This window comes from Arthrobacter wenxiniae, assembly GCF_013376105.1.
Lineage (GTDB): Bacteria > Actinomycetota > Actinomycetes > Actinomycetales > Micrococcaceae > Specibacter > Specibacter wenxiniae.
Map to the genome: position 1 here is coordinate 1 of NZ_JAAMFM010000006.1, position 57,436 is coordinate 57,436.

Sequence of the window (57,436 nt, forward strand, 5' to 3'; positions counted from 1 at the left end):
AACCAGCGGCGACTCCGTCAGGCTGACCCAGGCCCTGGCAGGGAAAGGAGTAGCACAACTAAGCTAAAACACCGGACCAGAATGGCCAACCACAAACCTGTAATTGCGGGCAGATCTCATGGCCATATCCGGGCATTCATACTGGCCACCAGCGGGCAGAAAACCTGGCCGCTGGTGGGCAGAAGCTCATGGCCCTTGACATGGGTTCAAGGGGATCCTGCGAATTACTTGATCAGGATGATCGAAGCTGCCACGCCGGACTGTTTGCGCTATCAAGGGCAACTTCCTAGCTGCCCGGCAGCGCCCAGGACCGTAAGAACGGCGATCGAAGGCTCTATTGGTGCCGGTAACTGCCCGGTCGTGCCCGGGAGAGTGAGAACCGCGGAATCTGGCCACTTTTCGGGTCCGATTGTCCAAAAAGATGAGCTGACAGTCTTCAAATAGATGAGTGCACGTTCAAGAAAATTCTGCTGAAATAGATGAGTAAAAGGTGAGTCGCGGCAATTCTAGCCCTTGCGGACACTGACCTTTGAGACATAACCGCAGGTCAGGACCACATTTGGTGCCCCGGGCCGGACTCGAACCGGCGGCCAAGAGATTAGAAGGCTCCTGCTCTATCCGCTGAGCTACCGAGGCATGTCCGCCATGGACGGACCCCACTAAATTATCAGGTTTGACGCCACATCTCTGCCTCCACACCCTCTCCGTGCCGCGAACTTGTCCACAATTCGCCAAGTCCCCCTGTTGGAGTGCGCGCCGGTGGCGTTGGCTTGATCCAAGCGAGCAACTCCCAAGCACTGCGCTACTGAAAGGAAATCTCATGTCGAACTACCTCACGATCCGGGGCTTTGCCTCATCGCCCGTCGAGCTGGACACCAAGGAATCCGGCCTGGTCATTGGCAAGTTCCGGATGGGTTCCAACGACCGCGTTCTGGACCCTGCCACCAACGAATGGGGCGACGGACCCACCAACTGGTACCGCATCAACACCTTCCGCACCCTTGCCACCAACGTCGCCGCCAGCATCAAAAAGGGCGACCGCATCATCGTGACCGGCAAGCTGAAGATCAACAACTTCACCAAGCTCGACGGCACCCAAGGCATGTCCGTCGAAATCGACGCCGATTCCGTCGGCGCCGACCTGAAATTCGGCAGCTGCACCTACCACCGCAGCTCCGCCCAGCGCCCCGGTTCCCAGTCCCAGCAGGGCCAGTACGACGCCGGAGCCCCCGCCCCGGGGACCCTCGCCAATGCCGGGGTTGGCACGGCACACTCCGTGTCCGACCCGGATGGGGACGACGGGGACCCTGGTGAAGGGGACGATCAGGCAGCGGCCGCGGCTCTGGCCGAAGGCGGCAGCGCCTCGTCGGCCGGGGACACCCCGGATGCGGAGGGCGACGACGGAACCGAAGACGGCGAGACCCTTAACCAGGAAACCGGGGAACTCGTCAAGACCGGACCCCCGTTCTGAGCCGGGCCCCGGGCGGTGGCCGGCCCCCGTTCTGAGCCGGGCCGCCGGGCGGCGACCGGCGGGACGGCCCGCCGGGCGGGGACCGCCCCCGGGCCGCCGTGGCAGAATAGCGGGGTGACCACGCCTTCCCTGACGCCCCGTCGGCCGTTGACCCGCGCCGCCCGGCGGCTGAGCGCCGTCGCCGCGTCCCTGGCGATCGCAGCAACGCTCGTGGTCACCGGTTGCTCAGTGCTCCCGTCCGGCACGAGCTCGCCGGAGAAGTTGGCGGCAGGCAGCCACGATGCGGCGGCCCCCACGGCGGGTCCCACGGTGACAGCCAAAGGCGGGCAGCCGGCATCGGACGCGGCGGCCCTGGCTGAGGGCGTCAAGGCCTCCCTGACCGCGTTGGGCGCCACCACCAAACTGCCCAATCGCGGGCAGATGATGGCGGCCATGGTCGATGCGGGAGCCTCGAGGGGCAAGGTGGAGGTCTCCATCGACAGGACGCCCACCGGCCTGGCCGTGGACGCCATGGAAGCGGCCGCACCCGTGGCCAAGGAATGCGTCATCGGCCAGGTGCGCGACGGCCGGGCCTCCGTGACCATCCTGCCGATCCTCGCGTCCGGCCGCTGCTTCATTGGCGACCAGCGCTGACCTCGGCCCCGCCCTGAATGTGAGTTAACCACCCGCACCCACTAACCTATTGGGTATGGCGGAATTTATTTACACGATGTCCAACGCCCGCAAGGCTGTTGGCGAAAAACTCATTCTTGACAATGTAAGCATGTCCTTTTTCCCCGGTGCCAAGATTGGCGTCGTGGGCCCCAATGGTGCCGGCAAGTCCACCATTTTGAAGATCATGGCCGGGCTGGACACCCCCTCCAACGGCGAGGCCCGCCTCAGCGCCGGCTACTCCGTGGGCATCCTGCTCCAGGAACCGCCGCTGAACGAGGAGAAGACCGTCCTGGGCAACGTCCAGGAAGGCGTGGGCGAAATCTACGGCAAGATCCAGCGCTACAACGAGATCTCCGAGGAAATGGCCAGCCCCGACGCCGACTTCGACACCCTCCTTGAGGAAATGGGGAAGCTGCAGGAAGCGATTGACGCTGCCGACGCCTGGGACATCGACTCCCAGCTGGAGCAGGCCATGGACGCGCTGCAATGCCCCCCGGGCGACTCCGACGTCACCGTCCTCTCCGGCGGTGAGCGCCGCCGCGTTGCCCTGTGCAAGCTGCTCCTGCAGAAGCCGGACCTGCTGCTCCTCGACGAGCCCACCAACCACCTGGACGCCGAGTCCGTCAACTGGCTCGAACAGCACCTGAAGGGCTACGCCGGCGCCGTCCTGGCCGTCACCCACGACCGGTACTTTTTGGACCACGTGGCCGAATGGATCGCCGAAGTGGACCGCGGCCACCTGTACCCGTACGAGGGCAACTACTCCACCTACCTGGAGAAGAAGCGCGCCCGCCTCGAAGTCCAGGGCAAGAAGGACGCCAAGCTGGCCAAGCGCCTCGGCGAGGAACTCGACTGGGTGCGCTCCAACGCCAAGGGCCGCCAGACCAAGTCCAAGGCCCGCCTGGCCCGCTACGAGGAGATGGCCGCCGAAGCCGACCGCACGCGCAAGCTCGACTTTGAGGAAATCCAGATTCCGCCGGGTCCGCGCCTGGGCAGCGTGGTGCTGGAAGCCAAGGAGCTCCAAAAGGGCTTCGGTGACCGCGTCCTCATCGACGGGCTCTCCTTCACCCTCCCGCGCAACGGCATCGTCGGCGTGATCGGCCCGAACGGCGTCGGCAAGTCCACGCTGTTCAAGACCATCGTGGGCCTGGAACCGCTCGACGGCGGCGAACTCAAGGTGGGCGAGACCGTCAAGATCTCCTACGCCGACCAGAGCCGCGGCGGCATCGACCCGGAAAAGTCCCTGTGGGAGGTTGTCTCCGACGGCCTCGACTACATCCAGGTCGGCAACGTTGAAATGCCCTCCCGTGCCTACGTTGCAGCGTTCGGCTTCAAGGGTCCCGACCAGCAAAAGAAGGCCGGCGTGCTCTCCGGTGGTGAGCGCAACCGCCTGAACCTGGCGCTCACCCTCAAGCAGGGCGGCAACTTGCTGCTCCTCGATGAGCCCACCAACGACCTCGACGTGGAAACCCTCAGCAGCCTGGAAAACGCGCTGCTGGAGTTCCCCGGCTGCGCCGTGGTGGTCTCGCACGACCGCTGGTTCCTGGACCGGGTGTCCACGCACATCCTGGCCTACGAAGGCACCGACGAGAACCCGGCCAACTGGCACTGGTTCGAGGGCAACTTCGACTCCTACGAAGCCGACAAGGTGGCACGCCTCGGTGCGGACGCAGCCCGTCCGCACCGCGTCACCCACCGCCGACTGACGCGCGACTAGGACCCGTTCGCTCCCACAGCGCCGGTACCTGCCCAGCGAGCCTGCCAGCGTCTCACTTCGAGGCGCAGGCAGGCTCGCTTTGTCATGACAGGAGGTGTGCTCAGTCGACCACCGGCGTGCCGGCAGGAAGCCGGAGCATCCCTTCCTGCGCCACGGAGGCGACCAGTTCACCGTCGCGGTTGTAGAAGCGGCCGCGGCTCAGGCCGCGCGCGCCGGACGCGCTGGGGGACTCGGCCACGTAGAGCAGCCAGTCGTCGACGCGCAGCGGCCGGTGCCACCACATGGCGTGATCCAGGCTGGCCACGCTCATGCCCGGGGTGGCCCAGCTGAGGCCGTGCCGGCGCAGCACGGGTTCGAGCAATGTGTAGTCACTGGCGTAGGCAAGGGCGGCACGGTGCACGCTCTGGTCCGCGGGGAGGGCTCCCATCGACTTCATCCACACCGCCTGCTGTGCCACGTGCTCTCCCGGGGCCTGGAAGTAGATGTTGGGGTCCACGTGGCGGATGTCGAAGGGACGGTCGTAGGCCCAGGCCTGCGCGACTGGGTGGTCGATCGCACCCAGCACGTCGGCCGCCGTCGGCAGCGTCTCCGGGTCGGGCACGCCCTGGGGCATGGGTTCCTGGTGTTCCACGCCGTTGTCGGGCCCCTGGAAGGAGGCGATCAGGGACAGGATGGGCTTGCCGCCCTGGTAGGCGTGCGCGCGCCGTGCGGAGAACGAGCGCCCGTCCCGCAGCCGCTCCACGCCGAAGGTGATGGGCGCTGCGGCGTCTCCCGGGCGCAGGAAGTAGCCGTGCATGGAGTGGACCAGCCGGTCGGCTTCCACGGTGCGCGAGGCCGCGATGATCGACTGCGCCAGCACCTGCCCGCCAAACAGCCGGGGGCGGACCGGATTGGCCTCGCCCGGGCCCACAAAGATGTCCTCACCGGTCTGGGCGCCGCCGGCGTCGGACAGGTCGAGGATGTGGAGCAGCTGGTCCATGGGGGCGGCCCGTGGGGGCATGGCATTCATAAACGTGACTCTATGTGTCAGCCGCGCACCGGCACAAATGGCGTCCGGGCACACCGGCGCGGCACGTGCGCGAGGCGCGCCCGCACCCCGTGGGCGGCTGCGGATGCTGCGCGGACGCCACCCCACCCGGGTGACGCACGGCACCTCCGCTTGGTGGCGCCCCGCCGTTTTGACATGATGGCAATATGGCCCAGGCAATCCAGATATCCCTGCAGGTTCGCTTCGGCGACATCGATGCGTACAACCACGTCAACAATGTTGTCTATCTGCAGTACCTCGAGGACGCCCGCATCCGGCTGATCCACACCCCTTTTGCCCCTGGCCATTCGCCCGGCGGCGCCACCAGCTTCAACGACCTCATCGGCAACGAGCTGTTCACCCTGGTGGGCCGGAACGAGATCGAATACCTGGCGCCCATCGCCTTCCGCACCGAGCCCGTGTTCGTGAACATCTGGGTCACCAACGTGGGCGGTTCCAGCTTCGACTTCGGCTACACCATCACCGACGCCGACACCTCGGCCGTGTTCGCCCAGGCAGCCACCTCCATGGTCCTGGTCTCGCGCGCCACGGGCCGCCCCGTCCGCCTGACCGAACCCCAGCGCGCCGCCCTTGAAACGTGGCGCGGCGGCCCCGTGCCCTTCCGCCGCCGGCCCCCGGAGCCGCCCGCCGGCGTCGACCATCCAGCTGTACCCGCCACCGAAGGAGCGCGCTAATGCCCACCGCAACCCACACCGACGAATTCCTGCTTGCCGATCCCGGCACGGTCGCGGACCTGCGCACCTTTGTGACCCGTGCCCGCGCCGCGGACGACGGCGCCATCCGCCTTCAGGGGGCCGGTCCCGTCCTGGCCGCGTTCGTTTGCGTCATGCGCGCGAAGCTGCTGGGGGAGGGGACCCCGACGATCCTGGGGCTGCGGACCATGGCGCTGGATGCGCCGTCCGACCTTGACGTGACGGTCAGCCTGGCGTCCGTGGCCGACCGGCTGGCCCGGATGGATGCCGATGACACCTCGCTGCCGGTGCCGCCCATGACGGTCAACGAATCGTGGACCGCGGTCAGTGCGCCGCGCGGAGCTTGGGAGGAAATTGCGGCCGTTGACGCGGAAACGCTGATCAAGGCTGCGAAGGACGGCGTGCAGGAGATCGGCCAGATCATCCCCGTCAACCCCGGCGCGCTCATCGTGAACAACGCCCGCGCCGCCGTCTGGGGACGGCCCATTGCCGGGCTCGACGGCGAACTGCCCGGCGGCGCCGCCTTTGCGGCCTACGCGCTGGGCTTCGTGGCGCCGGGGGAGAACGGCGCAGTGTTCCGTTCCGGCCGCTGGCTGCGCCTGAGCACCGGCCGCGGCCACATCCTGGTCCGGCCGAAGGCCGTCCTCTAAGGTCCTGTGGTGGCCGGTCCGGGGGTCCAGCCCCGGGATCCGGCCCGTTGCGCGCGTTTCTGGGACAGGCGGCGTTTCCACCAGCCGGCGGCTCGCAAAACCGCACCATCGTGGTGCGGGACGGGGCCCGGAGCCGGAAACGCCGCCGATACGGCCCGGGACTGCAGCGAGAGCGCGGGATTCCCACGGGCCCTGTGGCTTCTCGCCTCCCGGGCGAACCGGCGCTGTCCCGGCACGTTCCGGCGCGGCGGGCTCGACCACCGGATTGGGCTATGCGCGCTGGCTGGGGTCCGACGGCGCGTTGACCAGGGAGGCCGCCGCGCGTTCCAGGTAGTCCCACAGCGTGGCCTCGTGCAGGGTCGAGAGCTCCACGGCGTCGACGCCTTTGCGCATGGCGGCGAGCCAGCGGTCGCGGGCTTCCGGCGTGACGGCAAACGGCACGTGGCGCATGCGCAGGCGGGGGTGTCCACGCTCCTCGAGGTAGGTGCGCGGGCCACCCCAGTACTGCTCCATGAACATCAGCATGCGGCGCTCGGCCGGGCCCAGGTCCTCCTCGGCATACATTGCGCGCAGCAGCGGATCGGCGGCGATGCCCTCGTAGAACACGTGGATCATCTTCTCAAACGTGGCGTGCCCGCCGATCTGGCCGTAGAAGGTGTCGGCGTAGGCGGACTCCCCGGCGGGATCGGACACGCCGGCCGGCGCGGCCTGTTCCGGGGCCGCCGGGGGCGTGTGTTCGTCGGCGCCGCCCTCCGCGGCGTCGTTCGCGGCGGGGCCGTCGGCGAAGGGGGAGAGCTGGTTGTGCTGGGCGGTCATGGCTTTTGGGACGCTTTCTATTCTGCGGATTCGTGCGGTTCGGCGGTGAGGGGCGTGCCCGTCCCGGGAGCGGACGACGCCGTTCCTTGGCCTGGCGCCAGAGGCGCCCCCGGCGTGGTACCCGCCGGGGCCGTCGGCGCGGTACCCGCCGGGGCCGCGGGCGTGGTGCCCGCCGGCGCCCCCGGCGCGGAGGAAGGTGCCGCTGGAAGGGGGGAGCCCGGCGTCGGGCCCGGCTCCTCCGGCGAAACATAATTGCCCTTGGTGCGGTTGCCCAGGCGCAGGATCTCGCCGTTGCGCAGGTACCAGAGCGTGCCGTCCTCGCCCAGGACCCGGGTGATGCGCAGGCCCACGTACTCGACCTGGCCGATGACCTCGCTGGTCTGGATGACGTCGCCGATCCCGTACTGGTCCTCGAGGGTGATGAAAATGCCGGCCAGGAAGTCGCGGATCAATTGCTGGCTGCCGAAGCCGATGGCGATGCCCACCACGCCCACGCTGGCCAGCAGGGGCCCGATGTTCACCTGGAACGCCATCAACAGGTAGAACCCGCCGATGACAACCACTATCACTGTCAGCAGCGAGTTCAGCAGTGTGCCGATGGTGCGGGCCCGCTGGACACGCCGTTCGTTGTCCAGGGCGCGCATCATGGGGTCGAGGTTGCGGAAGACGGGCTTGACCCAGCCAAAGGTGCGCTGGTGCCAGGTACCCTTCCCGATGTGGGTGACGACGGACTTGATCAGGTAGTGCGCAATCAGCCAGAAGATCAGCGATATGCCCACTGCCAGCCCGGCGTGCAAAAGGTTGTCCAGGAATGAGTTGCCGGCGGCTTCAATGGTGTTCAAGGGCAAGGGCTTATCACCTGACATCTTCGGGGGTTGGGAAACGGGCTTTGTTCCAGCCTAGCGCCCGAGACTGGCAGTTCCCTTCCGGGCACATCCGGGCATCCACGTCCGCCGGCTCAGTCCTGTGTGGGCGCCGCCAGGCCGGGCTCGTGGTGGACCGGGAAGTTCACGCTGCGGGCTATGAAGCATTTCCGGTTCGCCTCGGCATGCAGCGAAAGCGCCAGTCCTTCCGTGGCGGGACCGGCCACGGCAATCCTCGGGTGCAGCGTCACCGAGGTGAACTGCCCGCTGCCGTCCGGGTTCAGCACCATGGTGCCGGTGGCCGTGTCCTCGTACCGGGTCACCACCACGCCGTGCATGACCGCAACATGCAGGTAGGAGAGCATGTGGCACTGGGACAGGGCCGTGACGAGCAGCAGTTCCGGGTTCCAGCGCTCCCGGTCGCCGTGGAACGTCCTGTCCGCCGACCCCAGCAGCGTGGGCAGGCCAACGGCCGTGACGCTGTGGTCACGGCCGTAGGCCTTGTAGCCGGACGTCCCGGTGCCCCGGTTGCCCGTCCAAAATACGTTGATTTCGTAGTGGTGTTCGTTCGGTTCCATGCTGCCCAGCCTAGCGGCGCCCCGTGCGGATGCTAGAGGAACAGCCTCAGTGCCGCCGTGTAGCCGTTGAGATAGCCGGCCGCTGTCGGATGGAAGACGAAGGGGTTCGCGTCGCCCGGACCCACAATCCACTGTGAGGCGGACGGTATGCCGTGTCCGGCAAACGCCCATGACACGGGGACGAACCTGGCGCCGTTGGTCAGCGCCGTCCAGGCAATGGTGCCATTGAGCAGCTCGGCCGCGCCGTTCATGGTCTTGGCGGCCGCGACCTGCGCTGCCGGGTAGCCCAGCGCGGCCATGTTGGCCGGTTCAAACAGCTCCGGATAGCCCAGGAAGGCGATTTTGGCCCGTGGGGCCTTTGCCTTGACAGCCCTGATCAGTGATTTGAGCTGGGCCGGCAGCTTCGTCAATTTCTCCAGCGAGGCCTGCAAAGCCGCCGTGCAGGTGCTGCTTTGCGGCGCCGCCACACAGGCCGCGGACACATCGCCCGTCCCAATATCGTTGCCGCCCACGGTCAGCGTGATGAGGCGCGTCGTGGCGGGGATCAACGGCACCTGCAGCGCCTGGACCTGCGCCGCGGTGGCGCCGTAGCAGGCCAGGTTCACCATGGCCTGGTGCGTGGCCGCCGCGTAGTCGTTGCCATAGCCGTTGGGGCTTTGCAGGCACGGCAGGGACTCGGCCCCGCCACCCGTGCCGGCGGAATATGAGTCGCCCAGCACGGTATACGTGACCGGCGGTGCGGACTGGGCTGTGGCCGGGGCTCCGGCGATGCCTGCAATGAGCCCCAGGCTCATCAAAGCCGCCACGCCTGTGCGTGCGGCGAAAATCCTCAGTCGATGTAGGTACATGCCCTGAAGCTACGCCCAAATCACGCCGCACGGCTATACTTTGGGGCACGATTGTGAAGCTGTTTCCCGCCCATTGCCGCGCCGGTGGCAGCGTGAGGAAACACTGGCAAAAACGGTTCCCGGAAACGTTGAGGGGGCACACCCCGTGCCGGCGGTGTGCCCCCTCAACGATGCGGGTCAGGAACGACGGGGGTCAGGCGTCCGCGGCCTGCGCCTTCAGCGCCCGCACCACGCCGTCACGGCTCTCCACCACGAGGCGGCGCAGGGCCGGGACCTCGGAACCCAGCCCGGCAAGGAACGCGTCCGTGGCGTCCACCGTGGACTGCGCCACGAGCTGCGAGGGGTACAGCCCGGTGATGATGGTGGACGCGGTCTCGTACGACTTCTCCGCCCACACGCCCCGGATCGCGGCAAAGTACTTCTCCACGTACGGCTGCAGCAGGGAGGTGTCCCACACCCGCCCGAAGCCCGTGATGGCGGCACGCTGCACGGCGTTGGCGCCTTCCCCGCGCACGACGACGGACTCCCACGTCCCAGCCTTGCCTTCCGGCGTCGGGATGGCCGCGCGGGCGGTGGCCGCCGCGAGCTGGCCGTTCTGGGTGTTGTCCCGCGCCAGCTCGGCGTCGATGTTGCCCTGGGCCGCGCGCGCCCCGGCCACGAGGGAGGTCAGCAGTTCCCAGCGCAGGTCCGTATCGATCTCCAGGCCGGCCAGCGACTCGGTTCCCTCGAGCAGTTCCTGGACGGTGTCCAGCTGGACGTCCGTCTGGGCGTGCAGGGCGAAGGCCTTCACAAATTGCAGCTGCGCGTCGGAGCCGGCCGCCGCATCCCGGGCCAGGGTCCAGAGCGTGTCCGCGGCGGCCACGGCGGTTTCGTGCTGGTGCTCCGGCGCCACATAGAAGTGCAGGGCCGTGGCCAGCTGGCGCAGCAGCACCGTGACGGCGGTGGAGCCGCTCTCATGGCCGATGCTGGCCAGCACCAGTTCAACGTACTCGCGGGCGGGGGTCTCGCCGTCGCGTGCGGCATCCCACGCGGAGGCGGCAACCAGCGTGCGCGGCAGCGAGTCCTTGAAGTCCTTCAGGTGCTCCTTGGCCGTGGCCAGGGACTCCGGATCGAGGCGGATCTTGGCGTAGGCGAGGTCGTCGTCGTTCACCAGGACCAGCGCGGGGCGCGCCAGGCCCACCAGTTCGGAGACGGGCGTCACGGCGCCGTCCACGTCCAGCTCCACGCGATGCGTGCGGACCAGCCTGCCCGCATCCGCTCCGGACGCGGCGAAGTTGTAGAAGCCCACGGCCGCGCGGTGGGGGCGCAGCACGGGGTGTCCGGGGGCGGCGGACTGGAGGATCGAGAATGAGGTGATGGCGCCGTCGTCGTCCACTTCGATGGCGGGCTTGAAGGTGTTCACGCCGGCCGTCTCCAGCCACTTCCCGGTCCAGGCGGAGAGGTCGCGGCCGCTGGCGGCTTCCAGTTCCACCATGAGGTCCGCCAGCTCGGTGTTGGACCAGGCGTGCTTGGCAAAGTACGCGCGCAGGCCGGCCATGAACTTTTCCTGCCCCACCCAGGCGACGAGCTGGCGCAGCACCGAGGCGCCCTTGGCGTAGGTGATGCCGTCAAAGTTGACCAGCACGTCCTCCAGGTCGGTGATCTCGGCCTTGATCGGGTGCGTGGACGGCAGCTGGTCCTGGCGGTAGGCCCACCCTTTCTCCATCGAGGAGAACGAGGTCCAGGCGTCAGCGTACCCCGCGTTTTCAGCGGCGGCCAGGGTGGACATGAACTCGGCGAAGGACTCGTTGAGCCACAGGTCGTTCCACCAGCGCATGGTGACCAGGTCGCCAAACCACATGTGGGCGAGCTCGTGCAGGATGGTGATGGCGCGCCGTTCCACCGTGGCGTCGGTGACCTTGGAGCGGAACACGTAGCTTTCCAGGAACGTCACGGCGCCGGCGTTTTCCATCGCCCCGGCGTTGAACTCGGGAACGAACAGCTGGTCGTACTTCGGGAACGGGTAGGGGGTGCCGAACTGCTCTTCGTAGAACTCAAAGCCCCGGCGGGTCAGCTCAAAGACGTTGTCCGCGTCCATGAACTCCATGAGCGACTTCCGCGCAAACACGCCCAGCGGGATGGTGCGCCCGTCCGAGCTGGTCAGTTCGCTGCGCACGGACTGGTACGGGCCGGCGATCAGCGCGGTGACGTAGCTGGACATCGTCAGGGTGGGCTCGAAGTGCCAAGTGGACTTGCCCTCGCCGGCCGGGACGGGTTCCGGCGTGGGGGAGTTGGAGATGACGTCCCAGTGGTCCGGCGCGGTCACATGGAAGGTAAAAACGGCCTTCTGGTCCGGCTGCTCGAACACGGCAAACATGCGGCGGCTGTCCGGGACCTCGAACTGGCTGTAAAGATAGACCTCGTTGTCCACCGGGTCCACAAACCTGTGCAGGCCCTCGCCCGTGTTCATGAACAGCGCGTCCGCCTCGACGGTGAGCACGTTCTCCGCGGCGAGCCCGGGCAGTTGGATGCGGACTCCGTCGGACACCACTTTGGGGTCAAGTTCCACGCCGTTCAAGGTGACCCGGTGCACCTTGTCCGTCACCGCGTCAATGAACGACGACGAGCCCTCCTTCGCGCTGAACCTCACCGTGGTGGTGGACGGGAACGTCTCGGCGGACCGTGTCAGGTCCAGGGTCACGTCGTAGTCCTTGACGGTCAGGGTGGCGGTGCGCTCGATCGCTTCGGCGCGGGTCAGGTTCAAGCCAGGCAAGGTGATGCCTTCCGTTCGGTGTCGGGTGGACAGTGCCGGCTCGGCGCCGGCGGCATGCATTCAGTCTGTCACTTTACGGGCTGCCTTGTGAGTGCCGCCACGGCGCCCCGCCCATGATGCGGGCCGCGGGCCGGCGGGCAGGCAGGATGGTGCGGGTGCGCGGCCCGTATGGAAAAGTAGGCACCATGGATGCACCCGCGGCGGAGAACGGCAACGGGCGCCACGTTGACGCGAGGGCGCTGCGCTTTGCCATCCTCTTTCCCGTGCTGCTGTGCCTGGGCCTGACGGGAGGCGCCCTGCTGCTGGCCGGGTCGCTGCCGGGCGGGGCCGAGCTGCCCACCGGCGGCGGGCCCCTCCCGCTGCCCGTCTTCATGGCCGTGGCCGTCGGGGCCACCCTGCTCCTTGGGGCGGGGATCGGATCCTTCGGGGCACAGACCAGGCTGCCGCGCAACCTGCGCCGCCTGCTGCTGGGTGCAGCCATGGCGCTGCAGCTGGGCTCCGTCACCATATTTTCCGCCGCCCTGCTGGGCCAGTCCGGTGCCGGCGGGGCCGCCCCGCAGCGGCTGGACGGCTACGTGGCGCTGATGGGCAGCGGGCTCGCCGCGTCCATGGGATTGATCCTGGCCCTGACATTCAAGCCCGACGAGCAGTGGACCGGGTCCGACGACGACGCCCTCGCCGACATGCTCGAGCTGGAGGCGGACCCCACCGCCGCCAACGACCGCCTGGCCTATGCCATCCACCCCCGCAGCTCCGTCATCATCATGATCCTGCTGGCCGGCCTCCTGCCCGGCGCCGTCCTGACAGTGGTCAGCGCGTGGTTCCTGGCGGCATTCGGGGCGGCCGCGTTGCTGGCCGTCGGAACCCTCTGTGCCACCGTTCAGGTGGACCGCAGCAGCCTGGCCGTCAAGATGGCGGGGCTCGTTCCCGTCATCGTCCTGGCCTGCTCCGAGGTGGAGGCCGCGGTCTCCCTCGACATCAAGGCGCGCGACTACGGCGGCTGGGGCCTGCGAAAGCACCGCGGCACGGAAAGCTTCCTGGCCTACTCGGGGGCCGCCGTCGTGCTGCGGAACGTCAGGGGCAGGGCGGTGCTCAGCGCCCCCAACCTGGACACGGCGGACGACCTCGCCGCGATCCTCAACCGCCGTGCAGGCAAGCTGCCCGGTCAGCACTGAGGCGCCGGTTTCGGTAGTCTGGAAGCGACTGCACCCCACCAAGCCTGAAGGACCACCCATGCGCGTTCACATCGCCACCGACCACGCCGGCATGGAGCTCAGCTCCCACCTCATCACCGAACTGTCCGCGAAGGGCTACGAGATGGTGGACCACGGACCCAAGGCCTACGACGCCGAGGACGACTACCCCTCCTTCTGCATCAACGCCGCCCTCGCCGTGGTGGCCGACCAGGCCGCCGGCGTGGACGCGCTGGGCATTGTGCTGGGCGGCTCGGGCAACGGCGAGCAAATTGCGGCGAACAAGGTCAAGGGCGTGCGTGCGGCCCTGGCCTGGAACCATTCCACCGCCACCCTGGCCCGCGAGCACAACGACGCCAACGTGGTGGCCGTGGGCGGGCGCCAGCACACCGTTGAGGAGGCCACCGCGATCATCGAGGCGTTCCTCACCGAGCCGTTCAGCCACGCCGAACGCCACGTGCGCCGCATCGGCAAGATCGCCGCATACGAGGCCACGGGCGAGGTGGTCGGCTAGGCGTGCCTGAGGGGCATTCGATCCACCGGCTGGCCCGTCAGTTCAACGACGTGTTTGGCGGGGCCGCCCTGGCCGTGACCAGTCCGCAGGGGAAGTTCGACGCCGGCGCGGCCCGGGTTGACGGGCAGGTGCTGGAACTCGCCGAGGCCCACGGGAAGCAGTTGTTCCTGTTTTTCTCGCACGAGCTGGCCATGCGGGTTCATCTGGGCCTCTACGGCGCCTGGGACTTTGGCGGCGACTCGACGTTCACCGGGGCGTCCAGCATTGGCGCGCCCCGGCGGATTGGCGAGCGGGAGCTTGCGCCCGAGGTCGGGGACTACAACGGCCCGCCCGAACCCGTCGGGGCGGTCCGGGCCCGGCTGGTCTCGGCCCACGGGTGGGCCGACCTCCGCGGCCCGGCGGCCTGCGAGGTGCTGACGCTGGCCGAGGCGTCCGCCGTGCGGTCCAGGCTGGGCCCGGACCCCCTGCTCAACCGGTCCGGCGGCCGGGAGGAATTTGTCCGGCGCATCCGCAAGAGTTCCACCTCCATTGCGCTGCAGCTGATGAAGCAGGATGTCCTGGCCGGCGTGGGCAATGTGTACCGCGCCGAGGTGCTCTTCCGGTGCAGGCTGGACCCTCAGCTGCCCGGCACCTCCCTTCAGCGCGGGGAAGCGGAGGCGTTGTGGGATGAGATCACGCTCGTGATGGCCGACGGCGTCCTCGACGGCCGCATCATCACCACCGAACTGGCGGACCGTCCCTCCGGCATGGGCGCCCAGGTGGGCCACGCCCTTGCCGCCGCCGGGAGGTGGGAGGACCGGCGCGGTTCCGGGGCTGTTGCCGGCCCGGCCGCGGCGGAGGGCGGGGGAGAGGCGGAACGGATGGGTCCGGCGTCGGCCGTTAACAGGGACGTTCCGGCGCAGGACGCCCATTACGTCTATAAGCGCAACGGCCAGCCGTGCCGGCGCTGCGGGACGATGGTGGCCATGACGGAGCTCGGCGGCCGCAAGCTCTACTGGTGCCCTGGGTGCCAGTGCTCTTAAACAGAATCCGCTCCCTTGCCCCATTTTCGCGCCCGGTGGACCGGTGGCGGAAACGGGGAACGGGCGCGGAAACCAAAACCCCGGCTCTCGACAAGCTCGATCACCGGGGAATGCGGAGGGGGCGACGGGAATCGAACCCGCGTAATCAGTTTGGAAGACTGAGGCTTTACCATTAAGCTACGCCCCCGGAAATTCGCCTTGTCGGCTGAACAACTCCTCGATACTAGCAACGCACCCGGTCCCCCGCAAATCCACGGCGGGGCTTTAGGGGTGGCGCCAGGCCGGGCCAGATTGTGCATCCTCCAAGGTTTGCCCGTAGACTGTTCCGGGCACTACGGGGCGTAGCGTAGTGGCTAGCGCGCCTGCTTTGGGAGCAGGAGACCGCAGGTTCGAGTCCTGTCGCCCCGACTCAGCATAATCCGGTTCACGTTTGGTCAGTGACTGCCCATGTGCTGGTGCCTAACATCCACCAACAGACCATCAGGAGTACCACACTGTGAAGAGCGCTGTCGAAAACCTCACACCCACCCGGGTAAAGCTCAATGTTGAGGTTTCCTTTGAGGAATTGAAGCCCAGCATTGCCGAGGCTTACAAGACGATTGCCACACAGGTCCAGGTGCCTGGGTTCCGCAAGGGCAAGGTCCCCAACAAGCTGATCGACCAGCGCGTAGGCCGCGGCTATGTCCTCGAGACCGCCATCAACGAAGGCCTCAACGGCTGGTACCAGAGCGCTGTCACCGAAACCGGCATCAGCCCGCTGAGCCGCCCCGAGGTTGAGATCACCGAGGTCCCGGACCCCGCCGCCACCGACGGCGAGCTGAAGTTCCACGTCGAGCTCGACATCCGCCCCGAAATCGAGCTGCCCGACTACGCCGGCATCGAGGTCGAGGTTGAGGCACTCGAGGCCAGCGACGCCGACACCGACAAGGCCCTCGACGACCTCCGCGGCCGCTTCGGCACGCTCAAGACCGTTGACCGCCCCGCCGCCGACGGCGACTTCATCACCATCAACATCGTTGCCACGATCGACGGCGAAGAGGTTGACTCCGCGGCCGACCTCTCCTACCAGATCGGCGCCGGCAACATGCTCGAGGGCCTGGACGAGGCCGCGACCGGCCTCTCCGCCGGCGAGGAAGCCATCTTCGACACGAAGCTGGCCGGCGGCGACCACGCCGGCGAGGACGCACAGGTCACCGTCAAGGTCACCGCCGTCAAGGTCCGCGAGCTGCCCGAGGCCAACGACGACTTTGCCCAGCTGGCCAGCGAATTCGACACCATCGCCGAACTGCGCGAGGACCTGGCCAAGCAGGCCGCCGAGTCCAAGACAGTGGAGCAGGGCGTCGAGGCCCGGGACAAGGTCCTGGACAAGCTCCTGGAGCTCATCGAGGTCCCCGTCCCCGAGTCCGTGGTTGCCGAGCAGATCGAGCAGCACTTCAAGCCCGAGAACTCCCACGGCGAGGACCACGACACCGAGGAGCACCGCGCCGAGGTCAAGGAAAACACCGAGCGTGCCTTCCGCAACGAGATCATCCTCGACGCCATCGCCGACAAGGAGGAAATCGGTGTCAGCCAGGCCGAACTGATCGACTACATCGTCTCCTCCGCGGGCCAGTACGGCATGGACCCGAACCAGTTCGCGCAGATGCTTGACTCCTCCGGGCAGGTCAACATGATCGTGGGCGAAGTCCGCCGCCGCAAGGCCCTGGCCGCCGTGCTGGGCAAGGCTGCCGTGAAGGATTCCAAGGGCGACGTCGTTGACCTCACCGACTTTGTCTCCGTCGCCTCCGAGGAAGGCCCGGCCGGCGAGGACGAGGCCATCGAGCCGACCGCGGTCACCGACCCGGGCGAAGTCCGCCTCTAGGTTCCCCGGCCCGCCGGGCGCGCGTCCTCGCCGTTGCCGGCTCCCTCCACGGGGAGCCGGCAACGGTTTTTTCATGCCCTTTCCACGGCGTGCGCGGCAAAGCCGCCCGGGCGCCTGCAAACCGTGCGCCGTCAGCGAACAGCACTGTTTTGCGAAACAAAAGGCGCCCCAAAACGGCTACTGTCCAAGTAGTGAAGATTAGTGATGGCCCGCGTTGGGCCGGGCGTGGCGGTATCTGCCGGCACGGTCACGGACCAGCGGACCGCACGAAGGAGAGGTAAGTCCACCATGGCACAGCACAGCACACCGAACATGGCCGGGCCGGAATCGGCAGGCCAGGATACATACATCTACAACCGCCTGCTCAAAGAGCGCATCATCTGGCTCGGCTCGGAAGTGCGCGACGACAACGCCAACCTGATCTGCTCCCAGCTGCTCCTGCTCTCCGCCGAGGACCCGGAGAAGGACATCTACCTCTACATCAACTCCCCCGGCGGGTCCGTCACCGCGGGCATGGCGATCTACGACACGATGGAGTTCATCCCCAACGACGTCGTCACCGTCGCCACCGGGCTGGCGGCCTCGATGGGACAGTTCCTCCTCTCCTCCGGCACCAAGGGCAAGCGGTACGCGACGCCCAACGCGCGCATCCTCATGCACCAGCCTTCCGGCGGCATTGGCGGAACGGCGTCGGACATCAAGATCCAGGCGGAACTGATCCTGCACATGAAGAAGGTCATGGCTGAACTGACGGCCGAGCAGACCGGGCAGACGGTGGAGAAGATTCTCAAGGACAATGACCGCGACAAGTGGTTCACGGCCGAGGAAGCGCTCCAATACGGCTTCTTCGACAAGATCAGCCGGCACGCGGGCACGGTCGCCGGCGGCGGCGGAACCAACGCGAACTAACCGGCCAAAGAACTACTTCCAGGAGCACAACAGACATGACTTACAACTTTGGCGGTTCGGCCTTTGGCAGCACTGCCGGCAATCTTCCCACCAGCCGCTATGTCCTCCCGCAGTTTGAGGAGCGCACGCCCTACGGCTTCAAGCGCCAGGACCCCTACACCAAGCTGTTTGAGGACCGCATCATCTTCCTGGGCGTCCAGGTCGACGACGCCTCCGCCGACGACGTCATGGCGCAGCTGCTGGTGCTTGAGGCGGACGACACCGACCGCGACATCACGCTGTACATCAACTCGCCCGGCGGATCGTTCACGGCCATGACGGCCATCTACGACACCATGCAGTTCATCCGCCCCGAGATCCAGACGGTGTGCCTGGGCCAGGCGGCGTCCGCCGCCGCCGTGCTGCTCGCCGCCGGCGCCCCCGGCAAGCGCCTGGCGCTGCCCAATGCCCGCGTGCTGATCCACCAGCCGGCCCTTTCCGGCGGCCAGGGCGGGCAGGCCTCCGACCTGGAAATCCAGGCCAACGAGGTCATGCGCATGCGCGAATGGCTGGAGAACACGCTCTCGGACCACTCGGGCCGCACGCCGGAGCAGGTCAGCAACGACATCGAGCGCGACAACATCCTTACCGCGGCGCAGGCCAAGGAGTACGGCCTGATTGACGAGGTGCTGGAGCCGCGCAAGATCAAGCCGGCGGCCATCGCGCGCTGATCCACCACCCGCCGGGCCGGAGCCAAAAACTGCTCCGTCCCGGCGAGTGCCTTCCACCCTTTGTCAGCCCCTTGCCTTAGAGTGGAAGCGTACGCAAGGCAGGGCAGCCACGGCTGCCGAACTCGTAACAACCAATGGCAGCGGCGCACGCCGATGCCATTGCCGGAAGGACGCACACATGGCCAGAATGGGCGAAAGCACCGACCTGCTGAAGTGTTCCTTCTGTGGCAAAAGCCAGAAGCAGGTCCGCAAGCTCATTGCGGGCCCGGGCGTGTACATTTGCGACGAATGCATCGAACTGTGCAACGAGATCATCGACGAGGAGCTGGCCGAGGTGGCCGAGCTGGACGCCTTTGAGCTGCCCAAGCCGCGGGAGATCTTCGACTTTCTGCAGGAATACGTCATCGGCCAGGAACCGGCCAAGCGATCCCTCGCCGTGGCCGTGTACAACCACTACAAGCGCATCCAGTCCGGCCACGCCGTCAAGTCCACCACCCTGGCCGGCGCCGTCCACGATGAAGTGGAAATCGCCAAGTCCAACATTCTGCTGGTCGGCCCCACCGGCTGCGGCAAGACCTACCTGGCCCAGACACTGGCCCGCCGCCTCAACGTGCCCTTCGCAGTCGCCGACGCCACGGCGCTCACCGAGGCGGGCTACGTGGGCGAGGACGTGGAAAACATCCTGCTCAAGCTCATCCAGGCCGCCGACTTTGATGTCAAGAAGGCCGAACAGGGCATCATCTACATCGACGAGATCGACAAAATCTCGCGCAAGTCCGAGAACCCCTCCATCACCCGCGACGTCTCGGGGGAGGGCGTGCAGCAGGCGCTGCTGAAAATCCTCGAGGGCACTGTTGCGTCCGTCCCGCCGCAGGGCGGGCGCAAGCACCCGCATCAGGAGTTCATCCAGATCGACACGACCAACGTCCTGTTCATCGTGGCCGGCGCCTTTGCCGGCCTCGAGGACATCATTGGTTCGCGTGCCGGCAAGAAGGGCATTGGCTTTGGTGCCCCGCTGAGCGCGCTCAAGCAGTCCGAGGCGACCTACGCGGACGTCATGCCCGAGGACCTGCTGAAGTTCGGCCTGATCCCCGAATTCATCGGCCGCCTGCCCGTCATCACCACCGTGACGCAGCTGGACCGCACCGCGCTCATCCAGATCCTCACAGAACCGAAGAACGCCCTCGTCAAGCAGTACCAAAAGATGTTCACCCTCGACGGCGTCGACCTTGAGTTTGAGGAGGACGCCCTCGCCGCCATCGCCGACCAGGCCCTGGCCCGGGGGACCGGCGCCCGCGGGTTGCGCGCCATCCTGGAAGAGGTCCTGCAGCCGGTCATGTTCGACCTCCCCAGCCGCGAGGACATCTCCACGGCGGTCATCACAGCCGACGCCGTCAACAAGCTGGCCGAGCCCAACCTGATCCCGCACGAGGTTGTGGCCAAGCGCAGGAACAAGTCCGCCTGATCCGCTGTTGCGTCTAATGGGCGTGTAATTCGCGCAATACCGTCAGCCGAACTGAGGAGACCACCTTGTCTGATATCGCAGTGCCCGAAAAGGCCGATTTCTGGTTTGACCCGGCCTGCCCCTTTGCCTGGGCCACGTCCCGGTGGATCGGTGAGGTGGAGAAGGTCCGCAACATCAAGGTCGACTGGCATGTGATGAGTCTTGCCGTGCTCAATGAAGGCCGAGACGAACTCCCGGCCGACTACCGGGCATTCCTGGACACCGCATGGGGCCCCGTGCGCGTGCTCATCGCCGCCGCGCAACTGCATGGCAGCGAGGTCGTCAAGCCGCTCTACGACGCCATGGGCACCCACATCCACTACGACGGCGACAAGGACATGGACAACGTCATCGCCAAGTCCCTTGCCGAGGCCGGACTGCCGGCAGAGCTGGCGGCCGCCGCAACCTCCACGGAGTACGACGCGGCCCTGCGCGCCAGCCACGAGGAGGGCATCAGCCGCGTGGGCCAGGACGTGGGCACACCCATCGTCGCGTTCAACGGCACCGCCTTCTTCGGCCCGGTCATTACCCGCATTCCGCGCGGCGAGGAGGCGGGCAGGCTCTGGGACGCAACCGTCACCCTGGCCGGCTTCCCGTACTTCTTCGAGATCAAGCGCACCCGCACGGAGAACCCGCAGTTCGGGTAAATTCAGTGATCGAGGGCCGGGGCGGCAACAGTCAAGACTGTTGCTGGCCCGGCCCTTGTTTTTGCCCGCCAACAGGCGCATACTTTTTCTTACCCAATCCTTCGGGAGAGGGGATGGACACCAGAGATCCAGTGACAGAACCGGAAGAAACATCGACAAACCGCCCCTGGCGGCAGACTCGTGGAAACAAAGGAACTGGGAGCCGGTGACGCGGCCAAAGCACTGAAAAGCAATGGAGTCCAGCAGACCGTCGAACGTCACCCGGCGGCCGAAAGCCGAAGCCCCACCGACGGCAAAATGCCGATGGGGCTTCCCCTTTGTCCAAGAGTGGCCCAACCCCGTTCATCATCTTTTCACGTGCGGGTTTCCCCGGATCCGGGCCCCGGCCACCTCTGCCGGACACGCTGAAGGCGTGAAGATTGCCATAGTTGCTGAATCGTTCCTGCCGGACATGAACGGGGTCACCCATTCCCTGCTGAAAATCCTTCAACACTTGAAGCAACGAGGCGACGAAGTCCTGGTCATCGCCCCGTCCACGAACGGAAACGCCCCCGCTGTCGTTGAGGGCGCCAGGATCGTGAGGCTGCCTGCCGTACCGGTCACGGGGTACCGCAACGTCCGCGTCGCCGTGGGCGGGGTGGCCCGCGTCAAGGCCATGCTGGCCGCTTTCAACCCGGACATTGTCCACCTTGCCTCCCCGTTCGTCCTGGGGTGGCGCGGGGTACGCGCCGCCCAGCAGCTGGACCTGCCCACCGTGGCCGTCTACCAGACCGACGTCCCCGGCTATGCCGCCAAGTACGGCATGCCGTTTCTGGAAAACTGGGCGTGGACGCGGGTGGAACGGATCCACATGGCCGCCACCCGCACACTTGCCCCGTCCACGGGTGCCATCGACCAGCTGCGGGGCCACGGCATCCCGCGCGTCGACTTGTGGCGCCGCGGCGTGGACACGGGCCGCTTCCACCCGTCCAGGCGGAATGACGCATTCCGGCGCCTCGTGGCACCCCGCGGCGAAAAGGTGATCGGCTACGTGGGCCGGCTCGCGCTGGAAAAGCAGGTGGGGGACCTTGCGGCCCTTGCGAACATCCCCCGCACGCGCCTGGTGGTGGTGGGCGACGGACCCCAGCGCCAGGCGCTGGAGGGCGCCCTCCCCGATGCGCACTTCACGGGCTTCCTGGCCGGGGAGAAGCTGGCCGCCGCCATGGCCTCCCTGGACCTTTTTGTTCACCCCGGCGAGCTGGAAACCTTCTGCCAGACCATCCAGGAGGCCATGGCGTCCGGCGTGCCGGTGGTGGCCACCGGCCGCGGCGGCCCCGTCGATCTGGTGGACTCTTCGCGCACCGGCTGGCTCTACCAGCCCGGCGAGCTGTCCGAACTGCGCGGCTACGTGGAGGACCTGGTGGGCGACGACGCGAAGCGGGCCGCCTTCGGTGCGGCGGCCCACTCCGCGGTCCAGGGCCGCACGTGGGCCGTGGTGTGCGAGCGGCTCATGGAACTCTACAACGACACCATTGCCGACCACGCCCGCCAGGGCGCCGGCCTGAGAGGAATCAAGTGAAAGTTTCCGTCGTTGGCTGCGGCTACCTGGGCGCTGTCCATGCCGCAGCCCTCGCCTCCCTGGGACACCACGTCACGGGCCTGGACACCGACGCCGCCAAGGTGGGGCGGCTGGCCCGGGCCGAAGCCCCCTTTCATGAACCCGGGCTGCCGGCGCTGCTGCGGGATGGCACCGCGTCCGGCCGGCTCGCGTTCACCACCGATCCCGCCCGGCTCGCCGGCGCCCGCGTCCACTTCATCTGCGTGGGCACGCCCCAGGCCAAGGCCGGCAACGGTGCCGACCTTGGCCAGCTGCGCCGGGCCGTCGAAGCGCTGCGCCCGCACCTGGCGCCGGGGGACCTCGTGGTGGGCAAGTCCACGGTCCCGGTCGGCACGGCCGAAGGCGTGGAGGCCCTCCTCGCCGGGACGGGGGCCGTGCTGGCCTGGAATCCGGAATTCCTGCGCCAGGGGACTGCCGTGGCGGACTCCCTGATGCCGGACCGCCTGGTCTACGGCCTGCCCGAAGGCGACGGCCGCCGGGCTGCCCGTGAGCTGCTCGACGCCGTCTACGCGCCACTGCTGGAGCGCGGCACCCCGTGCGTCGCCACCAATTTCGCGACGGCCGAACTCATCAAGGTGGCGGCCAACGCCTTCCTGGCCCTCAAGCTCTCCTTCGTCAACGCCGTCGGTGAGCTGTGCGAGCAGGTGGGGGCCGACGTCGTCGAACTTGCCGGGGCACTGGGGCACGACGCCCGCATCGGCAGCCGGTACCTGCAGGCCGGCGTGGGGTTTGGCGGCGGCTGCCTGCCCAAGGACCTGCGGTCATTCCGGGCACAGGCGCAGGAGCGCGGCGTGCAGTCACTTGACGAGCTGCTCTCGCTCGTGGACGGCATCAACGCCGCTGCCCGGGGCCGCGCCGCCGAGGCCGCGGCGGCCATGTGCGGCGGGGAGGTGCGCGGGCGCCGGATCACCGTCCTGGGAGCGGCGTTCAAGCCCCACACGGACGACACCCGTGACTCGCCGGCGTTGGACATCGCCCTGCAGCTGGCCGCCAAGGGCGCGCTGGTCACAGTCAGCGACCCGCAGGCGGCCGGCCACGCCTGGCTGGCGCACCCCCAACTTTCATTCCAGGCGGACGCCATGGACGCCCTGCGGGGGGCCGAGCTGACCATGCTGCTGACCGAGTGGCCGGAGTTCACGGGCCTGGACCCGGTGGCGGTGGCCGCCGTGGTGGACCGGGCGGCCGTGCTCGACGGGCGCAACGCCCTGGATGCCGGCGCCTGGCGCGCCGCCGGCTGGGCGTATCGCGGGATCGGGCAGGGGAGCGGGCGGCCCGTGGGGGCGGCCCGGACGGCGGCCTGATCAGCGGGGAACGGATGAGGTACGTGGCGCTCGGGGACTCGTTCACCGAGGGGGTGGGCGACCCCAGCAAGCACCTGCCCAACGGAGTGCGCGGCTGGGCCGACCGCGTTGCCGAGGGACTGGCCCGCAACCAGCCCGGCTGGGAGTACGCCAACCTGGCCATCCGGAGCAAGCGACTGCGCCACATAGCGGCCGAACAGCTGGGGCCCGCCGTTGCCATGGAGCCGAGCCTCGTCACGCTTTACGCGGGCGGCAACGACATCATGGACATCGGCACGCGCGTCGCGGACATCCTGTCCCAGTACGAGGCGCTTGTGGACGGCCTGGCCGCCACCGGCGCCCAGCTGCTGCTTTTCACCGGCTATGACGTTGAGGTCTCCGCGGTCCTGTCCCCGCTGCGGCGCAAGAACCACCTGTACAACGACGGCGTCCGGCGCATCGCCGCCCGGCACGGCGCCGTGGTGGTCGACTTCGCCACCTTTGAGGCGTACCGGAACCCGCGCTTCTGGTGTCCGGACCGCCTGCACATGTCCACGGCCGGGCACAAGTTCATGGCCGGACAGGTGCTGGACCTGCTCGGCGTGCCCCACGGCATCGCACCCAAGCACAAAAAACAACAGCCCGCCCCCACCTGGAAGCAGTGGGGACGGGACCAATACAGGTGGACCGCGGACTGGGTGCTGCCCATGTTCGCCCGCAAGCTGCGCGGGGTGACCCTGGGCGACGCGCTAGCCCCGCGCTGGCCCGAGCCCGTCCGCGTCCCCCCGCGGAAGGGCCTGAAGAAGCTGGCCCGGAAGGCCCAGCCCCACCATCGCCTCCCGTGAGGTTGGGGATTTTCCCCACGCCCTCCCGCCACTCGCAAGCTCGGGGCCGGGATCAGGCCTGGACGGGCTCCTCGGCCGGCGCCAGCACGACGTCGGACACGGTGAGTTCGCCGGCGCCCTCGGCCACCGTGATTTCCACGGCGTTGGCGGCGGCCTTGAGGTCGCCAAGGCCGGTCCGCAGCTGTGCGGCCTTGGCCGCGTCTGCCGTGACGGTGGCGGAGAGCACCTGGGTGCGCTGCTTGACCTTGGCCTCGGACTTGGCCTTGCGGATGCCGCCCAGGGCGTCGCCGACGGTGGCCAGCATGGTGGTGTCGCCATCGTTCACTTCCACGGCGGCGGGCCACGGTGCCCGGTGGACGGAGCCGGTGCGCCACCAGCTCCAGACCTCCTCCGTCGCGAACGGCAGGAACGGCGCGAACAGGCGCAGCAGGGAATCCAGTGTGGTGGCCAGGGCGGCCAGCACTGAGACCTGGCCTTCCTCGCCGCCGGCACCGTAGGCGCGGTCCTTGATCAGCTCCACGTAGTCGTCCGTGAAATGCCAGAAGAAGCTCTCAGTGGCCTGCAGCGCCTTGGCGTAGTCGTACTTCTCAAAGGCGGCCGTGGACTTGCGGACGACGTCGGCCAGCAGGGCCAGGAGCGCGCGGTCCAGCGCGTTGGTGGCCACGGCCGTGTCGCCCGTGAGAACGTTGGCTTCCGTGGCGCCGAGGTTGAGCACGAACTTGGAGGCGTTGAGCAGCTTGATGGCCAGGCGGCGGCCGATCTTCATCTGCGCAATCTCGTAGGCGGTGTCGGCGCCGAGCTTGGCGGAGGCGGCCCAGTAGCGGACGGCGTCGGCGCCATAGTCGTTGAGCACGTCGGTGGGGACCACCACGTTGCCCTTGGACTTGGACATCTTCTTGCGGTCCGGGTCCAGGATCCAGCCGGAGATGGCGGCATGCTTCCACGGGGCGCTGCCCTGCAGGGCGTCGGCGCGCACGGCGGAGGAGAAAAGCCAGGTGCGGATGATGTCGTGGGCCTGCGGGCGCAGGTCGAACGGGTAGACCTTGGCGAACAGGTCATCGTCCACGCTCCAGCCGCCCACGATCTGCGGGGTCAGGGACGAGGTGGCCCAGGTGTCCAGGACGTCGGCGTCGCCGACGAAGCCGCCGGGCGCGTTCCGCTGGTCCTCCGTGTAGCCGGGGGCGGCGTCCGCGGCCGGGTCAACCGGCAGCATTTCGCTGGTCGGCAGGATGGGGTGGTCGTAGACCGGGTTGGCATCCGCGTCCAGCGGGTACCAGACGGGCACCGGCACGCCGAAGAAGCGCTGGCGGGAGACCAGCCAGTCGCCGTTCAGTCCGGAGATCCAGTTGTCGTAGCGCGAGCGCATGAACGCCGGGTGGAACTCGATTTCGCGGCCGCGGTTGATCAGGCGTTCGCGGCGGTCCCCGTCGCGGCCGCCGTTGCGGATGTACCACTGGCGGGAGGTGACCACCTCCAGCGGCTTGTCCCCCTTTTCAAAGAAGTTGACCGGGTGCATGATCTTCTTCGGCTCGCCGTCCAGCAGCTGCGCCGCGGCCAGCAGCTCGACCACGCCTTCCTTGGCGCCGAAGACGGTCTTGCCGGCGATGGCCGCGTAGTTGGCGCGGCCTTCCTCGGTGGTGATCCACTCCGGGGTGTCCGCGACGATCCGGCCGTCGCGGCCCACAATGGCGCGGGTGGGCAGCTGGAGCTCGCGCCACCAGGTGACGTCGGTCAGGTCGCCGAAGGTGCAGACCATGGCGATGCCGGAGCCCTTGTCCGCCTTGGCCAGCGGGTGGGCGCGCACCTCAACCTCGACGCCGAACAGCGGCGAGGTGACCTTCCTGCCGAACAGCGGCTGGTAGCGCTCGTCGTCCGGATTGGCCACAAGTGCGGCGCAGGCGGGCAGCAGTTCGGGGCGCGTGGTCTCGATGTAGACCTTGGTGCCGTCCTCGGCGAAGAAGGGGTAGCGGTAGTAGGCGCCGGCCACCTCGCGGTCCTCGAGCTCGGCCTGGGCCACGGCCGTGCGGAAGGTGACGTCCCACAGGGTGGGCGCCTCCGCCATGTAGGCGTCGCCTGCGGCCAGATTCTCCAGGAAGCCGCGCTGCGACACAGCACGGGAATGGCCGTCGATGGTGCGGTAGGTAAGGTTCCAGTCAACGGACAGTCCCAGCGTCTGGAACAGGTTTTCAAAGACCTTCTCATCCTCCACGGCCAGCTCCTCGCAGAGCTCGATGAAGTTCCGGCGCGAGACGACGTCGAAGTCGCGCTGGTTCTTGGCCGGGGACACGGGAGGGCGGTAGCCGGCGTCGTACTGGATCTTCGGGTCGCAACGGACGCCGTAATAGTTCTGGACGCGGCGCTCGGTGGGCAGGCCGTTGTCGTCCCAGCCCATCGGGTAGAAGACGTTCTTGCCGTTCATGCGCTGGAAGCGGGCCAGCACGTCCGTCTGCGTGTAGGAGAACATGTGTCCCACGTGCAGGGACCCGGAGGCCGTGGGCGGGGGAGTGTCGATGGAGTACACCTGCTCCCGGGTGGTCTCACGGTCAAAGCTGTAGGTGCCCTCCTCAAGCCAGCGCCTGGTCAGCGAGGCCTCCAGGCCCTCCAGCGCGGGCTTGTCGGGAACGAAACTTGCGGGGGTTGCGGGCGTGTCTGTGCCCGGAGTGTTTTCAGCCATGCGCCAATTCTTTCATGAGTTGCCTGCCACGTCCGGCACGGCGAAGCTGCGCACCGTGGCGAGGCAACGGTGCGCCACTTCTGAAGTGGCGCACCGTGGCGAGGCAATGGTGCGCCGGCCCAGGGGGAATTCCCCGGGGCTATGATGCGGATATGGGCACGATGCGGATTTTGCGGGTGTATGAGGAACCTGGCCCGGACGAATACCGGATCCTGGTGGACCGGCTCTGGCCGCGCGGGATCAGGAAGGACCGCGTGGACGTGTGGCTCAAGGACGCCGGGCCCAGCACCGAGGTGCGCAATGCGTTCGGCCACGTCCCGGAACATTTCGCCGCATTCGTCAAGGACTACCGCGCCGAACTGGCCACAAACCCGGCTGTGGACGAGATCCGCGCGCTGGCGAAGGAGCACGAGAAGGTGGTGCTGCTCTACAGCGCCAAGGACCACCGGCAGAACCAGGCGGCCGTGCTGCTGGACTTCCTCAACGGCGTGGACACGCCCGGCGCGTAGGCGGCCCCATGGCGGACGGGCTAAATTGGTGCCATGACCGAAAACACCGCCGCCCCGATCCACCACGCCGTCGTCACAGGTGCCAGCACCGGCATCGGCGAGGCCACCGTCCGCGCCCTCCGCAAGGCCGGCTGGCAGGTGGTGGCCGTGGCGCGCCGTGCCGCACGCCTTGAGAAGCTCGCCGCGGAGACGGGGGCCCTGGCTTTCGCGGCGGACGTTTCCAAGGACGGCGACGTTGCCTCCCTGCTTGCCTTCGTCTCCGAAAACGGCGGCCTGGACACGTTGATCAACGTGGCAGGAGGGGCCCGCGGCGCGGACCGCATCGGCGCCTCCAACAACGACGACTGGGAGTGGATGTTCCAGGCCAACGTCATGGGCACCATGAAAATGACACGGGCGTTTCTGCCCACCCTCCGCGAGCACCGCGCCGGCACCGTGCTGAACCTGACTTCCACGGCCGGACTGTCCGCCTACGAGGGCGGCGCCGGCTACAACGCGGCCAAGTTCGCCCAGCACGCCCTGACCAACGCGCTGCGCCTGGAAGAGGTGGAAAACAACCTCCGCGTGATCGAGGTGGCCCCGGGCCTGGTCCAGACCGAGGAATTCGCGCTCAACCGGCTCGGCGGCGACAAGGAGGCTGCCGACAAGGTCTACCAGGGCGTGGCGGAACCCCTCACGGCAGCTGACGTGGCGGATGTGGTGGCGTACGCCGTCGGGCTTCCCCACCACATCAACTTGGACCAGGTGGTGGTGCGCCCCGTGGCGCAGGCGGCCAACCACAAGCTGGTCCGCCGGTAGCCGCCCCCACCCAGGGATGCGCGCGGTGCGCCCCACCGCACGCATCCCGTATCATGGAGGACAAAGCTGCGACCCGGCCATCACCGGTGAGCTCCCGGAAGAACGTGCCCCGCAGGCAGAGCCAGCGGGCGCCAGTAGAACCGGGCGGGTACGCCCGTCACAGCAGTCAACAAGCGGCCGCGCCCTGGCCACAAAACCAGGGGTCGGCAAGCGAGGTGGTACCGCGGCGCAAGCCGTCCTTGCATCCGGCAACTGCACTACCACCACCAGGATGATGTGATGACCCATTTCCCGAAGGCTTCCGCCGCCGGCCGCCCCGCCGGCTCCAACCATGTGCCCGCATCCGTGCGCTTCCCGGCCGTGGAAGAACTGGTGCTCAAATACTGGGCGGAGGACGGCACCTTCCAGGCGAGCATCGACCAGCGGGAGGCCGGGCAGGACGGCTCCAACGAGTTCGTCTTCTACGACGGACCGCCATTCGCCAACGGCCTGCCGCACTACGGCCACCTGCTGACCGGCTACGCCAAGGACCTGGTGGCCCGCTACCAGACGCAGCGCGGACGCCGTGTGGAGCGCCGCTTCGGCTGGGACACGCACGGGCTGCCCGCCGAGCTGGAGGCCATGAAGCAGCTGGGGATGACGGACAAGAAGCAGATCGAGGCCATGGGCATCGACAAGTTCAACGACGCCTGCCGCTCCTCCGTCATGAAGTACGCCGGCGAATGGCAGGAGTACGTCACCCGCCAGGCACGCTGGGTGGACTTCGACAACGACTACAAGACGCTCAACGTCGAGTACATGGAATCCGTGCTCTGGGCGTTCAAGCAGCTGCACGAGAAGGGCCTGACGTACAACGGCTACCGCGTGCTGCCCTACTGCTGGAAGGACGAAACCCCGCTCTCCAACCACGAGCTACGCATGGACGATGACGTCTACAAGGACCGCCAGGACCAGACGGTCACCGTCACCTTCCCGATCCTGGCCGGCGAGTCCCCCCTCTCACAGGAGCTGGCCGGCACGTCCGCCATCGCCTGGACCACCACGCCCTGGACCCTGCCCACCAACCAGGCCCTCGCCGTCGGGCCCGACGTGAGCTATGTCGTGGTCCCTGTCGGGCCCAACGGGTCCTCCGCGGTCTCGACAACCCCGACCTCCGAGAAGTTCCTGCTGGCCTCGGACCTGGTGGGGGCCTACGCCAAGGACCTGGGGTACGACGACGGCGCTGCCGCGGCGGAAGCGGTCACCGCCACGTACACGGGCTCCGAGCTGGAAGGGCTGAAATACGAGCCCCTGTGGGATTACTTCGCCGACGATGAAAAGTACGGCACGGCCAAGTCCTGGCAGTTCCTCCTGGCCGACTACGTCACGACCACCGACGGAACCGGCATTGTCCACCAGGCTCCCGCCTACGGTGAGGAGGACCAGAAGGTTTGCGAGCAGTACGGCATCCCCGTGGTCCTGTCCGTGGACGAGGGTGCGAAGTTCCTGCCCCTGTTTGAAGGCGGGCCGCTCAACGACATCGCCGGAGTGCAGGTCTTTGACGCGAACAAGACGATCACCCGCGTGATCCGCGACGCCGGCCGGCTGGTCCGCCAGGCCAGCTACGTCCACAGCTACCCGCACTGCTGGCGGTGCCGCACGCCCCTGATCTACCGCGCCATCTCCTCCTGGTACGTGGAGGTGACAAAGTTCAAGGACCGCATGTCCGAGCTGAACCAGGACATCAATTGGATCCCCGGCAACGTCAAGGACGGCCAGTTTGGCAAGTGGCTGGCCAACGCCCGCGACTGGTCGATCAGCCGCAACCGCTACTGGGGCAGTCCCATCCCGGTATGGCAGTCCGACGACCCCGAATACCCGCGTACCGACGTGTACGGCTCCCTCGCCGAGATGGAGTCCGACTTTGGCCGGCTGCCGCTGAACAAGGCCGGCGAAGTGGACCTGCACCGCCCGTTCATCGATGAGCTGACCCGCCCCAACCCGGACGACCCGAGCGGCAGGTCCACCATGCGCCGCGTGGAGGACGTGCTGGACGTCTGGTTCGACTCCGGCTCCATGCCGTACGGCCAGGTGCACTACCCCTTCGAGAATGAAGACTGGTTCAACACCCACAACCCGGCGGACTTCATTGTCGAGTACATCGGGCAGACACGCGGCTGGTTCTACATGCTGCACATCCTCTCCACCGCCCTTTTTGACCGCCCCGCGTTCCGGAACGTCATCAGTCACGGCATCGTCCTGGGCTCCGACGGGCAGAAGATGTCCAAGTCCCTGCGCAACTATCCGGACGTCTCCGAGGTGCTGGACCGCGACGGCTCCGATGCGATGCGCTGGTTCCTGATGTCCAGCCCCATCCTGCGCGGCGGCAACCTGGTGGTCACCGAGCAGGGCATCCGCGACGGCGTCCGCCAGGTCATCCTGCCGCTGTGGAACGTGTACAGCTTCTTCACGCTGTACGCCAACACGGCCAACGGCGGCGCCGGATACGACGCCAAGCTGCGCTTTGACGGCTACACCGACACCATGGACGAGTACCTGCTTGCCAACACCGGGGACCTGGTCCGCCAGATGGGCGCCAGGCTGGACGCCTACGACGTCTCCGGCGCCTGCGACGCCCTGCGAAGCTACCTGGACATGCTGACCAACTGGTACGTGCGCCGCAGCCGCAACCGCTTCTTCGATGAGAGCACGGACGCCTTCGACGCGCTCTACACCGCCCTGGAAGCCGTGTGCCGCTCGGCCGCCCCGCTGCTGCCGCTGGTCACCGAGGAGATCTGGCGCGGCCTGACCGGAGGCCGCTCCGTGCACCTGACCGACTGGCCCAACGCGGACCTGTTTGTGCCCAGCCCCGCCCTCGTGGAGCAGATGGACCGCGTCCAGCAGATCTGCTCCACCGGCTCCAGCCTGCGCAAGGCCGCCAAGCTGCGCGTGCGGCTGCCGCTGGCCGGGCTCACCGTGGTGGCCCCCAACGCGGCGGCGCTCGACGGCGGCGCGGATGTGGTGGCCGACGAGCTGAACATCCGCGCCGTGCGGTTTGTGGATTCCGCCGACGCCTCCCCGGAGGAGTTCGGCATCTCACAAAAGCTGGTGGTCAATGCCCGCGCGGCCGGCCCGCGCCTGGGCAAGGACGTCCAGCGGGCCATCAAGGGCGCCAAGTCCGGCGACTGGTCCGAAGTTGACGGCGTGGTCACCGCCGGCGGCCTGGTCCTTGAACCGTCCGAGTACTCGCTGGAGACAGTGGTTGCCGACGCGCACGACGGCGGATCCACCGCGGTTGCGATGCTGCCGGGCGGGGGGTTCGTGGTGCTCAACACCGAGGTCACGGCCGAACTCGAGGCCGAGGGCACCGCCCGGGACATGGTCCGCGCCATCCAGCAGGCCCGCAAGGACGCCGAGCTGCATGTCAGCGACCGCATCCGCACCATCATCCAGGCCCCGCAGGAAGTGGTGGACGCCCTCCACGCCAATGCGGAGCTCGTCAAAAAGGAAACGCTGACCCTGGAACTGGAACTGGTTCCCGGCGACGTCGACACCACCATCACTGTTGAACGGACTGTTGCCCCGTGAGCCATGAACACGACGAATTCTCCGTGGAGAGCGTCTACGCCGAACTGCTGGGCCGCGCCCCCGAAAACAAGATGGAGCCGCGCCTGGCGCCCCTGTTCCGGGCCATGGACATCCTCGGGGAACCCAACAAGGCGTTCCCGATCATCCACATCACCGGCACCAATGGCAAGACGTCCACGGCCCGCATGATCGAATCCGGGCTGCTGGCCCACGGCCTGCGCACCGGCCGCTACACCAGCCCGCACCTGAGCCGGGTCACCGAGCGCATCAGCATCGATGGCGCCCCCGTCCCCGACGGGACCTTTGTGCGGATCTGGGACGAGATCCGGCCCTACCTGCAGATGGTCGACGCCGAACTCGAGTCGGCGGGTGAACAGCGCCTGACCTACTTCGAGTGCCTGACCATCCTGGCCTATGCCATCTTCGCCGACGAGCCCGTGGACGTGGCCGTGCTGGAAGTGGGCCTGGGCGGCATCACCGACGCCACCAACGTGGGCGACGGCCAGGTGGCCGTCCTCACGCCCATCTCCCTGGACCACACCGAACTGCTGGGGGAGACCACCGGACTCATTGCGGAGGAGAAGGCGGGCATCATCAAGGAAGGCGCCTTCGTGGTCAGCGCCGTCCAGCCCGTGGACGCTGCCCAGGTCATCCTGGACCGGGCCCGGGAAATGCACGCCGCGTTCAGGTTCGAAGGCGTCGAGTTCGGCGTGGAATCGCGCACCATCGCCGTGGGCGGCCAGATGGTCACCCTGCAGGGCCTGGCCGGGCGCTACCCGGACATCCTGCTGCCGCTGCACGGCGCGCACCAGGCAGGGAACGCCGCCGTCGCCCTTGCGGCCCTGGAGGCGTTCCTGGGCGGGGGAGAGAAGGAATTGAACCTGGAATTGGTCCGGGAAGGCTTCGGCAACGCGACCTCGCCCGGGCGCCTGGAAGTGCTGCGCACCTCGCCCACGATTGTGGTCGACGCGGCGCACAACCCCGCGGGGATCGCCGTCAGCGCCACCGCCCTGCAGGAGGCGTTCGCCTTCAGCAAGCTCGTGGTGGTGCTCGGCGTCCTGCAGGAGAAGGACGCCGAGGACATCCTGCGCACGCTGAAGGAATCCTATGGTGACGAGGCCGCTGAAATCTGCCTCACGCAGTCCAGCTCGCCGCGGGCCATCCCCGCCGCGGAACTGGCCGAGATGGCCGTGGACCTTGGCTGGAACGAAGAGGACGTCCACATTGCCGAGAAGCTCGACGACGCCATCGAATGGGCCGTGGAACGGGCCGAATCCAACAACGACCTCGCCGGCGGCGTGCTGATCACCGGCTCCATCACCGTGGTGGGCGAGGCCCGCATACTGCTGGGCCGTCCCGGCGAAAGGGAAGGTGCCTAAGGCATGGCGCGACTGACCAAGGCGCAGCGTGAATGGCGCCCCGGGATGCCAAAAAAGCTGCGCTCCACCAAGACCATGTTCGCCTCCACCGTCCTGGTGCTCGAGGCATTCGTGGCGCTGTTCCTGGGCCTGGGGCTCTATGGCGTGCACGGCAGGAACCCGGCCTACCTGGTGGTGGCCGGCGTGCTGGCCCTGCTCATGGTGGCCGCCTGCGCCTTCATGGGCAGGAAGTGGGGGCCGGCGTTTGGCTGGGTCCTGCAGCTGCTGCTGATTGCCGGCGGCTTCTGGGAAGCTTCCATGTTTGTGGTCGGCATCCTCTTCGCCATCGCCTGGTGGTACGGGCTCCACACCGGCGGGCGCATCGACCGGGAAAACAGGGCGCGCGCCCGCCAGCAGGAGGAATGGGACGCCGCCCACCCGGACGCCGCGGACTAGCGCCACCGGAAGCCGGCTCCCGGGGCCCACAGTTGTTGCCCCGCCGATGTCCGAAGTCCGTCACCAGCCGCCGCCGGCCCGGGGTCGACGCGTTCCGGTCAGCCTTCGGCGCCGGCTGCGCGCGGCCCCGCAGGGCGGCCTCCCGCACGGCCCGCGGGATGGCCTTCCACCGCCGTGACGGAGCTCCGGGACGGCCTGGTCCTCGCGGACCCAGTAAGCTGGTTGGGGCCCTGCCGCCACGCAGGCGCCCGGCGACTTTCCGCAACTGCCCCAAATCGCAAGGAGAATCTGTGAGCATCGAGCGCACCCTCGTCCTGGTCAAGCCCGACGGCGTGTCCCGCAACCTCTCCGGCGCCGTCCTGGCCCGGATCGAAGCCAAGGGCTACACGCTGGCCGAACTGAAGAAGGTCGACGCAACCCGTGAGCAGCTCGAGCAGCACTACGCCGAGCACGCGGGCAAGCCCTTCTACGAGCCGCTGGTCGAGTTCATGCTGTCCGGCCCCGTGGTGGCCGCAATCTTTGAAGGTGACCGCGTGGTCGAGGGCTTCCGCGCCCTGGCCGGCACCACCGACCCCACGACGGCAGCCCCCGGCACCATCCGCGGCGACTTTGGCCGGGACTGGGGGCTGAAGGTCCAGCAGAACCTGGTTCACGGCTCCGACTCCGTGGAGTCGGCCGAGCGCGAGATCGGCATCTGGTTCGCCTGAGCGGATGGCGGCCCAGACGCCGCCCAGCCAGGCAAAAGCGAAAGGGCACCCCCGCCGGGAGGTGCCCTTTCGGCGTCGAACGTCATTTCCGCCCGGGGCCGCTAGGCGTTGGAGGGGATGATCAGCGCCATGAACTTGAAAAAGATGGCCGCAATGACGCCGAGGTAGGCCAGGCCCACGATGACCCACGCCCAGTCGGCCGCGAACTTGGCGACGGCGGGCGCGGCCGGGATGACCCTGTGCTTCAGGTTGCGGACCGTGGTCCAGACAAAGAGCGGGATCATCATGGACCACACCACCATGCAGTAGGGGCACAGGATCGCCAGCACGTACACGGCCTGCGTGAAGAACCAGCAGATCAGCGCCATGCCAAGCGTGATGCCCACCTGAAGCCCGAGCCAGTACCAGCGCCTGAGCTCGGCCCCGGCCAGCAGCGCCACGCCCGTGGTGATGACCACCGCGAACGCCACGAGGCCGATAAACGGGTTGGGGAAGCCGAAAATGGCCGCCTGGGACGTCTTCATGACATCGCCGCAGGAAATCCAGGAATTGATGTCGCAGCTGATCTGGGCATCAGGGTTGGTGTACAGCTCCAGGCGCTCCAGCACCAGCGTGGCCGACGCAATCCACGCCACGGCCCCGGCAATGACCAGAAGCCAGCCGAAGGGTCTGGCCCGGACCAGGACGGGCAGGGCGGCGTCGGCGGGTCGCACGGAAACACTCTGGCGTGGCATCGTGGCCTTTTCTGTGGGGAAGGGGCGATTGTTGTCCTGATTCTAGCGTGGCAAACTTGGCGCGCCGTCCCCGGTGAGGCACCGGCAACGGCCGCGTATGAGACAATGAAGGTGGCTGATCGGCGATCCACATGCGCCCTTCGGTCCAATGGCAGGCCCTTGGGATTGCCGGTGACGACGCTCCATTCCATGGAAGCCATCCACCGGGCAGCCCCTCGCAGGCCAAATGCGGAAGCGGCCGGCCATTGGCTTCCTGCGAGCTTGCGCACCCGTATAAAGGTGGTGCCGCCGAAGGGGGCAATTAGACGACTTCCGCCGGCGCCCGCGGGTGCCGGCACATCTGCCGTTCGCGGCACCCGATGTGGGGGTGCGGCAACGGTGCGAAAGTAACGCCACAAATGGATAATGAAAAGCCCGCAACAGAATCAGCCGCAACACGTGCAGGCAAGGCCGCAGCAGCGGACGCCTCCACCGGAAGCACTCTTGACGGCACGACTGAAAGTACGACGCCGGTACCCGCCAAGGTGCGCCGCCCACGCCGCGCGACCGCCAAGGTAACCGACACCTCCGCTGCGGCCGCTGCCGGCGCCGGCACGGGGACACCCTCCGCTGGGACTGAAGCCGTGGAGGCTGCCGCCCCGGCCAAGAAGGCTCCCGTGCGGCGCAGCCGCGCCAAGAAGATGGAGGCGGACGAGGCCCCGAACCTGCTGGACGGACTCCCCGGCGCTGCTGCCGAGCCGTCGTCGGCGGCATCGGGGGCGGCCCCGGCTGCATCGGCCACCGGCCCGACGACGGCGCCCGCCAAGCGGGCCCCCCGACGCCGCGCCACGTCGCCCGTCACGGCCCCGGCTGCCGGAGCAGTCCAGGGCGAGCTCTCCCTAGACCCCGCCACCGCTGCGCCGGCGGCCGCCACGCAAGCCGCCGCTTCCGCTCCGGAAACCGCCGTTCCGGAATCCGCCGCCGCGCAAGCAGCCCCCGCCAGGAAGGCGCCTGCCCGCCGCAGCCGCGCCAAGGCCGGCGCGCCGGCCGATGCTGAACCCGCCCAGGGTGCCCCCGCGCCAGGGGCCCCCGCCCAGGATGCAGCCGCCGGCGAACCGGCGGCCGATGCCGCCGCCGTTGCCGCCGCCCCCAAGACCGCGCGCGGCCGTCGCAAGCCCGCAGCGTCGAGCACGTCCGCATCGAAGGCCTCGGCCCAGGCTGGGGTCGCGGCGGCTGGGGAAGCCGCCGCCGGCGCGGTCGTGCCGGCGTCCGCGGGGGACACGGAAGCGCCGGGCACTTCACCGGCCGCCGTGGCGGCACTTGAAACCTCTGGCAGCGCCGCGGCGGCGGCAGAAGGGGACGTGGCCGCCGTCGTACCGGCAACCGGTGCCGCGGCCGGCACCGACGCTGCCGCCGGGCAGCTGTTCCAGGCGCCCGGCGCCGGAATCTCGGCCCTGTTCCTTGCCCCCGACCTCAGCCTGGCCGTGCCGATCCCGGCCGCAGCACACACAGACGGGGAGCCGGACACAGGCGACGACGAGGAAGCCGGCGAGAACCGGCGCGGCCGCGGCCGCAACCGCAACCGCCGCAACAGGGCCTCGGAGTCCGGCGAGCACTCGGCCGCCGATGCGCACGACGACGAATCAGGGCCAGAGGATGAATCCGAAGGGGTCACCTCCCGGCGCCGGCGCCGCCGCCGCCGCGGAGAGGCCGACCTGGAACTGACCGGCGGCACCGACGAGGACCCGCCCAACACGGTGACCAAGGTGCGCGCGCCGCGGGCGCCGGTGGAGTCGTCGCAGAGCGCGTCCAACCGCGTGACCAGCCTGCGCGGATCCACCCGCCTCGAGGCCAAGAAGCAGCGCCGGCGGGACTCCCGCGACTCCGGCCGCCGCCGCACCGTCATCACCGAGGCCGAGTTCCTGGCCCGCCGCGAGTCCGTGGACCGTGTCATGGTGGTCCGCCAGCATGATGAGCGGATCCAGATAGGCGTGCTCGAGGACGGCATCCTGGCCGAGCACTTTGTGTCCAAGACCCAGCAGGACTCGCTGATCGGCAACGTCTACCTGGGCAGGGTCCAGAACGTGCTGCCGAGCATGGAAGCCGCCTTCGTCGACATTGGCCGCGGCCGCAACGCCGTCCTCTATGCCGGCGAAGTGGACTGGGACGGCGCCAACCTCAACGGCCAGCCGCGCCGCATCGAGAACGCGCTCAAATCGGGCGACTCCGTCCTGGTGCAGGTCTCCAAGGACCCGGTGGGCCACAAGGGCGCCCGGCTGACCAGCCAGATCTCCCTGCCCGGCCGTTACCTGGTGTATGTGCCCGGCGGCTCAATGACCGGAATCTCGCGCAAGCTGCCCGACGTCGAACGCAACCGCCTCAAGCGCGTCCTGAAGGACCACCTGCCGGAAAGTGCGGGTGTCATTGTGCGCACCGCCGCCGAGGGGGCCAGCGAGGAGGAGCTCACCAACGACATCAACCGGCTGCGCGCCCAGTGGGAAGGCATCAGCACCCGTGCCGCGTCCTCCAAGACGCTCGCACCCGAGATGCTGTACGCGGAGCCGGACCTCACGATCAAGGTGGTCCGCGACGTCTTCAATGAGGACTTCACCAAGCTGATCGTTTCCGGCGAGGAGGCCTGGGACACCATCGAGGCCTACGTGACCTACGTGGCACCGGACCTGTTGGACCGCCTGGAAAAGTGGACCGCGCCCGAGGACATCTTTGGCGCCCACCGCATCGACGAGCAAATCTCCAAGGCCCTGGAACGGAAGGTGTTCCTGCCCTCCGGCGGTTCCCTGGTGATTGACCGCACCGAGGCCATGACCGTGGTGGACGTCAACACCGGAAAGTTCACCGGATCCGGCGGCAACCTGGAGGAAACCGTCACCAAGAACAATCTGGAAGCCGCCGAGGAAGTGGTGCGGCAACTGCGCCTGCGCGACATCGGCGGCATCATCGTCATCGACTTCATCGACATGGTCCTTGAATCCAACCGCGACCTGGTGCTCCGCCGCCTGGTGGAGTGCCTGGGCCGCGACCGGACCAAGCACCAGGTGGCGGAGGTCACCAGCCTGGGCCTGGTGCAAATGACGCGCAAGCGCATGGGCACCGGCCTGCTGGAAGTGTTTGGCGAGCAGTGCGAGGCCTGCGCCGGCCGCGGCATGGTCACCCACGAGATCCCCGTGGAGCACCGCCGCGTCCACACCGTGGCTGCCGAGCAGCACCACCCGCAGCCGGGCCGGAGCGACCACCGCGAGGGAGAACGCACCGCGAACCGCTCCACCCGCAGCGAACGCAAGCGCAACCGCAACCGCCCCCAGAGCCAGGACGGCGACCACCAGGACGGCCACGAGCACATCGAGGCACCGGTTGCCGACGAGGCCACCGAGGCGGAGCGGCTGCACAAGGCAACGCAGGCGCGTGCCGCACTCGCCAGCATTGCCGCCGCCGCCGCGGCCGCGCACCACGAGGCGCCGGCGGGCCAGGCGCCGGCGGGCCAGTCCGGAACGGCGGGCCAGGCCGGAACGGCCGTGACCGCCGCTGCCGCGGAGGATGTTGAGACTGTCGAGGTGGAGTCCCTGCCCACCACGCTGGGCGAAAGTGCCATCCTGACGCTGGGCGGCGAGGCCGTGGCCCTGCCGCGCGGCCACCACCACGACGACGCCGCGCACCGCGCCGAGCAGGCCGCGGCGCTGGCCGGCCTGGCACAGGCCCTGGACCAGCTGACGGGCCCGCAGGAAGGCACCCACGACACGCCCCCGGCCGAGCAGGGCGGCCACCACGAGGCCACGGGCCGCGGACGGTCCCGCCGTCCGCGCCGGAACCGCAGCGCCCGCAGCGCACAGGGCGGGGCGGACATGGGCGTTGACACCTCTGAGACGGCCGCGGGCCAGGGTGGCGCACCGCACAGCAGCGCCGCCCGGCCGGCCGCGAAGCCGGAGGCCGGGTCCGCCAAGGAAGCCGCGCCGATCATCATGCTCGGCGTCGGCGTTCCCGCCTCGGAGCTCTAGCCCCGCCTCAACTGGCCCGCGGCAGTGGCTGGCATGTCAACGGTTTCGTTGAAATTGCCGCCACTGCCGCAGGCGAGTTTTCGTTAAGGGCAGCACGCGGCGTTAGGGTGGGGAGCGACACGGGGTGCCTGGCCAGGAGGGCCGGCTGAGAAAACACCCGTTGAACCTGTCCGGCTAGCACCGGCGAAGGGATGTCCTCTTGCCCAGCACCATTGACACCACGGCCCTTGACACCACGGCCCTTGACAGCACGGCCACGAGCGGCACGGCCCTGGACAGCACGGCCATGAGCGGCACCGCGGCATTCGCTTCCACCGAAGCGGCGGCCTGGACCGGGCGGGCACCGCGGCCCCCGCGCGTTCTCAGCATCGCCGGGTCCGACCCCTCCGGGGGTGCGGGGATCCAGGCCGACATCAAGGCCATCTCCGCCCACGGCGGATACGCCATGGCGGCCATCGCCGCCCTGACGGCCCAAAACACGCAGGGCGTCCAGGGCGTCCACGTCCCCCCGGCGGCGTTCCTCACCCGGCAGCTGGAGAGCCTGTCAGCGGACATTGCCATAGACGCCGTCAAGATCGGCATGCTGGCCAACGCCTCGGTGATGGACGCCGTGGGGGAGTGGCTGGCGAAAACCCGGCCGCCCGTCGTCGTGCTTGACCCGGTGATGGTGGCCACGAGCGGCGATGCCCTCATGGACGCCGACGCCCGCGAGGCGCTGCTGCGCCTTCTCGGCCTGGCCCACCTGGCCACGCCCAACCTGGCCGAGCTGGCCGTCCTGGCCGGCGAACCCCCGGCAGCCACGTGGGAGGCCGCCCTGCGGCAGGGCAAGGCCCTGGCCGCCGCCCACGGCACGGCCGTGCTGGTCAAGGGCGGGCACCTGGAAGGGAACGAATGCCCCGACGCGCTGCTGGGACCGGACGGCTCCGTGGAAGTTTTTGCGGGCCCCCGGGTGGACACCGCCAACACGCACGGGACCGGCTGCTCGCTGTCCTCCGCGCTGGCCACACTGCAGGCCCGGACCGGCAGCTGGCCGGCCAGCGTGCGGCGCGCCAAGGCCTGGCTGACAGGCGCCCTGCGCACCGCCGATTCACTGGCACTGGGGCACGGCCACGGGCCCCTCAACCACTTCCATGAGCTGTGGGGCAGCCAGGCGCCGTCCGCCGGCGCCTTCACCCGCTCGCTGTGGGAGGACGTGGCGCCCCAGCGCGAGGCCATCTTCGCCCTCGACTTCATCAAGGACCTCGCCTCCGGCACGCTCGACGCCCGGCACTTTGCCTACTACCTGGCCCAGGACGCGCAGTACCTCAACGCCTATTCGCGCGTGCTCTCGCGTGCCAGCGCCCTGGCGCCCACCGAGGACGAACAGCGCTTCTGGGCCGACGGCGCGCAAAACTGCCTGGCCGTGGAGCTGTCGCTCCACCGCGACTGGCTCAGCCGGCACCCGCTGGACGTGGCCCAGGGGCCCGTGACCAAGCACTACGTGGACCACTTGCAGGCCGTGGCCTTCGCGGGCAGCTACGCCGAGGTGGCCGCCGCCGTGCTGCCCTGCTACTGGCTCTACGCGGAAGTGGGGCGCGTGCTGCACGCGGACTACCTGAAGGCAGGCCACCCGGAGGGAGGACACCCGGGGGACGACGGCGGCACTGAAGCGGGTGCGCACCCGTACGGCGAGTGGCTGGAGACGTACGCGGACGACGCCTTCGCCGAAGCCACGGCCCGGGCCGTGGCGATCGTGGACGCCGCGGCCGCACGCGGCTCCGAGCAGGAGCGGGCGCGCATGCGTGCGGCCTTTATCCATTCGGCCCAGTACGAGGTGGACTTCTTTGACGCGCCCCGCCGCCATGCCTGAGCCGGCGGGCTGCGGCGCCGGCGTGATGAACGCCACTGGTTCCGGCACATTTAAGCGGCGCGCCACGCCCCTGAACCCCGCCGTCCGGCCCGGATGTCGGCTAGGGTGGTGGGGCACGGTTTCGTTGAACGGGCGGGGTGGACGGGCAGCAGCCCGAATGCCGTCGCTCCGGCGCGGCGGAACCAGTCTCATTTGCGGCCGGGACAGGAATTAGCGTATTCTTGATCTTCGGTGCTTACGCCAACACTGAGGGCAACCACTCCATGGTAGAACTCCATTGAGGTCCACGGCGTTGAGGCACAATAATTCTTTGTAATAAACGTCGAGAGAAGTGAGTTCCCCAGTGGTGTACGCGATTGTCCGCGCAGGCGGCCGTCAAGAAAAGGTTTCCGTCGGAGACTACGTGACCATGAACCGCGTCCCCGGTGGAGTCGGCAGCACGCTTGAGCTGCCCGCTTTGCTCTTGGTTGATGGTGAGAAGCTCACCACTGCCGCGAAGGACCTGGCCAATGTGAAGGTTACGGCTGAGAAGCTGGAGGATCTTCGCGGGCCGAAGATTGTCATCCAGAAATTCAAGAACAAGACCGGCTACAAGAAGCGCCAGGGCCACCGTCAGGAACTGTCCAAGGTCAAGATCACCTCGATCGCGTAATTTTCGCTCCGCAGTCGACACAGATCCTCTTCAACAGTCTTTTAGTCAAAAGGTAGGCAATTCAAATGGCACATAAAAAGGGCGCGAGCTCCACTCGCAACGGTCGTGATTCCAACGCTCAGTACCTCGGCGTGAAGCGCTTCGGCGGCCAGGTCGTCAAGGCCGGCGAGATCATCGTCCGCCAGCGCGGCACCCACTTCCACCCCGGTGCGGGCGTGGGCATCGGCAAGGACGACACCCTGTTCGCCCTGGACGCCGGGGCAGTCGAGTTCGGCCAGCGCCGCGGACGCCGGGTTGTGAACATCGTCGCAGCTGCGGTCTAGCAGCAAAGCTTTTCTACGTGGAGCGGGCCGCCTGGCCCGCTCCACTGTGTTTTAACCTGTGGCGGTTCCACCCGCAGCGGGTTGGCACGACGGCATCAACACGCCGGCAATTACGCGCAGACTAGAATAAGAGTGCGCAACGGCATCATTAATCAAGGAGATTTCATTGGCCAGCTTTGTTGACCGGGTTGTTTTGCATGTATCCGGCGGGACTGGCGGCCATGGCTGCGTCTCTGTCAAGCGCGAAAAGTTCAAGCCACTGGGCGGGCCCGACGGCGGCAAGGGCGGGGACGGCGGCGACGTCATCCTGCGTGTGAGTTCCCAAACCACCACACTTTTGGACTACCACCACGCACCGCACCGCAACGGTGGCAACGGCGGTCCCGGCATGGGCGACTGGCGCGACGGCAAGATCGGCGAGACCCTGATCCTCGACGTGCCGGACGGCACCGTGGTCAAGGACAAGGCCGGCAAGGTCCTCGCCGACCTGGTGGGCGTCGGCACGGAGTTCATCGCGGCCGCCGGCGGCCAGGGGGGACTGGGCAACGCGGCGCTGTCCTCGCAAAAGCGCAAGGCGCCCGGTTTTGCCCTGCTCGGCGTGGAAGGAGGCCGGCGGGACATTGTCCTTGAGCTGAAGTCCATTGCGGACATCGCCCTGGTCGGTTTCCCCTCCGCCGGCAAGTCCAGCCTGATTGCGGCCATGTCCGCCGCGCGGCCCAAGATTGCCGACTACCCCTTCACCACCCTGGTGCCGAACCTTGGCGTGGTGGAGTCCGGGGACATCCGCTTCACCATCGCGGACGTCCCCGGCCTGATCGAGGGCGCCAGCGAAGGCAAGGGCCTGGGCCACAACTTCCTGCGCCACGTGGAACGCTGCGCCGCCCTGGTCCACGTCCTGGACTGCGCCGCGCTGGAGCCGGACCGCGACCCCATCTCCGACCTTGCCGTCATTGAACGGGAGCTTGACCGCTACGCCGTGGACATGAGCTTTGCGGGGGCTGACGGCGACGTGGTCCCCCTGAATGCGCGCCCGAGGCTGGTGGCGTTGAACAAGGTTGACGCCCCGGACGGCCGGGACATGGCTGAGTTCGTCAAGGGAGACCTCGAGGCCCGTGGCTACCGCGTCTTTGAAGTGTCTGCCGCCAGCCACGAGGGCCTGCGCCAGCTCGGATTCGCCATGGCCGAGATTGTCCAGGAAGCCCGCGACGCCGTGGCGGCCGCCCCCGCCAAGGCCACCCCCGTGATCCTGCGCCCCCGCGCCGTGAATGAAACCCCGTTCATCATCCGCCGCGAGGAAAAAAACCTGGAGCCGCTGTTCCGCGTCATCGGCGAAAAGCCGGAGCGCTGGGTCCACCAGACCGACTTCCAAAATGAGGAGGCCATCGGCTATCTGGCGGACCGCCTCGCCAAGGCCGGCGTCGAAACCGGGCTGTTCAAGGCCGGCGCCACGCCGGGGGACACCGTGGTGATCGGCGAGGACGACGCCATGGTCTTCGACTGGGAGCCCACCATGATGGGTGGCGCCGAGCACCTGGCCGCCCCGCGCGGCACCGACCTGCGCCTGCTGGACCTGGGCGACCGGCCCACCCGCGCCCAAAAGCGCGAGGAGCAGCAGGAGCGGCGCGACGCCAAGGCCGCGGCCCGGGCCGAACTGGAGGCCGAGCGCAAGGCCGGCGTCTGGACCGAATCCACCAGCCGGAAACACAGCAGGGACGCCGTCATCCAGGCCGATCTCGACGCCAGCGGCGGTGTTGCGGACGACGATGAGCTCTAGCGGACTGGCCGCACGGGCCGACGCCGGCACGCGGCAGTCGATCGCCACCGCGGCAAGGATTGTGGTCAAGGTGGGCTCGTCGTCGCTCACATCCGTGGCCGGCGGCATCTCCGAGGTGGCGCTGAAGAACCTGGTGGACGTGCTGGCACGCCGGCGCCTGCAGGGCACGGAGGTCATCGTGGTCTCCTCCGGAGCCATCGCCGCCGGGCTCCTGCCGCTGGGCCTGTCCCGGCGTCCCAAGGACCTGGCCACCCAGCAGGCCGCAGCGAGCGTGGGGCAGGGCCTGCTCATGGCGCACTACAACCACGCGTTCCTTGGGCACGGCGTCACGGTGTCCCAGGTCCTGCTGACCTCGGAGGACCTCACCCGGCGCAGCCAGTACGTCAACGCACACCGCGCCCTGGAGCGGCTGCTGCACCTGGGCGTGGTGCCCGTTGTCAACGAGAATGACACCGTCGCGACCCACGAGATCCGCTTCGGGGACAACGACCGGCTCGCGGCCCTGGTGGCGCACCTGGTCAAGGCCGACGCCCTGGTGCTGCTCTCCGACGTCGACTCCCTCTACGACGGCCCGCCGTCCGCCGGCGCCCGGCGCATCAGCACCGTTGACTCCCCCGAGGATCTCGAAGGCATTGTCATCGGCAGCGCCGGCCGGGCGGGCGTCGGCACCGGCGGCATGGCCACCAAGGTCCAGGCCGCGTTGATCGCCGCCGAAACCGGCATCCCGGCCCTGGTGACGTCCACCGAAAATGCCGCCGCCGCCCTCGTCGGGGACGACGTCGGGACGTGGTTCAGCATCAACGGCAGCAGGCGCCCCGTCCGCCTGTTGTGGCTGGCCCACCTGGCGGACATCCGAGGCCGCCTGGTGCTCGACGACGGGGCCGTCCGGGCCGTCTGCGAGCGTCACAAGTCGCTCCTGCCGGCAGGCATCACGGCCGTCACGGGCGACTTCGACGCCGGGGACGCCGTGGAGATCGCCGACGCCGCCGGGAACGTCATAGCCCACGGGCTGGTCAACTACCAGAGCGCGGACCTGCCGCTGATGCTGGGGCGCTCCACCAAGTCGCTCGCCAGGGAGCTGGGCCGCCAGTATGAACGCGAGGTGGTCCATGTGGACGACCTCGTCCTGGTCCGCGCCTGAGGCTCCCGCGCAACCTGGCCCGCGCATCGTTGGGACGGGTGGCCTAGACTTGAGGCATGACCGAGCAGATTGTTGAATACATTGCGGCACCCCTGGGCGACGGCACCGGAGGCGGCGCCCAAGCGCCGCTTGCCGGCCCCGAAACGGCCGGCTCCGAAACCGTTGCCGCCGAGGTCCGCGCCATCACCGAGCGGGCCCGCCGCGCCTCACGCCGCATGGCCGGGGCAAACCGCGCATGGAAGGACAGGGGCCTGCGCGCCATCGCCGCGGCCCTGCTGGGCAGCCAGGAACGCATCCTGGCCGCCAACGCCAGGGACGTTGCCGCCGGCGGCGAAAATGGCACCTCGGCAGCCATGCTGGACCGGCTCACACTGAGCCCGCAGCGGATCCAGGGGCTGGCCGACGCCCTGGAAAAGCTCGCCACCCTCCCGGACCCCGTGGGCAACGTGGTACGCGGCCAGACGCTGCCCAATGGCCTGCGGATGCGCCAGATCAACGTCCCCATGGGCGTGGTCGCCGCCATATACGAGGCGCGCCCCAACGTCACCGTGGACATCGCCGGCCTGGCCCTGAAGAGCGGCAACGCCGTGATCCTGCGCGGCGGAACGGCCGCCGGGCACACCAACGGGGCCCTGTTGGACATCCTGCGCGACGCCCTTGACTCGGTGAAACTGCCCTCCGACGCCGTCCAGTCCGTGGACAAGTACGGCCGCGAAGGCGCCAATCTGCTCATGAAGGCCCGCGGCCAGGTGGACGTGCTCATTCCCCGGGGCGGGCGCGAGCTCATCCAGACCGTGGTGCGCAACGCCGCCGTGCCGGTGATCGAGACCGGCGAGGGCAATGTGCACATCTTCATTGACGCCAGCGCCAAGGAGGAAATGTGCGTTGACATCCTGCTCAACGCCAAGACCCAGCGCCCCAGCGTGTGCAACACGGTGGAGACGCTGCTGGTCCACAGGGACTCCCCGGTGGCCCCCGCCGTCCTGAAGGCCCTGGCCGACGCAGGGGTCCGGCTCCATGTCGACGGGCGCATCGCGCCGCTGGTCCCTGCCGGGGCCGTGAGCTTCCCGGCCACCGACGAGGACTGGGCCACTGAATACATGGACCTGGACCTGGCCGTCAAGATGGTGGACTCCCTGCCGGAGGCCATTGCGCACATCCGCACCTGGAGCACCGGGCACACCGAGGCCATCCTCACCAACGACCTCGCCAACGCCGAAAGGTTCATCGCCGAAATTGACTCGGCCGCCGTCATTGTGAACGCCAGCACCCGCTTCACCGACGGCGGGGAACTGGGGCTGGGCGCGGAAGTGGGCATTTCAACCCAAAAGCTCCACGCCCGCGGACCCATGGGCCTGACGGAGCTGACCACCACCAAGTGGATTGTCCAGGGCGAGGGCCAGATTCGTGCCTGATCGGGGCCGCCCGCGTGGCCGGTGTGCCAGTGGCAACGGTTACCACGTACCATTAGAGGGAATCCACGCAACGAAGGCCGGGGTGCACAGCTGAAGTGTTCCCGGCCACCAACCCATAGGGGAGAAATAATGCTGACCCAGCTTGCCGGCGTCGTCCTTGCCGAAGCAGCCGCCCATGAAGAGCCGTGGCCGCTGATCGCCCCGCCATTTGTGATTGGCGGCGTCATGCTGGGCAGCCTGCTGCTGCTGATGTTTGTGTGCGTTTCCTTCATGAACCTGGGCAACCGCCACGAGGCTGTCGAGGTGGCCGACGACCCCCACAAGCAGCACACCAACAAGCACATGCACCACGACGGCCAGGCCTCCTCCGATCACTGACAGCCCGCGCACGGCACCCCCTTCCGGGGGCGCCGGCAACCGTCTCCGCGTCGGAGTCATGGGTGGAACGTTTGATCCAATCCACCATGGACACCTTGTCGCAGCCAGTGAGGTTGCGAGCGTCTTCAAGCTCGACGAGGTCATCTTCGTGCCCACCGGCGAGCCGTGGCAGAAGGCGAAGCGCAAGGTCAGTGCGGCCGAACACCGCTACCTGATGACTGTCATCGCGACGGCCGCGAACCCGCAGTTTACGGTCAGCCGGGTGGACATCGACCGTCCGGGGCCCACCTTCACCATTGACACGCTGCGTGACTTGAAAAGGATGCGCCCGCAAGCGGACCTGTTCTTTATCACGGGGGCGGATGCCATGGCGCAGATCATCTCGTGGAAGGACAACGAGGAGCTGTGGAACCTGGCACATTTTGTCGGTGTGACACGCCCGGGTCATGTGCTCGACGACATGGGCCGATCCGACGTAAGTTTGTTGGAAGTGCCCGCCATGGCAATCTCGTCCACGGATTGCCGCACACGGGTTCAGGAGCACAACCCCGTCTGGTACCTGGTGCCGGACGGAGTGGTGCAATACATTGCCAAATACGGGCTGTACGTACAGCCGGACAACAACCCGGGCGCACGGGCCCTGCCGGTGACTTCTAGTACTGAATGAGTAAGTGATGAGCAAGGAACAGGAGCCGGTTCGCAGCCGCAGGGAACTGCGGGAGGCGGACTTGGAGCAAAAACAGGGCGCGGCGGGCTACCCGCCGGTGCCATTTGTGGCTGCGCCCTCCACCCCCGCCGTGGACCGGCGCGCCCGGCGCACGCAGCCCGACGCCGGGCCGGCCAACGCCGGGCCGGCCAACGCCGGGCCGACCAACGCCGAAGGCCAGCCCGCGATGCCCGCCGCACCGAGCGCCGGGGCGAACGGCGCCGGCACCCCCGGGCCGCGCGAACGGCAGTCCCAGACGCGGGCCCGGGACCGGGCCGCGCTGCGGGCATACAAGGAACTGGTGGACGGCACGGTTCCGTCCGCCCCCCTTCCCTCCCGCCGAGCCCTGCGCCAGGCGCAGCTGGACGCCGAGCGGGCCCCCATTACGAGCATCAACCCGGTGGTGCAGCCGGCCAAGGCGGCTCCGGCAGGCAATGCCGTCCCGCCCTTGCCGCAGGCCGCCCCCGCCTCTTCGGCCGCACGGGCCAGCGCGGCTTCATCCGCACAGCCTGCCCGGGCAACCCCGGCCGGGCCAGCCTCCATGCGCGAGCCGGCACCGGGGCGGTCCGTGCAGCGCCAACCGGCAGCTCCCGCGCAGGCTGACACGTCTGTCCAGTCGCCGGCGGTCCAGCCGGCGCCGCCCCACCCCGCACCGGCCAAGCCGGCGGCCGCCTCCGCAGCGCCCGCGGAGCCCCGCCCCCGCGTGGGCCGCCGGGCCGCCGCGGGCGCTGCGGATGCGCTGCCGCACGGCGCAACGGCCACGAGACACACCACCGCTGCCGCGCCTTCGGCGGGTGCCGGCGAGCCAGCGACGGGCCCCTTGCCGGGCATGCCCTATCCTTCGGTGTCCGTGGGTCCCGGAATATCGGCCGGGCAGCCCCCGAGCACCGAGGAACTGCGGATGATGGCCGAACAGCGTGCCCAGTCCGAGCGCGCCGCCGTCCTGGACCAGCGCGCCCAGGCGCGGGAAAGGCTTGCCCAGGAGAGCGCCAAGAGCCGGCGCACGGCCGCCGATCCCACGGCCACCAACAACCTGGCCATGGTCACACCCATGGAGTTCGTCGACGTGCCCGGGGTGGACCGCCCCGTCCTGCGTCCGCCGTCGACCACGCATGTGCCCATCGTCACCAGGTCCACGCCCAAGCTGGCCCCGGCCCGCAGGCCCGGCTCGGGCAAGCCGTCGTCCGGGAAGCCGGCCGCAGCCGGGCCAGCCACCCCGCGCGACCCCAACGCGGAGCGCTTCGACGCCGCGCTGGCCGCCCGCGCCGTGCACCGCCCCGGGCCCGGCAGCCGCCCGCTCACGGGGGGCCGCAGCAGCACGCTGCAGCGCGCGGAAGCGATGGTTGCCGTTGTCCGTCCCGATGTTCCGGCCAGGCCGGGGTCCGTGACGCGAACCCAAATGCCGCCCATGCCCGCCGACTATGCCCATGGCCTTGAGCCGCTGGACGCGGTCACCGCCGGCTTGGGGCGCACCAAGCGCAACCTGCTCATTCAATGGGGCAGCATCATTCTTGGCGGTGCGGCACTGGTTGTCGGGGCCGTCATGTTCATTACCGCCCTGGCACACTAGGGCCGGGCCGGACTTACCAAAGGATACGTTAGTGACCGCAACCGAACACTCGATCGAGGTGGTCCGCGCAGCCGCACGGGCGGCGTCGGACAAGCTCGCCCAGGACCTCATTGCCCTCGATGTGAGCGACAGGCTGGCCATCACGGACATTTTCTTCATCGCCTCCGCCTCCACCGAGCGCCAGGTCAACGCCATCGTGGACGGCGTTGAGGACGAACTGCACAAGTTCGGCCTGCGGCCGGTCCGCCGCGAGGGCCGCTCGGGAGGGCGCTGGGTGCTGCTGGACTACGCCGACATAGTGGTGCACGTCCAACACGAGGAGGACAGGATTTTCTACGCCCTTGAACGCCTCTACGCGGACTGCCCGGTCGTGGACCTGCAGCTTTCCGACACCGACCCGTCGGTGAAGCCGGTGGCGCAGCAAAGCGTGGACGCCGAGTAGTTCCCATCAGCCACGAAGAAGGGGTGCCGACCGTGCCGCAACCTGCTGCTGCACAGTCCGTGCTGCAGCCCTCCGGCCCGCGCCGAAGGGTCATTTTTTGGCGGCACGGGCGGACCTCATGGAATGCGGCCCGCCGGTTCCAGGGCCAGAGCGACATACCACTGGATGAGGTCGGGACCGCCCAGGCGGACCGGGCCGCCGCCCTGCTGGCCGGCAAGCTGGCCGCGCTGCCGGTGCCCGGGGCCCTGAAAATTCTCTCCTCAGACCTCTCCCGGGCCTTCGACACGGCGAAGGCCCTCGCGGTGCTGACGGGCGAGGGCATCACGGTGGATCCGCGCCTGCGCGAAACGTTTGGCGGACGCTGGGAGGGCCTTTCCTTCGACGAAATTGAAAGGACCTACCCCGCCGAAATCAAGCTGTGGCAGCTTGACGAGCCCAACGTCCGCGCCGGCGGGGGAGAAACACGGCGGGAAGTGGCCGCACGCATGGTCGGCGCCATCCTCGACGGGATCGCCGCCGTGCCCGAAGGGGGAACCCTGGTGGTTGCGACACACGGCGGCGCCACCCGGGTGGCCCTGGCCAAGCTGCTGGGGCTGCCCGAGGGGCTCTGGCGCACGCTGTCCGGGCTGTCCAACTGCCACTGGTCGGTGGTGGAGCAGTCCCACCCGTCACTGGCCGGCGCGAGCGAGTGGCACTGGCGGTTGACCGAACACAACGTCGGCACCCTTCCGCAACCGTTCGAGGCCCCCGATGACCTGGCCGAACCGGTGGAGGATTAACGCGTCCACGGCGCCAATTCGGCACAAATCCGGGGCGGGAGACCCCGATTTGGCAACCTGAAGAAACGTGTTCTAGGATGGACAAGTTGCTTCGGCCACGACCGTCAGGTCTGGCAAAAGGAACAGGTTTGGGGCTGTGGCGCAGCTGGTAGCGCACCTGCATGGCATGCAGGGGGTCAGGGGTTCGAGTCCCCTCAGCTCCACCAAACACAGCGTGGTTTCCACGGTGGTTTGCAATTGAATACCAACACGTTTTGGGGCTGTGGCGCAGCTGGTAGCGCACCTGCATGGCATGCAGGGGGTCAGGGGTTCGAGTCCCCTCAGCTCCACCAAGACAAGAAGTCCGTACGCCGGACCGGCTCAAGCCGGCCGGCGTACGGACTTCTTCGTTGTGCCGGGCATCGCGCCTGTTGTGCCGGGCATCGCGCCTGCCGCCTCCTTCGCCAGAGACCCTGCCGGGCAGCGCCGGGGCGGCGGCGCGTGGATCAGTGCGACAATGGTGCCGTGCCTCCCTCCAACCCAGCCCCCGCCTCCCCAACCCCGCGCCATGGCCATGGTGGACCCCCGCGCCGCAACAACGCGTGCGGCCGGGCCCGGACGAGGGTGCTGCGGTGAGGTGCCCGTGCAACAGCGGCGACACGCTGCAAGGGTGCTGCGGGCGGTTCCTGGACGAGCCGGCGGACACGGCGTTCCCACCCACCGCCGAGGCCCTGATGCGTTCGCGCTACACCGCCTTTGCCACCGGAAACGCGCCCTACCTGCTGCGCACCTGGCACCCCGCCACCCGCCCGGCCGGCCTGGCCCTGGACCCGGACCAGCATTGGTACCGCCTGGACATCCTCGAAACGGTGCGCGGCGGTCCCTGGGACAACGACGGCACCGTCTCCTTCGAGGCCCGCTACAGGCAGCAGGGCACCGGCGGCCGCCTCACCGAGACCAGCCGCTTTGTGCGGCAGGGACGGCAGTGGCTCTACGTGGACGCCCTGGGCATGGATTCCCTGTAAGCGACGGACACCAGCTCGGCCGCGGCGTGCTACTCCTCGTCGGAGGTGCTGCCGCCCTCGATGGTCCGTCCCGGTTCGGCCCTTTCGGCCAAGGCGCGGCGCGCGTGCAGGATGTCCCCGATGAACCAGTCGTAGAGGTAGATGCCGATCACGCCCCCCACCAGGGGACCGACGATCGGCACCCAGAAGTACCAGCTAAACGCACCCGGCATCCCGCTCACCGTGCCCGGCAAGGCGACGTCGCCCCAACCGGCCATCCACGCAAACAGGCGTGGCCCAAAGTCACGGGCCGGGTTGATCGCGTAACCGGCGTTCGCGCCAATGGACATGCCAATTGCGGCGACGGCCAAACCGATCATGAGGGGCCCCAGGTTGGCCTTTACGGCCAGGTTGCGGATGTCAATGATGGCCACAATCAGGATGACCAGCAAGGCCGTGCCCACCACCTGGTCCACGAAGGGGATGGTCAGGTTGCCGTTGAAATACGGTGCCGGGAACGTGGCAAAAATGGAGAAGGTGATGAAGCCCTTTCCGGAATCCCTGGGCTGGTCCCCGAGGGCCTTGTTGAAGGCGTCAATGGCGTTGTAGTAGAGCAGGTACAGCAGTGCGGCCGCAGCAAACGCTCCGACGACCTGCGACACAATGTACGGAATGACCTTGTTCCAGGCGAACTTTCTCCGGACCGCGAAAGCCAGCGTCACGGCAGGGTTGATGTGGGCCCCGCTCACGCCACCCGCCACGTAGACGCCCATTGCAACGGCCAACGCCCAGCCCCAGGTGATGAGCAGCCAGTCGCCGGCACCCTGAAAGATGACATTGGGACCGGACGTGCGTCCGCTGCCCGGCAGCGCAGCCACCGCCATGGCCACCACCCCGTCACCAAAGAGAATGAGGACAAAGGTACCAAGGAACTCGGCAAGGCACTCACCCCACAAACCGCCTACCCGCTTCAGGCCGCTGCCATTGCGTACGGTGTTCCGCAACGGAGTAATCTCGCTCATGGTGACCCCTTAAGTCGTCTTTGACGGCGACATCGCTGTTGACTTGAGTGACTGTCTTGATTCTAGGACGGATGTGATGCGTTGCACATGTCGACTTTGTCACACGATGCCGGGGCCCAAACACGCGGCTAAACTGGGTGCATGCCCCGCCGCCGGGGACACTTTGAAGGGGCACCATGAACGGCATGCAGCACCCCGGCCCGGCCGGGTCGGAGAGCAACACTTTCAGCTTCCCCGAGCTGCGGCGCTTTCCCGACATCGAGGCGCCCAACCTGTTCGCGCATGACGCCACGGACGAGCTCATCCTGGCCGGCGCGGCCACGGCGCTGGCCGCACTGGCAGCCGGGACCGGAAACGCCGGGACCACCCGAAGCGGGTCCCTGGCCGTGGTGGGCGACCGCTACGGGGCCCTGACGCTGGGTGCCGCAGCCGCCCACGGCCTCAGCGGCATCCGCGTCCACCAGGATGCCCTCTCCGGCGAACTGGCCCTCGCCGCCAACGCCGAGCGGCTGGGCCTGGCCGGGCGCTACGCCGCCATGGACCTGTCGCCCGCCCTCGTCGACGGTGCCACCCTGGTTCTGTGGCAGCTGCCCCGGAGCCTGGACGAGCTCGAGGAAACAGCGGCGCTGCTCCGGGCCCACGCCGCGCCCGGCGTCCAGGTCGTCGCCGGGGGACGGGTGAAGCACATGGCACTGGCCATGAACGACGTCCTCGCCCGGCACTTCGAGGAGGTGGTGCCGGGCCGGGCCTGGCGCAAGTCACGCCTGCTCACGGTGGGCGGACCGCGGCAGGGGATGCCGGCGTCGGACTTCCCGCGCCGGGAGTTCAACGACGCCCTGGGCCTGTGGCTGTGCGCGCACGGGGCAACGTTTGGCGGCACCAAGCTCGACCTGGGCACCCGCTTCCTGCTGGACTTCATGCCCCGGATGCGCCCTGCGGCCACCGCCATTGACCTTGGCTGCGGCAACGGCAGCATTGCCGCGGCCTTGGTCTCGGCGCGCCCGGGGCTGAAGGTGTGGGCCACGGACCAGTCGGCGGCGGCCGTGGCGTCGGCCGCCGCAACGGCGGAAGTGAACGGGCTGGGGGAGCGGATCACGGCGGTGCGCGACGACGCCCTGGCCGGCTTCCCGGCCGGATCCGCCGACCTGGTGGTCCTCAATCCACCGTTCCACGTGGGGGCGGCCGTGCATGCCGGCATTGCCCTCAAGCTCTTTGACGCGGCTGCGCGGGTCCTGGCACCGGGCGGCGAACTGTGGACCGTCTACAACAGGCACCTTGACTACCGCCCGCAGCTGGAGAAACGCGTGGGCGCCACGGAGATCATGGGGCGCAACAGCAAGTTTACGGTGGCGCGCTCGTCCAGGGGCCTGAAGGGCAGGGGCGTGCCGGCCGTGGCGTGCGCGCCTGCCGTGGCTGGAAGGGGTAGTGTTTCAGCGGAGGTATTGGGGACCGGCCGCCAGCACGTTTGATTTATCAAGGAGTAGATGTTGGTTGTTCCCCAGGCAGGGGTGCCGCAGCGGCGCCGCGGCACGAATCTGCCCAAAATGGGCGACTTCAACCAGGCCGTCATCCTGGATTCCATCCGCCGCTCCGGGGAAGGCCTGAGCCGGGTGGAACTGGCAGGGTCGGCGGGGCTGGCCGCCCAGACGGTATCCAACATTTGCCGCCGGCTGCTGGACGCGGGGCTGATCATGGAGGCCGGGAAGGAAACGTCCGGCCCCGGCAAGCCCCGCACCATCCTGCGGCTGAACCCCAAGGGAATCTTCGCCGTCGGGGTCCACATTGACCCCGCGGTGACCAGCTTTGCCCTGGTGGACGCCGTGGGCACGGTGCTTGAATCGCTGGAACGGCCCACCGACCTGGCCAGCGCAGCCGGGGACGCCGTGGCCGTCATGGGCCGGGACATCCGGGACATCATCGATCGTTCAGGGGTGGACCGGCTCCGGCTGGCCGGGGTGGGAGTGGCAACGCCGGGGCCCATCGACGCCGCCAGCGGCACCGTGGTGGACCCGCCCCACATGCCCGGCTGGCTGAGGGTGCCGCTGCGCAGCATCCTCGAGGAGGCCACCGGGCTGCCGGTGGTCATGGACAAGGACGTCACGGCCGCTGCCGTGGCCGAGCTGTGGACCGCCTCCACCGCCAGCCCGCCCAGCATGGTCTACCTTTACATTGGCACGGGCATTGGTGCCGGGCTGGTCATCGGCGACGAAGTGGTGCGCGGCGCCTCCGGCAACGTGGGCGAGATCGGCCATCTCATCGCCGACCCCGACGGCCCCGAGTGCGACTGCGGGCGCAGGGGCTGCGTCAAAGTCACCTGCATGCCCGAAACGCTTGTGGCGGAGGCCCGGGAACTGGGCGTGCTGCCCGCTCCGGACCCGGGCAACCCGGCCAGCCTGCACCGGGACCTGGAGGCGCTGGCGGCGGCTGCGGAGAACGGCGACGCGGCGGCCGCCGGCGTACTGGCACGCTCCGCCCGCCGCATGGCCGGCGTCGTCTCGGCGCTGGCGAGCCTGCTGGATGTTGACAGGGTGGTCTTTGGCGGCCCGTTCTGGCCGCCGCTCTCCGCCACCTACCTGGCGCAGGTACCCGAGATCGTCCGGCAGCTCAGTGTGACCAACACCGTCCACGCCCTGGACATCGCCGGCACGCGGCTGTTCCCGGGCGAGGAAGCCGTCGGGGCGGCCTGCCTCGTCATGGAAAAGACCTTCAGCCCCAACGCCGCCCGGCTGCTGCTGGACGCCAAGGACTGAAGCGGCTAGTCCGCATCCTCCCGGACCTCGCCGTAGGGGATGGTTTCATCCAGGTGGGCCTGGATGCCGTGTGGCAGCATGACCACCTTGACGCCGTGGAGCTGGTCCGCCGCCGACTGGCGCAGGATGGGAAGCACGGTGGCCGTGAAGTCCTCATCCTTGTCCTCGATGTAGGCAAGGTATGACTCGGGTAATTGTTTCATGCCCCCACAGTAGTCCGGGCCCGCCGGGGTGCACAGGGGCGCACGGGAACTTCGCCCCATTCTGGCAGGTGGCCCATTCTGGCAGGTGGCACGGATCCGCGGCCTGGAACGGGGCATCGGCACCAGGGTGTGGGCGCCCGTGTCCCGGGCGATGAGGCCGGGGACTTTGACTGGAGGTCCGCCGCCCGCTCAGGCGCGCCACCGGTCAAGGGCCACGTCGGCCGCCGCCAGTCCGCTTCAGTCCGGACCCGTCCGTCGAGGGCGGTCGCCCAGTGACGGTGCTTAACTCAGTGACGGCCCTTAATTCGGGGAATCGGCGCCAAAGGCCTGCAACATAGTTCAAATCGACGGTCACAATCCGTAAAAACATGTCAAAATTCGGTTCCGGACTTGTTGCGCGCCGCCGCCCTGCGTAGTGTGGGTGTTGCGTTAGTTTCCCAACGTGTGTCAGCGACCCTTCGACTTCGTCAAGGGTGTGGGTGCCCCCATGTGGGCCTGACATTTGCTTGTCGGAACGCCGCGCCGGCCGCCTTCGGCGGTGCTGGTGCCGCGCGTCCGCCGCCACTTAAACGACAGCCCGTCCTGCCCCCCGGCTTTCTAGACGCCGCGCGGGGTTGGCCGACCCCTCGCCAAGGAACAGCAAATGTCCCCACCCAGTCCCCATGGCGCGCCCCCTGGCGCCAGCGCACCGATCGCGCTTTCCTACGAACTTTTTCCGCCCCTCAACGCTACGGCTTCGGCGTCGCTGTGGGGCACCATCCGCGAGCTCGAGGCCACCAACCCCGACTATGTCTCCGTCACCTACGGGGCCAACGGCAGCAACCGGGACACCGCCGTCGAACTGCTCAACCGGCTCCTGACCGAAAGCACCCTGCGGCCGCTGGCCCACCTGACCTGCGTGGGCCACACGGCCGACGAGCTGGCCGGGATCATCTCCGAACTCCTGGACCACGGCGTGCGCGGCATCCTGGCCCTGCGCGGCGACCTGCCCCAGGACCCCGCCGACGGCCCCAGGCCGGGATCGCTGAGGTACGCCCAGGACCTGATCGAGCTGATCCGGAGCGTGGAGCAGCAACGGTCCGCGCTGCTGTGCGCCGGCAGGGTGGCCATCGGCGTCGCGGCCTACCCGGCCAAACACCCCGAGTCGCCCTCCATTGAGCACGATGTGGAGGTGCTCCTCGCCAAGCAGCGCTCGGGCGCCGACTTCGCCATCACCCAGGTGTTCTTCCATGCGGACCAGTACCGGGAGCTGGTGGTCCGGGCCCGCCGTGCCGGCGTCACCATCCCGGTCATCCCGGGTGTCATGCCGCTGACCAGCCTGCGCCGTGTCAGGCGCCTGGGCGAGCTGACCGGCGTCGAACCCGCCCCTGCGCTGCTGGACGCGCTGCGCCGGGCCGCCGACCCCGCAGACGGGCGGCGGATCGGCGTGTCCGCCACCGTGGACCTGGCCCGTGCGGCCCTTGACGCCGGCGCCCCCGGCATCCACCTGTACACCTTCAACGAACACGGCGCCGCCCTGGACGTGCTGGACAAGCTCCAGCTGCCGCGCCCGGCACGTCCCGCGCCGCTCCGGCGCACCGCCATCCCCGAACTTGTGCAGGCCTAGGAACCCCCCGGCCTGCTTTGACGTTGACCCACCGCCCAACCGTAAGGAAATTTCCATGAGCAACACCCCCGCATTCCCCGCCGCCTCCCTCCTCGGCTACCCGCGCATCGGCCGCCGCCGCGAACTTAAGAAGGCCGTTGAAGCATTCTGGGCCGGCACGATCGACGAGGCCGCCCTGGACACCGCCGCCCAGGAAATCCAGCTCGCCACAGCCCGCCGGCTCTTTGACCTGGGCCTGACCGAGGCCGCGGCCATCCCCGGGACGTTCTCCTTCTACGACCAGGTCCTGGACGCCACCACCCACATCGGCGCGGCCCCGGCCCGGTTCGGCGAGCTGCGCAATTCCGCCGGCGAACTGGACATCAACGCCTACTTCACGCTGGCCCGCGGCACCGTCGAACAGCAGCCGCTGGAAATGACCAAATGGTTCGACACCAACTACCACTACCTGGTGCCGGAGATCGGCCCGGAGACCAACTTCGCCGTCACCTCCAACCGCATCGTGGAGCAGTTTGAACTGGCCAAGGCCAACGGGTTCACCACCCGCCCGTACCTGGTGGGCCCTGTCACCTACCTCCTGCTGAGCAAGGCCTCCGACGACGCGCCGGCCGGTTTCTCCCCGCTGTCGCGCCTCGAGGACGTGCTGCCCGTCTATGCGGAGCTGCTCTCGCGCCTGGCCGCCGCAGGCGCCACCTGGGTGCAGCTGGACGAGCCCGCCCTCGTCGCGGACCAGGACGTTCCCGTCGCGGAAATCGAGGCCGCCGTGGCCCGCAGCTACGAGGTGCTCACCTCCGCCGCGCAGCGCCCGGCGGTCCTGGTCTCCACGCCCTACGGCGCCCTGGCGGAGCTGCTGCCCACGCTTGCCGCCACCGGTGTC

General features: G+C 68.4%; 49 protein-coding genes, 5 tRNA genes and 1 riboswitch (1 of these 55 cut by a window edge). Of the genes, 42 read left to right on the forward strand and 12 right to left on the reverse strand.

What is annotated here, in order from left to right; translation table 11 throughout:
• Positions 1–560 precede the first annotated feature (560 nt).
• Positions 561–636: transfer RNA gene (locus G6034_RS06060), tRNA-Arg, on the reverse strand.
• Between the two features lie 184 nt (positions 637–820).
• On the opposite strand from G6034_RS06060, the gene G6034_RS06065 reads away from it, so the two are divergent.
• From G6034_RS06065 to ettA, 3 genes are all read left to right on the forward strand, one after another.
• Positions 821–1,471: a single-stranded DNA-binding protein gene (locus tag G6034_RS06065; RefSeq protein WP_176634219.1), complete on the forward strand. Its 651-nt coding sequence runs from the start codon at positions 821–823 to the stop codon at positions 1,469–1,471.
• Positions 1,472–1,585: 114 nt separating this feature from the next.
• The gene (locus tag G6034_RS19740; RefSeq protein ID WP_246295350.1) at positions 1,586–2,104 is read left to right on the forward strand and encodes a DUF6993 domain-containing protein; all 519 of its coding nucleotides are present in this window, start codon (positions 1,586–1,588) and stop codon (positions 2,102–2,104) included.
• 55 nt (positions 2,105–2,159) lie between these two features.
• Positions 2,160–3,842, forward strand: coding sequence for an energy-dependent translational throttle protein EttA (gene ettA / locus G6034_RS06075; protein ID WP_176634220.1), 1,683 nt, complete (start codon positions 2,160–2,162; stop codon positions 3,840–3,842).
• A gap of 100 nt (positions 3,843–3,942) precedes the next feature.
• On the opposite strand, the gene G6034_RS06080 is transcribed toward ettA, so the two are convergent.
• On the reverse strand, positions 3,943–4,851 hold the full coding sequence (locus G6034_RS06080; protein ID WP_176634221.1) for an acyl-CoA thioesterase: 909 nt from the start codon (positions 4,849–4,851) through the stop codon (positions 3,943–3,945).
• Positions 4,852–5,036: 185 nt separating this feature from the next.
• Between G6034_RS06080 and G6034_RS06085 the strand changes: the two genes are divergently transcribed.
• Together G6034_RS06085 and G6034_RS06090 are read left to right on the forward strand one after the other, a co-directional pair.
• Positions 5,037–5,564 carry an acyl-CoA thioesterase gene (locus tag G6034_RS06085; RefSeq protein WP_176634222.1) on the forward strand — a complete coding sequence of 176 codons (528 nt, stop codon included), beginning with the start codon at positions 5,037–5,039 and terminating at the stop codon, positions 5,562–5,564.
• Positions 5,564–6,232 (forward strand): DUF8185 domain-containing protein, encoded by a 669-nt coding sequence (locus G6034_RS06090; protein WP_176634223.1) that lies wholly within the window; start codon positions 5,564–5,566, stop codon positions 6,230–6,232. The genes G6034_RS06085 and G6034_RS06090 overlap by 1 nt, the downstream gene beginning before the upstream one ends.
• Positions 6,233–6,502: 270 nt before the next feature.
• Here G6034_RS06090 and G6034_RS20090 read toward each other — a convergent pair whose 3' ends face one another.
• The 5 genes from G6034_RS20090 to pepN all read right to left on the reverse strand — a co-directional run bounded on the left by G6034_RS20090 (position 6,503) and on the right by pepN (position 12,089).
• Positions 6,503–7,048 carry a globin gene (locus G6034_RS20090; RefSeq protein ID WP_176634224.1) on the reverse strand — a complete coding sequence of 182 codons (546 nt, stop codon included), beginning with the start codon at positions 7,046–7,048 and terminating at the stop codon, positions 6,503–6,505.
• 17 nt (positions 7,049–7,065) lie between these two features.
• Complete coding sequence (locus tag G6034_RS06100) at positions 7,066–7,890, reverse strand: mechanosensitive ion channel family protein (RefSeq protein ID WP_343037953.1); 825 nt, start codon at positions 7,888–7,890, stop codon at positions 7,066–7,068.
• A gap of 116 nt (positions 7,891–8,006) precedes the next feature.
• Positions 8,007–8,489, reverse strand: a complete 483-nt coding sequence (locus G6034_RS06105; protein ID WP_176634226.1) for an OsmC family protein — start codon at positions 8,487–8,489, stop codon at positions 8,007–8,009.
• Between the two features lie 32 nt (positions 8,490–8,521).
• Positions 8,522–9,337 (reverse strand): SGNH/GDSL hydrolase family protein, encoded by an 816-nt coding sequence (locus G6034_RS06110; RefSeq protein WP_176634227.1) that lies wholly within the window; start codon positions 9,335–9,337, stop codon positions 8,522–8,524.
• Positions 9,338–9,530: 193 nt separating this feature from the next.
• Positions 9,531–12,089: an aminopeptidase N gene (gene pepN, locus G6034_RS06115; protein WP_246295351.1), complete on the reverse strand. Its 2,559-nt coding sequence runs from the start codon at positions 12,087–12,089 to the stop codon at positions 9,531–9,533.
• A 185-nt stretch (positions 12,090–12,274) separates the two neighbouring features.
• Here pepN and G6034_RS06120 point away from each other — a divergent pair, with 185 nt between their 5' ends.
• From G6034_RS06120 to G6034_RS06130, 3 genes are read left to right on the forward strand one after another with little or no spacing between them, the layout of a single operon-like run.
• Positions 12,275–13,264 (forward strand): hypothetical protein, encoded by a 990-nt coding sequence (locus G6034_RS06120; RefSeq protein WP_176634229.1) that lies wholly within the window; start codon positions 12,275–12,277, stop codon positions 13,262–13,264.
• Positions 13,265–13,322: 58 nt separating this feature from the next.
• Positions 13,323–13,796: a ribose-5-phosphate isomerase gene (locus G6034_RS06125; protein WP_176634230.1), complete on the forward strand. Its 474-nt coding sequence runs from the start codon at positions 13,323–13,325 to the stop codon at positions 13,794–13,796.
• Between the two features lie 2 nt (positions 13,797–13,798).
• Complete coding sequence (locus G6034_RS06130; protein WP_176634231.1) at positions 13,799–14,818, forward strand: zinc finger domain-containing protein; 1,020 nt, start codon at positions 13,799–13,801, stop codon at positions 14,816–14,818.
• 116 nt (positions 14,819–14,934) lie between these two features.
• Here the strand turns inward: G6034_RS06130 and G6034_RS06135 are convergent.
• A tRNA-Gly gene (locus G6034_RS06135) sits at positions 14,935–15,005 on the reverse strand.
• A 148-nt stretch (positions 15,006–15,153) separates the two neighbouring features.
• Here G6034_RS06135 and G6034_RS06140 point away from each other — a divergent pair.
• The 9 genes from G6034_RS06140 to G6034_RS06180 all read left to right on the forward strand — a co-directional run bounded on the left by G6034_RS06140 (position 15,154) and on the right by G6034_RS06180 (position 24,171).
• Positions 15,154–15,226: transfer RNA gene (locus tag G6034_RS06140), tRNA-Pro, on the forward strand.
• Between the two features lie 88 nt (positions 15,227–15,314).
• Positions 15,315–16,679 (forward strand): trigger factor, encoded by a 1,365-nt coding sequence (gene tig, locus G6034_RS06145; protein ID WP_176634232.1) that lies wholly within the window; start codon positions 15,315–15,317, stop codon positions 16,677–16,679.
• 288 nt (positions 16,680–16,967) lie between these two features.
• Positions 16,968–17,588 carry an ATP-dependent Clp protease proteolytic subunit gene (locus G6034_RS06150; protein WP_176634233.1) on the forward strand — a complete coding sequence of 207 codons (621 nt, stop codon included), beginning with the start codon at positions 16,968–16,970 and terminating at the stop codon, positions 17,586–17,588.
• Between the two features lie 35 nt (positions 17,589–17,623).
• Complete coding sequence (locus G6034_RS06155; RefSeq protein ID WP_113718079.1) at positions 17,624–18,298, forward strand: ATP-dependent Clp protease proteolytic subunit; 675 nt, start codon at positions 17,624–17,626, stop codon at positions 18,296–18,298.
• 178 nt (positions 18,299–18,476) lie between these two features.
• Complete coding sequence (gene clpX, locus G6034_RS06160) at positions 18,477–19,763, forward strand: ATP-dependent Clp protease ATP-binding subunit ClpX (protein WP_176634234.1); 1,287 nt, start codon at positions 18,477–18,479, stop codon at positions 19,761–19,763.
• A gap of 65 nt (positions 19,764–19,828) precedes the next feature.
• Positions 19,829–20,449: a mycothiol-dependent nitroreductase Rv2466c family protein gene (locus G6034_RS06165; protein WP_176634235.1), complete on the forward strand. Its 621-nt coding sequence runs from the start codon at positions 19,829–19,831 to the stop codon at positions 20,447–20,449.
• Between the two features lie 412 nt (positions 20,450–20,861).
• Positions 20,862–22,007 (forward strand): glycosyltransferase, encoded by a 1,146-nt coding sequence (locus tag G6034_RS06170; protein ID WP_176634236.1) that lies wholly within the window; start codon positions 20,862–20,864, stop codon positions 22,005–22,007.
• On the forward strand, positions 22,004–23,347 hold the full coding sequence (locus G6034_RS06175) for a nucleotide sugar dehydrogenase (protein WP_176634237.1): 1,344 nt from the start codon (positions 22,004–22,006) through the stop codon (positions 23,345–23,347). The genes G6034_RS06170 and G6034_RS06175 overlap by 4 nt, the downstream gene beginning before the upstream one ends.
• Before the next feature lie 14 nt (positions 23,348–23,361).
• Entirely contained in the window at positions 23,362–24,171 is an 810-nt protein-coding gene (locus G6034_RS06180) for an SGNH/GDSL hydrolase family protein (protein ID WP_176634238.1), read from the forward strand.
• A gap of 52 nt (positions 24,172–24,223) precedes the next feature.
• On the opposite strand, the gene valS is transcribed toward G6034_RS06180, so the two are convergent.
• Positions 24,224–26,845 (reverse strand): valine--tRNA ligase, encoded by a 2,622-nt coding sequence (valS, locus tag G6034_RS06185; protein WP_176634239.1) that lies wholly within the window; start codon positions 26,843–26,845, stop codon positions 24,224–24,226.
• A gap of 152 nt (positions 26,846–26,997) precedes the next feature.
• On the opposite strand from valS, the gene G6034_RS06190 reads away from it, so the two are divergent.
• The 6 genes from G6034_RS06190 to ndk all read left to right on the forward strand — a co-directional run bounded on the left by G6034_RS06190 (position 26,998) and on the right by ndk (position 34,240).
• Positions 26,998–27,354, forward strand: a complete 357-nt coding sequence (locus G6034_RS06190; RefSeq protein WP_176634240.1) for a DUF488 domain-containing protein — start codon at positions 26,998–27,000, stop codon at positions 27,352–27,354.
• 33 nt (positions 27,355–27,387) lie between these two features.
• Positions 27,388–28,152: an SDR family oxidoreductase gene (locus G6034_RS06195; RefSeq protein WP_176634241.1), complete on the forward strand. Its 765-nt coding sequence runs from the start codon at positions 27,388–27,390 to the stop codon at positions 28,150–28,152.
• Between the two features lie 279 nt (positions 28,153–28,431).
• Entirely contained in the window at positions 28,432–31,719 is a 3,288-nt protein-coding gene (gene ileS / locus G6034_RS06200; RefSeq protein WP_176634242.1) for an isoleucine--tRNA ligase, read from the forward strand.
• Positions 31,716–33,098: a bifunctional folylpolyglutamate synthase/dihydrofolate synthase gene (locus tag G6034_RS06205; protein ID WP_343037954.1), complete on the forward strand. Its 1,383-nt coding sequence runs from the start codon at positions 31,716–31,718 to the stop codon at positions 33,096–33,098. Before ileS ends, G6034_RS06205 begins: the two co-directional genes overlap by 4 nt.
• A gap of 3 nt (positions 33,099–33,101) precedes the next feature.
• Positions 33,102–33,533 (forward strand): DUF4233 domain-containing protein, encoded by a 432-nt coding sequence (locus tag G6034_RS06210; RefSeq protein WP_176634243.1) that lies wholly within the window; start codon positions 33,102–33,104, stop codon positions 33,531–33,533.
• A 290-nt stretch (positions 33,534–33,823) separates the two neighbouring features.
• The gene (gene ndk / locus G6034_RS06215) at positions 33,824–34,240 is read left to right on the forward strand and encodes a nucleoside-diphosphate kinase (protein WP_176634244.1); all 417 of its coding nucleotides are present in this window, start codon (positions 33,824–33,826) and stop codon (positions 34,238–34,240) included.
• Positions 34,241–34,341: 101 nt separating this feature from the next.
• Here ndk and G6034_RS06220 read toward each other — a convergent pair whose 3' ends face one another.
• On the reverse strand, positions 34,342–34,974 hold the full coding sequence (locus G6034_RS06220) for a vitamin K epoxide reductase family protein (RefSeq protein ID WP_176634245.1): 633 nt from the start codon (positions 34,972–34,974) through the stop codon (positions 34,342–34,344).
• Positions 34,975–35,372: 398 nt separating this feature from the next.
• On the opposite strand from G6034_RS06220, the gene G6034_RS06225 reads away from it, so the two are divergent.
• From G6034_RS06225 to G6034_RS19755, 15 genes are all read left to right on the forward strand, one after another.
• Complete coding sequence (locus G6034_RS06225) at positions 35,373–38,966, forward strand: Rne/Rng family ribonuclease (RefSeq protein WP_246295352.1); 3,594 nt, start codon at positions 35,373–35,375, stop codon at positions 38,964–38,966.
• A 110-nt stretch (positions 38,967–39,076) separates the two neighbouring features.
• A riboswitch (TPP riboswitch) is annotated at positions 39,077–39,175 on the forward strand.
• A gap of 77 nt (positions 39,176–39,252) precedes the next feature.
• Complete coding sequence (thiD, locus tag G6034_RS06230) at positions 39,253–40,815, forward strand: bifunctional hydroxymethylpyrimidine kinase/phosphomethylpyrimidine kinase (protein WP_176634340.1); 1,563 nt, start codon at positions 39,253–39,255, stop codon at positions 40,813–40,815.
• 343 nt (positions 40,816–41,158) lie between these two features.
• Positions 41,159–41,467: a 50S ribosomal protein L21 gene (rplU, locus tag G6034_RS06235; protein ID WP_113718067.1), complete on the forward strand. Its 309-nt coding sequence runs from the start codon at positions 41,159–41,161 to the stop codon at positions 41,465–41,467.
• Positions 41,468–41,532: 65 nt separating this feature from the next.
• A complete protein-coding gene (rpmA, locus tag G6034_RS06240; RefSeq protein WP_113718066.1) occupies positions 41,533–41,790 on the forward strand; it encodes a 50S ribosomal protein L27 in 258 nt (85 codons plus the stop codon).
• Between the two features lie 166 nt (positions 41,791–41,956).
• A complete protein-coding gene (obgE, locus tag G6034_RS06245) occupies positions 41,957–43,564 on the forward strand; it encodes a GTPase ObgE (RefSeq protein WP_176634246.1) in 1,608 nt (535 codons plus the stop codon).
• Positions 43,554–44,705 (forward strand): glutamate 5-kinase, encoded by a 1,152-nt coding sequence (gene proB / locus G6034_RS06250; RefSeq protein WP_176634247.1) that lies wholly within the window; start codon positions 43,554–43,556, stop codon positions 44,703–44,705. The genes obgE and proB overlap by 11 nt, the downstream gene beginning before the upstream one ends.
• Before the next feature lie 56 nt (positions 44,706–44,761).
• On the forward strand, positions 44,762–46,120 hold the full coding sequence (locus tag G6034_RS06255; protein WP_176634248.1) for a glutamate-5-semialdehyde dehydrogenase: 1,359 nt from the start codon (positions 44,762–44,764) through the stop codon (positions 46,118–46,120).
• A 129-nt stretch (positions 46,121–46,249) separates the two neighbouring features.
• The gene (locus tag G6034_RS06260) at positions 46,250–46,498 is read left to right on the forward strand and encodes a hypothetical protein (protein ID WP_176634249.1); all 249 of its coding nucleotides are present in this window, start codon (positions 46,250–46,252) and stop codon (positions 46,496–46,498) included.
• A gap of 58 nt (positions 46,499–46,556) precedes the next feature.
• Positions 46,557–47,165 (forward strand): nicotinate-nucleotide adenylyltransferase, encoded by a 609-nt coding sequence (gene nadD / locus G6034_RS06265; protein WP_176634250.1) that lies wholly within the window; start codon positions 46,557–46,559, stop codon positions 47,163–47,165.
• A gap of 7 nt (positions 47,166–47,172) precedes the next feature.
• Positions 47,173–48,774 (forward strand): hypothetical protein, encoded by a 1,602-nt coding sequence (locus G6034_RS19750; RefSeq protein WP_176634251.1) that lies wholly within the window; start codon positions 47,173–47,175, stop codon positions 48,772–48,774.
• Between the two features lie 31 nt (positions 48,775–48,805).
• Complete coding sequence (gene rsfS, locus G6034_RS06275) at positions 48,806–49,216, forward strand: ribosome silencing factor (protein ID WP_176634252.1); 411 nt, start codon at positions 48,806–48,808, stop codon at positions 49,214–49,216.
• Between the two features lie 32 nt (positions 49,217–49,248).
• On the forward strand, positions 49,249–49,995 hold the full coding sequence (locus G6034_RS06280) for a histidine phosphatase family protein (RefSeq protein WP_343037955.1): 747 nt from the start codon (positions 49,249–49,251) through the stop codon (positions 49,993–49,995).
• Between the two features lie 130 nt (positions 49,996–50,125).
• Positions 50,126–50,201, forward strand: a tRNA-Ala gene (locus G6034_RS06285).
• A 50-nt stretch (positions 50,202–50,251) separates the two neighbouring features.
• A tRNA-Ala gene (locus G6034_RS06290) sits at positions 50,252–50,327 on the forward strand.
• A 279-nt stretch (positions 50,328–50,606) separates the two neighbouring features.
• Complete coding sequence (locus G6034_RS19755) at positions 50,607–50,999, forward strand: YchJ family protein (protein ID WP_343037956.1); 393 nt, start codon at positions 50,607–50,609, stop codon at positions 50,997–50,999.
• 29 nt (positions 51,000–51,028) lie between these two features.
• Here G6034_RS19755 and G6034_RS06300 read toward each other — a convergent pair whose 3' ends face one another.
• Complete coding sequence (locus G6034_RS06300; RefSeq protein WP_176634253.1) at positions 51,029–52,000, reverse strand: MIP/aquaporin family protein; 972 nt, start codon at positions 51,998–52,000, stop codon at positions 51,029–51,031.
• Positions 52,001–52,176: 176 nt separating this feature from the next.
• Between G6034_RS06300 and G6034_RS06305 the strand changes: the two genes are divergently transcribed.
• Together G6034_RS06305 and G6034_RS06310 are read left to right on the forward strand one after the other, a co-directional pair.
• Positions 52,177–53,469 carry a class I SAM-dependent methyltransferase gene (locus tag G6034_RS06305; RefSeq protein ID WP_343037957.1) on the forward strand — a complete coding sequence of 431 codons (1,293 nt, stop codon included), beginning with the start codon at positions 52,177–52,179 and terminating at the stop codon, positions 53,467–53,469.
• Positions 53,470–53,484: 15 nt separating this feature from the next.
• Complete coding sequence (locus G6034_RS06310) at positions 53,485–54,750, forward strand: ROK family transcriptional regulator (RefSeq protein WP_246295353.1); 1,266 nt, start codon at positions 53,485–53,487, stop codon at positions 54,748–54,750.
• Positions 54,751–54,755: 5 nt separating this feature from the next.
• Here G6034_RS06310 and G6034_RS06315 read toward each other — a convergent pair whose 3' ends face one another.
• The gene (locus G6034_RS06315) at positions 54,756–54,953 is read right to left on the reverse strand and encodes a hypothetical protein (protein WP_176634254.1); all 198 of its coding nucleotides are present in this window, start codon (positions 54,951–54,953) and stop codon (positions 54,756–54,758) included.
• A gap of 643 nt (positions 54,954–55,596) precedes the next feature.
• Here G6034_RS06315 and G6034_RS06320 point away from each other — a divergent pair.
• A complete protein-coding gene (locus G6034_RS06320; RefSeq protein ID WP_176634255.1) occupies positions 55,597–56,559 on the forward strand; it encodes a methylenetetrahydrofolate reductase in 963 nt (320 codons plus the stop codon).
• A 55-nt stretch (positions 56,560–56,614) separates the two neighbouring features.
• A protein-coding gene (gene metE, locus G6034_RS06325) for a 5-methyltetrahydropteroyltriglutamate--homocysteine S-methyltransferase (RefSeq protein ID WP_176634256.1) crosses the window boundary here: on the forward strand, positions 56,615–57,436 show its 5' portion. Its footprint extends 1,494 nt past the window's final position; 822 of the gene's 2,316 nt are visible here — the first part of the coding sequence; its start codon is at positions 56,615–56,617; its stop codon lies off the right edge, out of view.

Coding starts and splice junctions, on each gene's coding strand:
- G6034_RS06255 (WP_176634248.1), top strand. CDS start 44,762: ATGACCGAGCAGATTGTTGAATACATTGCGGCACCCCTGGGCGACGGC.
- G6034_RS06085 (WP_176634222.1), top strand. CDS start 5,037: ATGGCCCAGGCAATCCAGATATCCCTGCAGGTTCGCTTCGGCGACATC.
- G6034_RS06150 (WP_176634233.1), top strand. CDS start 16,968: ATGGCACAGCACAGCACACCGAACATGGCCGGGCCGGAATCGGCAGGC.
- ileS (WP_176634242.1), top strand. CDS start 28,432: ATGACCCATTTCCCGAAGGCTTCCGCCGCCGGCCGCCCCGCCGGCTCC.
- clpX (WP_176634234.1), top strand. CDS start 18,477: ATGGCCAGAATGGGCGAAAGCACCGACCTGCTGAAGTGTTCCTTCTGT.
- valS (WP_176634239.1), bottom strand. CDS start 26,845: ATGGCTGAAAACACTCCGGGCACAGACACGCCCGCAACCCCCGCAAGT.
- G6034_RS06315 (WP_176634254.1), bottom strand. CDS start 54,953: ATGAAACAATTACCCGAGTCATACCTTGCCTACATCGAGGACAAGGAT.
- G6034_RS06210 (WP_176634243.1), top strand. CDS start 33,102: ATGGCGCGACTGACCAAGGCGCAGCGTGAATGGCGCCCCGGGATGCCA.
- G6034_RS06065 (WP_176634219.1), top strand. CDS start 821: ATGTCGAACTACCTCACGATCCGGGGCTTTGCCTCATCGCCCGTCGAG.
- G6034_RS06195 (WP_176634241.1), top strand. CDS start 27,388: ATGACCGAAAACACCGCCGCCCCGATCCACCACGCCGTCGTCACAGGT.
- rpmA (WP_113718066.1), top strand. CDS start 41,533: ATGGCACATAAAAAGGGCGCGAGCTCCACTCGCAACGGTCGTGATTCC.
- G6034_RS06260 (WP_176634249.1), top strand. CDS start 46,250: ATGCTGACCCAGCTTGCCGGCGTCGTCCTTGCCGAAGCAGCCGCCCAT.
- G6034_RS20090 (WP_176634224.1), bottom strand. CDS start 7,048: ATGACCGCCCAGCACAACCAGCTCTCCCCCTTCGCCGACGGCCCCGCC.
- proB (WP_176634247.1), top strand. CDS start 43,554: ATGAGCTCTAGCGGACTGGCCGCACGGGCCGACGCCGGCACGCGGCAG.
- G6034_RS06090 (WP_176634223.1), top strand. CDS start 5,564: ATGCCCACCGCAACCCACACCGACGAATTCCTGCTTGCCGATCCCGGC.
- G6034_RS06080 (WP_176634221.1), bottom strand. CDS start 4,851: ATGAATGCCATGCCCCCACGGGCCGCCCCCATGGACCAGCTGCTCCAC.
- G6034_RS06110 (WP_176634227.1), bottom strand. CDS start 9,337: ATGTACCTACATCGACTGAGGATTTTCGCCGCACGCACAGGCGTGGCG.
- G6034_RS06105 (WP_176634226.1), bottom strand. CDS start 8,489: ATGGAACCGAACGAACACCACTACGAAATCAACGTATTTTGGACGGGC.
- G6034_RS06120 (WP_176634229.1), top strand. CDS start 12,275: ATGGATGCACCCGCGGCGGAGAACGGCAACGGGCGCCACGTTGACGCG.
- G6034_RS06300 (WP_176634253.1), bottom strand. CDS start 52,000: ATGAGCGAGATTACTCCGTTGCGGAACACCGTACGCAATGGCAGCGGC.
- ettA (WP_176634220.1), top strand. CDS start 2,160: ATGGCGGAATTTATTTACACGATGTCCAACGCCCGCAAGGCTGTTGGC.
- G6034_RS06155 (WP_113718079.1), top strand. CDS start 17,624: ATGACTTACAACTTTGGCGGTTCGGCCTTTGGCAGCACTGCCGGCAAT.
- G6034_RS06125 (WP_176634230.1), top strand. CDS start 13,323: ATGCGCGTTCACATCGCCACCGACCACGCCGGCATGGAGCTCAGCTCC.
- G6034_RS06220 (WP_176634245.1), bottom strand. CDS start 34,974: ATGCCACGCCAGAGTGTTTCCGTGCGACCCGCCGACGCCGCCCTGCCC.
- G6034_RS06190 (WP_176634240.1), top strand. CDS start 26,998: ATGGGCACGATGCGGATTTTGCGGGTGTATGAGGAACCTGGCCCGGAC.
- thiD (WP_176634340.1), top strand. CDS start 39,253: ATGAGCGGCACCGCGGCATTCGCTTCCACCGAAGCGGCGGCCTGGACC.
- G6034_RS06305 (WP_343037957.1), top strand. CDS start 52,177: ATGAACGGCATGCAGCACCCCGGCCCGGCCGGGTCGGAGAGCAACACT.
- G6034_RS06180 (WP_176634238.1), top strand. CDS start 23,362: ATGAGGTACGTGGCGCTCGGGGACTCGTTCACCGAGGGGGTGGGCGAC.
- G6034_RS06320 (WP_176634255.1), top strand. CDS start 55,597: ATGTCCCCACCCAGTCCCCATGGCGCGCCCCCTGGCGCCAGCGCACCG.
- nadD (WP_176634250.1), top strand. CDS start 46,557: ATGGGTGGAACGTTTGATCCAATCCACCATGGACACCTTGTCGCAGCC.
- G6034_RS06225 (WP_246295352.1), top strand. CDS start 35,373: ATGGATAATGAAAAGCCCGCAACAGAATCAGCCGCAACACGTGCAGGC.
- G6034_RS19750 (WP_176634251.1), top strand. CDS start 47,173: ATGAGCAAGGAACAGGAGCCGGTTCGCAGCCGCAGGGAACTGCGGGAG.
- G6034_RS06310 (WP_246295353.1), top strand. CDS start 53,485: ATGTTGGTTGTTCCCCAGGCAGGGGTGCCGCAGCGGCGCCGCGGCACG.